This is a genomic window from Marisediminitalea oceani (genome assembly GCF_003731635.1).
GTDB lineage: Bacteria > Pseudomonadota > Gammaproteobacteria > Enterobacterales > Alteromonadaceae > Alteromonas > Alteromonas oceani.
In genome coordinates this window covers 1-57,671 of sequence record NZ_RCUA01000012.1, presented here as the reverse complement: position 1 = coordinate 57,671, position 57,671 = coordinate 1, and the positions used below count along the sequence as shown (strand labels likewise).

At 50.0% G+C, this 57,671-nt stretch carries 45 protein-coding genes (1 of these 45 running past the window's edge); 22 read left to right on the top strand and 23 right to left on the bottom strand.

Annotation, left to right across the window (positions count from 1 at the left end; genetic code table 11):
• From map to dps, 3 genes are all read right to left on the bottom strand, one after another.
• Positions 1 to 47: the 5' end (the start) of a type I methionyl aminopeptidase gene (gene map, locus D9T21_RS03675; RefSeq protein ID WP_123323781.1), read on the bottom strand. Its footprint begins 736 nt before the window's first position; 47 of the gene's 783 nt are visible here — the first part of the coding sequence; its start codon is at positions 45 to 47; the stop codon falls past the left edge of the window.
• Positions 40 to 246 (bottom strand): ParD-like family protein, encoded by a 207-nt coding sequence (locus D9T21_RS03670; RefSeq protein ID WP_123323780.1) that lies wholly within the window; start codon positions 244 to 246, stop codon positions 40 to 42. Before D9T21_RS03670 ends, map begins: the two co-directional genes overlap by 8 nt.
• Before the next feature lie 147 nt (positions 247 to 393).
• Complete coding sequence (dps, locus tag D9T21_RS03665; protein WP_123323779.1) at positions 394 to 906, bottom strand: DNA starvation/stationary phase protection protein Dps; 513 nt, start codon at positions 904 to 906, stop codon at positions 394 to 396.
• Positions 907 to 1,270: 364 nt separating this feature from the next.
• On the opposite strand from dps, the gene gorA reads away from it, so the two are divergent.
• The gene (gene gorA / locus D9T21_RS03660; protein ID WP_123323859.1) at positions 1,271 to 2,617 is read left to right on the top strand and encodes a glutathione-disulfide reductase; all 1,347 of its coding nucleotides are present in this window, start codon (positions 1,271 to 1,273) and stop codon (positions 2,615 to 2,617) included.
• A 167-nt stretch (positions 2,618 to 2,784) separates the two neighbouring features.
• On the opposite strand, the gene D9T21_RS03655 is transcribed toward gorA, so the two are convergent.
• On the bottom strand, positions 2,785 to 3,513 hold the full coding sequence (locus D9T21_RS03655; protein WP_123323778.1) for a hypothetical protein: 729 nt from the start codon (positions 3,511 to 3,513) through the stop codon (positions 2,785 to 2,787).
• Positions 3,514 to 3,671: 158 nt separating this feature from the next.
• Between D9T21_RS03655 and D9T21_RS03650 the strand changes: the two genes are divergently transcribed.
• Together D9T21_RS03650 and D9T21_RS03645 are read left to right on the top strand one after the other, a co-directional pair.
• On the top strand, positions 3,672 to 5,201 hold the full coding sequence (locus tag D9T21_RS03650) for a DUF3369 domain-containing protein (protein WP_123323777.1): 1,530 nt from the start codon (positions 3,672 to 3,674) through the stop codon (positions 5,199 to 5,201).
• Positions 5,202 to 5,347: 146 nt separating this feature from the next.
• Complete coding sequence (locus D9T21_RS03645; RefSeq protein WP_123323776.1) at positions 5,348 to 8,698, top strand: amidohydrolase family protein; 3,351 nt, start codon at positions 5,348 to 5,350, stop codon at positions 8,696 to 8,698.
• 53 nt (positions 8,699 to 8,751) lie between these two features.
• Here the strand turns inward: D9T21_RS03645 and D9T21_RS03640 are convergent, their stop codons facing one another.
• Complete coding sequence (locus D9T21_RS03640) at positions 8,752 to 9,267, bottom strand: lactoylglutathione lyase family protein (RefSeq protein WP_123323775.1); 516 nt, start codon at positions 9,265 to 9,267, stop codon at positions 8,752 to 8,754.
• 98 nt (positions 9,268 to 9,365) lie between these two features.
• Here D9T21_RS03640 and D9T21_RS03635 point away from each other — a divergent pair, with 98 nt between their 5' ends.
• A complete protein-coding gene (locus D9T21_RS03635; RefSeq protein WP_123323774.1) occupies positions 9,366 to 10,289 on the top strand; it encodes a LysR family transcriptional regulator in 924 nt (307 codons plus the stop codon).
• On the opposite strand, the gene D9T21_RS03630 is transcribed toward D9T21_RS03635, so the two are convergent.
• The 9 genes from D9T21_RS03630 to D9T21_RS03590 all read right to left on the bottom strand — a co-directional run bounded on the left by D9T21_RS03630 (position 10,260) and on the right by D9T21_RS03590 (position 23,571).
• Positions 10,260 to 12,506: a CehA/McbA family metallohydrolase gene (locus tag D9T21_RS03630; protein ID WP_123323773.1), complete on the bottom strand. Its 2,247-nt coding sequence runs from the start codon at positions 12,504 to 12,506 to the stop codon at positions 10,260 to 10,262. The genes D9T21_RS03635 and D9T21_RS03630 overlap by 30 nt on opposite strands.
• 87 nt (positions 12,507 to 12,593) lie before the next feature.
• Positions 12,594 to 13,778 (bottom strand): BCCT family transporter, encoded by a 1,185-nt coding sequence (locus tag D9T21_RS03625; protein ID WP_123323772.1) that lies wholly within the window; start codon positions 13,776 to 13,778, stop codon positions 12,594 to 12,596.
• Positions 13,779 to 13,782: 4 nt separating this feature from the next.
• Positions 13,783 to 15,471: a choline dehydrogenase gene (gene betA, locus D9T21_RS03620; protein ID WP_206427226.1), complete on the bottom strand. Its 1,689-nt coding sequence runs from the start codon at positions 15,469 to 15,471 to the stop codon at positions 13,783 to 13,785.
• Complete coding sequence (betB, locus tag D9T21_RS03615; RefSeq protein WP_123323771.1) at positions 15,471 to 16,934, bottom strand: betaine-aldehyde dehydrogenase; 1,464 nt, start codon at positions 16,932 to 16,934, stop codon at positions 15,471 to 15,473. The genes betA and betB overlap by 1 nt, the downstream gene beginning before the upstream one ends.
• 22 nt (positions 16,935 to 16,956) lie before the next feature.
• The gene (gene betI, locus D9T21_RS03610) at positions 16,957 to 17,538 is read right to left on the bottom strand and encodes a transcriptional regulator BetI (RefSeq protein WP_123323770.1); all 582 of its coding nucleotides are present in this window, start codon (positions 17,536 to 17,538) and stop codon (positions 16,957 to 16,959) included.
• A gap of 297 nt (positions 17,539 to 17,835) precedes the next feature.
• Complete coding sequence (locus D9T21_RS03605; RefSeq protein WP_123323769.1) at positions 17,836 to 20,220, bottom strand: TonB-dependent receptor domain-containing protein; 2,385 nt, start codon at positions 20,218 to 20,220, stop codon at positions 17,836 to 17,838.
• Positions 20,221 to 20,709: 489 nt separating this feature from the next.
• The gene (gloA, locus tag D9T21_RS03600; RefSeq protein WP_123323768.1) at positions 20,710 to 21,243 is read right to left on the bottom strand and encodes a lactoylglutathione lyase; all 534 of its coding nucleotides are present in this window, start codon (positions 21,241 to 21,243) and stop codon (positions 20,710 to 20,712) included.
• 95 nt (positions 21,244 to 21,338) lie between these two features.
• Entirely contained in the window at positions 21,339 to 21,908 is a 570-nt protein-coding gene (locus D9T21_RS03595; protein ID WP_123323857.1) for a DUF4136 domain-containing protein, read from the bottom strand.
• 118 nt (positions 21,909 to 22,026) lie between these two features.
• A complete protein-coding gene (locus tag D9T21_RS03590) occupies positions 22,027 to 23,571 on the bottom strand; it encodes a hydroxymethylglutaryl-CoA reductase (protein WP_123323767.1) in 1,545 nt (514 codons plus the stop codon).
• Positions 23,572 to 23,868: 297 nt separating this feature from the next.
• Between D9T21_RS03590 and D9T21_RS03585 the strand changes: the two genes are divergently transcribed.
• From D9T21_RS03585 to D9T21_RS03575, 3 genes are read left to right on the top strand one after another with little or no spacing between them, the layout of a single operon-like run.
• Positions 23,869 to 25,128 (top strand): HlyD family secretion protein, encoded by a 1,260-nt coding sequence (locus D9T21_RS03585; RefSeq protein WP_164464570.1) that lies wholly within the window; start codon positions 23,869 to 23,871, stop codon positions 25,126 to 25,128.
• Positions 25,125 to 27,296 carry a peptidase domain-containing ABC transporter gene (locus D9T21_RS03580; RefSeq protein ID WP_123323765.1) on the top strand — a complete coding sequence of 724 codons (2,172 nt, stop codon included), beginning with the start codon at positions 25,125 to 25,127 and terminating at the stop codon, positions 27,294 to 27,296. Before D9T21_RS03585 ends, D9T21_RS03580 begins: the two co-directional genes overlap by 4 nt.
• Positions 27,289 to 27,531 carry a helix-turn-helix domain-containing protein gene (locus tag D9T21_RS03575; RefSeq protein ID WP_123323764.1) on the top strand — a complete coding sequence of 81 codons (243 nt, stop codon included), beginning with the start codon at positions 27,289 to 27,291 and terminating at the stop codon, positions 27,529 to 27,531. The genes D9T21_RS03580 and D9T21_RS03575 overlap by 8 nt, the downstream gene beginning before the upstream one ends.
• 63 nt (positions 27,532 to 27,594) lie before the next feature.
• Here the strand turns inward: D9T21_RS03575 and hslU are convergent, their stop codons facing one another.
• The 4 genes from hslU to priA all read right to left on the bottom strand — a co-directional run bounded on the left by hslU (position 27,595) and on the right by priA (position 32,590).
• Positions 27,595 to 28,929: an HslU--HslV peptidase ATPase subunit gene (gene hslU / locus D9T21_RS03570; RefSeq protein ID WP_123323763.1), complete on the bottom strand. Its 1,335-nt coding sequence runs from the start codon at positions 28,927 to 28,929 to the stop codon at positions 27,595 to 27,597.
• Between the two features lie 73 nt (positions 28,930 to 29,002).
• Positions 29,003 to 29,527 carry an ATP-dependent protease subunit HslV gene (gene hslV / locus D9T21_RS03565; protein ID WP_123323762.1) on the bottom strand — a complete coding sequence of 175 codons (525 nt, stop codon included), beginning with the start codon at positions 29,525 to 29,527 and terminating at the stop codon, positions 29,003 to 29,005.
• 168 nt (positions 29,528 to 29,695) lie between these two features.
• Positions 29,696 to 30,277 carry an SPOR domain-containing protein gene (locus D9T21_RS03560; protein WP_123323761.1) on the bottom strand — a complete coding sequence of 194 codons (582 nt, stop codon included), beginning with the start codon at positions 30,275 to 30,277 and terminating at the stop codon, positions 29,696 to 29,698.
• Positions 30,278 to 30,397: 120 nt separating this feature from the next.
• Entirely contained in the window at positions 30,398 to 32,590 is a 2,193-nt protein-coding gene (gene priA, locus D9T21_RS03555) for a primosomal protein N' (protein WP_123323760.1), read from the bottom strand.
• Positions 32,591 to 32,814: 224 nt separating this feature from the next.
• Between priA and rpmE the strand changes: the two genes are divergently transcribed.
• Together rpmE and D9T21_RS03545 are read left to right on the top strand one after the other, a co-directional pair.
• Positions 32,815 to 33,027, top strand: coding sequence for a 50S ribosomal protein L31 (gene rpmE, locus D9T21_RS03550; RefSeq protein WP_073320774.1), 213 nt, complete (start codon positions 32,815 to 32,817; stop codon positions 33,025 to 33,027).
• A 309-nt stretch (positions 33,028 to 33,336) separates the two neighbouring features.
• Entirely contained in the window at positions 33,337 to 34,575 is a 1,239-nt protein-coding gene (locus tag D9T21_RS03545; protein ID WP_123323759.1) for a malic enzyme-like NAD(P)-binding protein, read from the top strand.
• 60 nt (positions 34,576 to 34,635) lie between these two features.
• On the opposite strand, the gene D9T21_RS03540 is transcribed toward D9T21_RS03545, so the two are convergent.
• Both D9T21_RS03540 and D9T21_RS03535 read right to left on the bottom strand, forming a co-directional pair.
• Positions 34,636 to 35,640 (bottom strand): AraC family transcriptional regulator, encoded by a 1,005-nt coding sequence (locus tag D9T21_RS03540; RefSeq protein WP_123323758.1) that lies wholly within the window; start codon positions 35,638 to 35,640, stop codon positions 34,636 to 34,638.
• A complete protein-coding gene (locus D9T21_RS03535; protein WP_123323757.1) occupies positions 35,640 to 36,539 on the bottom strand; it encodes a GGDEF domain-containing protein in 900 nt (299 codons plus the stop codon). Before D9T21_RS03535 ends, D9T21_RS03540 begins: the two co-directional genes overlap by 1 nt.
• A gap of 317 nt (positions 36,540 to 36,856) precedes the next feature.
• Between D9T21_RS03535 and D9T21_RS03530 the strand changes: the two genes are divergently transcribed.
• The 11 genes from D9T21_RS03530 to D9T21_RS03480 all read left to right on the top strand — a co-directional run bounded on the left by D9T21_RS03530 (position 36,857) and on the right by D9T21_RS03480 (position 49,635).
• Entirely contained in the window at positions 36,857 to 39,550 is a 2,694-nt protein-coding gene (locus D9T21_RS03530; protein ID WP_123323856.1) for a TonB-dependent receptor, read from the top strand.
• 52 nt (positions 39,551 to 39,602) lie between these two features.
• Positions 39,603 to 40,604 carry a purple acid phosphatase family protein gene (locus D9T21_RS03525; protein ID WP_123323756.1) on the top strand — a complete coding sequence of 334 codons (1,002 nt, stop codon included), beginning with the start codon at positions 39,603 to 39,605 and terminating at the stop codon, positions 40,602 to 40,604.
• Positions 40,601 to 42,490 carry a phytase gene (locus tag D9T21_RS03520; protein WP_123323755.1) on the top strand — a complete coding sequence of 630 codons (1,890 nt, stop codon included), beginning with the start codon at positions 40,601 to 40,603 and terminating at the stop codon, positions 42,488 to 42,490. The genes D9T21_RS03525 and D9T21_RS03520 overlap by 4 nt, the downstream gene beginning before the upstream one ends.
• A gap of 270 nt (positions 42,491 to 42,760) precedes the next feature.
• Complete coding sequence (locus D9T21_RS03515) at positions 42,761 to 43,126, top strand: response regulator (protein ID WP_123323754.1); 366 nt, start codon at positions 42,761 to 42,763, stop codon at positions 43,124 to 43,126.
• Positions 43,123 to 43,707 carry a chemotaxis protein CheC gene (locus D9T21_RS03510; RefSeq protein ID WP_123323753.1) on the top strand — a complete coding sequence of 195 codons (585 nt, stop codon included), beginning with the start codon at positions 43,123 to 43,125 and terminating at the stop codon, positions 43,705 to 43,707. Before D9T21_RS03515 ends, D9T21_RS03510 begins: the two co-directional genes overlap by 4 nt.
• A 6-nt stretch (positions 43,708 to 43,713) precedes the next feature.
• The gene (locus D9T21_RS03505; RefSeq protein ID WP_123323752.1) at positions 43,714 to 45,021 is read left to right on the top strand and encodes a sensor histidine kinase; all 1,308 of its coding nucleotides are present in this window, start codon (positions 43,714 to 43,716) and stop codon (positions 45,019 to 45,021) included.
• 32 nt (positions 45,022 to 45,053) lie between these two features.
• Positions 45,054 to 45,587 carry a sigma-70 family RNA polymerase sigma factor gene (locus tag D9T21_RS03500; protein WP_105932848.1) on the top strand — a complete coding sequence of 178 codons (534 nt, stop codon included), beginning with the start codon at positions 45,054 to 45,056 and terminating at the stop codon, positions 45,585 to 45,587.
• On the top strand, positions 45,584 to 46,291 hold the full coding sequence (locus D9T21_RS03495) for an anti-sigma factor (RefSeq protein ID WP_123323751.1): 708 nt from the start codon (positions 45,584 to 45,586) through the stop codon (positions 46,289 to 46,291). The genes D9T21_RS03500 and D9T21_RS03495 overlap by 4 nt, the downstream gene beginning before the upstream one ends.
• 168 nt (positions 46,292 to 46,459) lie before the next feature.
• Positions 46,460 to 48,037, top strand: coding sequence for a DUF4331 domain-containing protein (locus D9T21_RS03490; protein ID WP_123323750.1), 1,578 nt, complete (start codon positions 46,460 to 46,462; stop codon positions 48,035 to 48,037).
• An 11-nt stretch (positions 48,038 to 48,048) separates the two neighbouring features.
• Positions 48,049 to 48,543, top strand: coding sequence for an Ig-like domain-containing protein (locus D9T21_RS03485; RefSeq protein ID WP_123323749.1), 495 nt, complete (start codon positions 48,049 to 48,051; stop codon positions 48,541 to 48,543).
• A 39-nt stretch (positions 48,544 to 48,582) separates the two neighbouring features.
• A complete protein-coding gene (locus tag D9T21_RS03480) occupies positions 48,583 to 49,635 on the top strand; it encodes a tetratricopeptide repeat protein (RefSeq protein ID WP_123323748.1) in 1,053 nt (350 codons plus the stop codon).
• Here the strand turns inward: D9T21_RS03480 and D9T21_RS03475 are convergent.
• Positions 49,632 to 50,651 (bottom strand): MBL fold metallo-hydrolase, encoded by a 1,020-nt coding sequence (locus D9T21_RS03475; protein WP_123323747.1) that lies wholly within the window; start codon positions 50,649 to 50,651, stop codon positions 49,632 to 49,634. The genes D9T21_RS03480 and D9T21_RS03475 overlap by 4 nt on opposite strands.
• A gap of 96 nt (positions 50,652 to 50,747) precedes the next feature.
• Here D9T21_RS03475 and D9T21_RS03470 point away from each other — a divergent pair, with 96 nt between their 5' ends.
• Positions 50,748 to 53,099 carry a DNA polymerase II gene (locus tag D9T21_RS03470; protein ID WP_123323746.1) on the top strand — a complete coding sequence of 784 codons (2,352 nt, stop codon included), beginning with the start codon at positions 50,748 to 50,750 and terminating at the stop codon, positions 53,097 to 53,099.
• Here D9T21_RS03470 and D9T21_RS03465 read toward each other — a convergent pair.
• Positions 53,096 to 54,616, bottom strand: coding sequence for an acetyl-CoA hydrolase/transferase family protein (locus tag D9T21_RS03465; protein ID WP_123323745.1), 1,521 nt, complete (start codon positions 54,614 to 54,616; stop codon positions 53,096 to 53,098). The genes D9T21_RS03470 and D9T21_RS03465 overlap by 4 nt on opposite strands.
• 538 nt (positions 54,617 to 55,154) lie before the next feature.
• On the opposite strand from D9T21_RS03465, the gene D9T21_RS03460 reads away from it, so the two are divergent.
• Complete coding sequence (locus D9T21_RS03460) at positions 55,155 to 55,862, top strand: 2OG-Fe(II) oxygenase (protein WP_146129461.1); 708 nt, start codon at positions 55,155 to 55,157, stop codon at positions 55,860 to 55,862.
• Between the two features lie 73 nt (positions 55,863 to 55,935).
• On the opposite strand, the gene D9T21_RS03455 is transcribed toward D9T21_RS03460, so the two are convergent.
• The gene (locus D9T21_RS03455) at positions 55,936 to 57,030 is read right to left on the bottom strand and encodes a glycosyltransferase family 2 protein (protein ID WP_105932857.1); all 1,095 of its coding nucleotides are present in this window, start codon (positions 57,028 to 57,030) and stop codon (positions 55,936 to 55,938) included.
• Between the last annotated feature and the right edge of the window lie 641 nt (positions 57,031 to 57,671).

Genomic DNA, 57,671 nt, shown 5'->3' with positions numbered 1-57,671 from the left:
CGCATTAATGCCACTTCCTGTGGCGTTTTAATTATCACGTTACTCATTAACCAGTCGGACCTTATTCACTTTCTGCTGGCGCATCTCCTGCTCCAGAATTTGCTCGTAAGTAAGCGAAGGGTTTTGTTCTGCTAAGCGGCCTATTTTCATCCAGAACTCAGCCTGAGAATTAATTGAGCGCTCCATCACCACGCTGTTCTTGCGCACCTCTTCGTGCAATTGATCAGAGATTTTTACGATGCCCATCAAACTCACCTAAAATGCTACATAACACTACATATTGCTACACTATATACTTAACCAGGTAACCATGCAAAAAAAAGCCCGCGGCCGGGAGGCTGCGGGCAAAATGGGAAGTTACACACATGAAGAAAGAAATGTTACAAGCTACTGCTAGCTTTTAAGTTCACCGCTCGCTGATTCAATATGCGCGCGGACAAACCACTGGAACTGCTCGAGCTGGGCTAACTGTCCGGTTACCATATCTTCAGATACCGGGTCGAGTTCACTCAGAGTATCAATGGCCTTACGATGGTCTTCGTTGACACCGTTATACACTTTATCCAGCGCAGTCAGATGGTCTGTTACCAGGCCCTTACCTACTGAGTAATCGTCCCAGCGACGACGTTCTACAATCGATTTTGGCGTACCTACCGGTACACCGCCAAGGGTAGCAATACGCTCGGCAATGGTGTCGGTCATTTCACGAACTGCTTCAACCTGTGGGTCAAGCATTTCATGCACACCAATAAAGTTCGGACCTACCACATTCCAGTGGATGTGCTTCAGCGTAAGCTGTAAATCAATCAAGGCGACCATACGGTCATCAAGCACAGAGATAGCATCTTTTGCTGCATTGTTTTTAATGCCTGGGGCGGTAAATTCTGCAATTTTTACGTTGCTCATAATTCCTCCTGCTCGTTAAAAGTCGTAAAGGCTGACAAGATATCAACCTTTCAAATTCGTACGATTAAGAGATTGCATAGCCTGTGCCGGATTGTCACTATACGCGCGAAACCCCGCCATACCTGGCCTTCAAAGGATGAAGCCAAATTTTAAGGTCTTCGTAGCCATGCGCTGATAAAGGTAAATAATGCATGCGCCTGTAAATTCTTCAGAGCGCTAGCCCTGCTGAAAGTAAATAATCCGATTGCGGGTCTTTAAGGTAACCATGGCCGACAAACTCACTGCCTGTTATGCACAGAGTAAGTTTGTCCGGCTATACGAAATCATGCACAATAGCAGCACTACAATGACGAGAGAATTTGCGATGCAAGAGTTTGACTATATCTGTATTGGCGGCGGCAGTGGCGGCATTGCCTCGGCCAACCGGGCAGCAAAACATGGCAAGAAAGTCCTGCTTATTGAAGCAAAAGCGGTGGGCGGTACCTGTGTAAATGTGGGCTGTGTGCCTAAAAAAGCTATGTGGTATGGCGCTCAGGTAGCAGAAGCCATTCATAAGTACGGTCCCGATTACGGCTTTGATATAACGGTAAATAAATTTGACTGGTCTACGCTGGTTAAGAATCGTCAGGCGTACATATCTCGCATTCATGCCTCTTACGACCGGGTGCTGGGCAACAATCAGGTAACCCTGCTCAAAGGTTATGCAAAATTCGTTAACAACACTACCGTGGAAGTCGACGGTGAACAGTACACTGCCCCGCATATTCTTATCGCAACCGGCGGTAAGCCTTTCCGCCCGGATATCCCCGGCGCAGAGTACGGTATTGATTCAGACGGCTTCTTCGAGCTCGACGAGCAGCCAAGACGTGTTGCCGTAGTAGGCGGTGGTTATATAGGTGTGGAACTGGCGGGCGTACTCAACGCATTAGGCAGTGAGACCCACTCTATTTTACGTCAGGAACTGCCATTACGCGGTTTTGATGCCATGTTGCAGGAAACGCTTAAGACCCTGATGCTCGAAGAAGGCATTGATATCCATGAAAAAACGGAAATCAAACAAGTTACTAAACTGGACAACGGCGATCTGGAACTGGCGTTAACCGATGGCAACACACTTACCGTTGACTGCCTGATCTGGGCCACCGGCCGCAAGCCAAATACCGCAACGATTGGCCTGGATAACACCGACGTTGAAATGCGCCACAATGGGCAGATAGTGGTCGATAAATTCCAGAATACCAACGTTGAGGGCATTTACGCGGTGGGCGATATTACCGGCCAGCCTGAATTAACCCCGGTAGCGGTTAAAGCCGGACGGATGTTAAGCGAGCGCCTGTTTAACGGCCAGACCAACGCTCACCTCGACTATGATCTGGTGCCTACAGTGGTCTTCAGCCACCCGCCAATTGGTACCATTGGGATGACTGAAAGCGAGGCTGAAGCCAAGTTTGGCAAAGATAACCTGACTATTTACCGTTCTAACTTTGCGGCTATGTATACGGCTGTCACCCATCATCGCCAGCTTACCAGTATGAAGCTTATCTGTGCCGGCGAAGACCAGAAGGTAGTGGGTTTACATGGCATTGGTTACGCCATGGATGAAATCCTACAGGGCTTCGGGGTCGCTATTAAAATGGGCGCAACCAAAGCAGATTTTGATGCCTGTATCGCCATTCACCCCACCAGCGCCGAAGAATACGTAACGATGTAATGCAAAGCACGGAGAGTAAAACGTCACGTTTACTCACTCATAAAATGAATAAAGCTGACCTTCAGTTCTGTTGGTCAGCTTTTTATTGGTAATTGTTGATTACGCGCTATCTGAATCAACACGTTACGCCACCTTTGGTGAGAAGTTCACATATCGGGCAAACAACACTAACACTGCAGGTAAGTTAGGTAAGTATCCTGCTGCCGATAAATATTAGTCACTTCAGTTCGTCCGTCCGGATAGTTTTTAGTGATCACTTCCTCAACGACCCAGTCTGTGCTATCAAATGTCGGCTGCTCGCATCTTTTAGGTATTTGTTGAGAAGTTGCAACCCGTTGAGCTTCCCTGAGACTCAGCTGAGACGATGTGCCGTAATCTTCAGCGTGAGTAAACGTTTTGCCCTCACTCGTTATTGACGCGTCTCTGTTGACTACGATTTCAACCACTCCCCCCTCTACGCGAACATCAAGCACTAGCTCAGATCCATCGACAAATTTATTGATAAGTCTGAACGACGAGCGGTTCTTCAGAGTAGAGAAATCACTATTTAAAGGGCTAATTATTTCCACTAAACCTGCAGATTTGTTCTCTGCTGACATCAATGCGCGAAAACCCGCTTCAGAGGCAACCGCATTATCAATGGCTGTATTTAGTGCCCCGGCACAATTGACGTCAATACTGGTATAGTCAAGTGCGGTTAGGCAAAGCTCAATGGCTTCAATTTTATGATTGGTAAAATCTTGCGGGCAGGCAGTAAAATCACTGCCAAGGTTTGTGGCACACACCACTCCTCTTTCCTCCCCCAGGGAATTGACTTGGGTATGCAGCGGATAAGCTGAAAAGGAAACCATGATAGCCGAGAGCAGGCCGGCTTTTGTGCAAGTTTGTAAATCCATTAATCCATTAATCCATTATCTTTAATGCCAGTCTCATTAACCTAACATTTTGAGTGAACTCCATCAAACATGCGGATTCATCAACCTCGTACTATAGTTAATTTGCAACCTCTTAAATCGTTAAGTGGTTGTCACAGTGGCAACGAGGTAACCGCATAATGCTCGGTGACGAATTACTTTTTACTAACGATGACGAAACCGATCTCGAAGAAGAGCTATTAGCGGCCTGGACGGTACTGGTAGTTGATGATGAGCCGGAAATCCACGCCGTTACCCGAATGGTGCTGGGTGATTTCGTATTCGAACAACGGCCACTGAATATCATTACCGCCAGCAGTGCCGCTGAAGCCCGCAACATTTTAGTTGCTGATACCCATAACGCAATTGCGGTTGCCATTATAGACGTAGTAATGGAAACCACCCAGGCCGGTCTTGAACTAGTGCGCTGGGTGCGTGAAACACGGAATAACCATGTGATTAGGCTTATCCTGCGTACAGGTCAACCCGGCGAGGCACCGGAAGAACGGGTGATCCGCGATTACGACATTAACGATTACAAAAACAAAACCGAACTTACCGCCATGCGCCTGAAAACCAGTATGTATGCTGCGCTGCGGGCTTACCGGGACATTCGCCTGATTGAGCGTCACCGACAAGGGCTGGAAAAAATTATCAGCGCCACCACCGAATTTATCGAGTGCGACACCCTTCCGCAATTTGCCTCTGCTATCTTAAATCAAATATCCGTTCTGCTGGCTATCGAGACGTCCGATATTATTTGCTGCGCCATAACCCGCGACGTTAAAAGTGGAAATCAGTATAAAATTCTGGCCACCAACTTACAGGGCAAGTCTTTATCAACCATCCCGGCGAAGGTGCAAACCCGCATCGAAGAGGCGTTAAACCAGCACAGTAACATTCAGGGCAACGATTACTTTGTGAGTTATTTTACTACCCGCCGGGGCATGGAAAATGTGCTTTACGTTGCTAAAAATGAGCCGCTGGAACCGGTCCAGCATCATTTGCTATCGTTTTTTGCCAACAATATCGCGGTATCCCACGAAAACCTCAAGCTACGTGAAGTGATTAGGGACTCGCAACGTGAACTCTCGTACATTATTGGTGAAGCGGTGGAGCTTAGGTCTAAGGAAACCGGTTCACACGTGCGCCGGGTAGCGCATATCAGTGCTTTACTGGCAAGGCATTACGGCTTGCCCGACAACGAAGCAGAAATGATAAAACTGGCATCGCCGCTACACGACGTAGGCAAAGTCGCCATCCCGGATTTAATTTTGAACAAACCCGGCCCTCACACTGATGAAGAGCGGCAGATTATGCAAACCCATGCCAAAGCCGGGTTCGATATGCTACGCAAAAGTGATAACCCGATTTTGCAGCTTGGCGCCACCATTGCCCATGAGCATCATGAATGCTGGGATGGCAGCGGTTACCCTAATGGGCTGAGTGAAAATGCCATTTCGGCGGCCGGACGCATTGTAGCAGTTGCCGATGTGTTTGACGCTCTGGGCAGTAAACGTTGCTACAAAGGCCCCTGGTCCGAAGCGCAAATTCGTGAATACTTCACTGAGCAACGTGGCAAACAATTTGATCCCAGACTGGTTGATTTGTTACTGACTAACTTTACCACCTTCGCCGCCATTCGCGGCCAATTCCCCGACCCACAATGATACAGTTTACCTTGCAAACTAATCCGATGAACTGCAACACCTCACACTAAACATACTTTATACTGACCATTAACAATCCAGGGAAGATTGATTTTGCTGCGGGCTCAGTCCCCGCCATGACAACAAAAAAGACGTAGAGAATAACAATGAAGCTAACGACAAACCTGCACACCCATAAGCAAAAATTAACCTTATTAAGTGCTTCGGTATTGACCTCACTTTGTCTGCTCAGCGCTCCGCTGGCAGCACAGGAAAGTGACACCGAGGACAAGTGGGAAGTGACTAACCCACCCTATCCTTTACACGATGTCACCATTAACACCACCGAAACTACCTGGTCGAGCCTGGACGTAGCGCCTGATGGCGAATACTTCCTGTTCGACATGCTCGGCGATATTTATAAAGCTGACCTCGACGGCGGCAACGCTCAGCCGTTAACCCAGGATTTCGCCTGGAATATTCACCCGGCCATATCGCCCGATGGTAGCAAGATTGCGTTTATCTCAGATCGCGGCGGCGTGTCGAACGTGTGGGTGATGGATGCCAACGGTGACAACCTGCGCCAGGTAACCAAAGAGAAAAATAACACTATCCACTCGCCTAAATGGAGCCCGGATGGCGAATATATTGTAGTGACCAAAGGCATTACCTCTACCCGCAGTATCCCGGCCGGCGAAATCTGGATTTATCACCATTCCGGCGGTAGCGGTCTGCCAATTAAAGAGCGGGTGTCCGGTAAGCGTGAGCAAAACAACATTACCGATCCGGTGTTCTCTCACGATGGCAACTATATTTACTATACCCAGAGTACCTCTGGCGGTTACCGCTTCGATTATAACCGCGATCCGCTGGAAGGCATTTTTGCCATTACCCGTTTTGATCGCACAACCGGTGAAGAAGACCGCGTTATCTCCGGTACTGGCGGCGCCGTGGTACCAACCCCTTCACCAGACGGTAAGTACATCGCTTTTTTACGTCGGGTGAAGTACGACACCGCGCTGTTTATTAAAGACCTTGCCACCGGTGAAGAGACCCTTCTCACTCGCGACATGGAGCGCGACATGCAGGAAGGCTTTGGCGTAGAAGGTTACTATGCCTATTTCGACTGGACACCAGACAGCAAAGCGATTGTGTACTGGGCCGGCGGAAAGTTTCATAAGCTCAATGTAAAAGACCAATCGGTAGACACCATCGATATCGCCGTTGAAGCCAAACTGCAATATGCCGATGCATTGCGTTTTGATGTAGATGTAGCGCCGGATACCTTTAACGTAAAAATGATCCGCTGGTCGCAGAAATCGCCCGACGGCAAATCGGTGCTGTTCCAGGCGCTGGGCAAACTGTACGTCAAGGATTTAAAAAGCGGCAAAGCCAGACGCCTTACCCGTCAGGATGAGCATGATGAATACTACCCACGCTATTCTGCCGACGGTAAGCGCATTATCTACACCACCTGGAACGACCAGAAGTTAGGCGATGTACGCATTGTCTCCGCCCGTGGTGGTAAGGGTAAAGTAATAACCCCTGAGCCCGGGCACTATGTAGAGCCGTCGTTTTCACCCGATGGCGAGTTAGTCACCTACCGTAAATTTACCGGCGGCTACCTGCTTGATCCCAAGTATTCGGTAGAGCCGGGCTTGTACGTGATGGACCTGGATAAAGGCGAGCCTAAAAAGGTCAGCAGCTCGGGAACTCAGCCCCACTTCGCTGGCGACAATGAGCGCTTGTTCTTTACCGAACGCAGTTACGATTCTCCTTATGGCGCTACCCAACTAGCCAGTGTAAACCTGCATGGCGACGACCACCGGGTGCACTTATACGGCGCCGATAAGGTAGCCGAATATCGCCTGTCTCCGGATCGTAAATGGGTTGCCTTTGTGCATCAGTTTAATACCTACGTTACGCCATACGTAGACAATGGTAAGAAAGTCACTATTGGCCCGAAAATGTCTTCTCTGCCGGTTACTCAACTATCTGATCGCGCTGGTGAGTACCTCACCTGGGCACCAGACAGCAGCAGTGTGGGCTGGTTCCATGGCCCCTATTATTTTGAACGTAAGCTGGAAGACGCATTTGCCTTTGCCGGTGGTAAATCGGCCGATGAACTGCCGGATCCGCTTTCTGAAGGCCTGGATTTGAGCTTTACTGCCACCAGCGACAAGCCCAGCGGTTACAAGGCGCTGGTAGGTGGTACGGTAGTCACCATGCGCGATGCCGACAATACCCGGGAAGTTATCGAGGATGGTGTGGTACTGATCCTGGATAACCGCATTGCCGCGGTAGGTAAGCGCGGCGAAGTGGATATCCCCGGCGACGCTATGCTGATTGATGCCTCAGGTAAAACCGTTCTGCCCGGCTTAGTGGATACCCACGCCCATGGCGGACAGGGCCGTAGCGAGATCATTCCGCAGCAAAACTGGATGCAGTATTCCAATCTGTCGTTCGGCGTGACCACCATTCACGATCCGTCTAACGATACTACTGAGATCTTTGCAGCTTCCGAGCTTCAACGTGCAGGTGAACGCGTAGCACCGCGCATCTACTCTACCGGTACTATTTTGTACGGTGCAGAAGGTATCGGCTATAAGGCACAAATTAACAACTACGACGATGCTTACTTCCATGTTCAGCGTCTGAAAGACAGCGGTGCTATCTCGGTGAAAAGCTATAACCAGCCGCGCCGGGATCAACGTCAGCAAGTGTTGTGGGCCGCCAATAATCAACAAATGATGGTGGTACCGGAAGGCGGTGGTAAGTTCCAGCAAAACCTGACCATGCTGGTTGACGGCCATACCGGCCTTGAGCATTCACTGCCCATTGCCCGTGGCTATGACGACCTCACCCAGTTATGGAAAGCCACCGACTTTGGTTACACACCAACCTTTGTGGTGTCTTACGGTGGCCTGATGGGAGAAGAATACTGGTACGATCGCACCGAAGTGTGGAAGAACGAACGTCTGCTACGTTATGTCCCTTCTACCAGACTGGATGCCCGTGCTATTCGCCGCCCTACCGCGCCGGATGATCAGTACAACCATGTAAATGTGGCTGAATACGCGAAAGAGCTGCGCGATAACGGCGTAAGTGTGCACATTGGTGCCCACGGTCAGCGTGAAGGATTGGCCGCTCACTGGGAAATGTGGCTGATGAATCAGGGCGGCTTTACGCCGTGGGAAGCCCTACGCGGTGCCACTATTGATGGGGCAACGCATCTGGGCATGGGCAAGGATCTCGGCAGCATTGAGCCGGGTAAACTGGCCGACCTGATGATCACCGACGGCAACGTGCTTAACGACATCCGCCGTAGTGAGTATGTCACCTACACCGTGATTAACGGCCGCGTGTATGACGTTGCCACTATGAACGAAATGGGTAGTAAGCAAAAACGCCAGCCGTTCTTCTTTGAAGGTAACAACAAAGCCTTTATGCCGCAGCAAACGGCGGCAGAAGTGGAGGCCAAGGCTCACCAGTATCACTGGAAGCATACCAACCACTAAACGCAAAAGCCGGAACCCATGTTCCGGCTTTTTTCTTTATAACGCCTGACAATCTATTGATAAGCACCACTGGCATAGTGAAGCTCGTAGCTATGGCTGTAAATCTCCAGGATATTGCCAAACGGATCTTCCATGTAAATCATCCGATAAGGCTTTTCTCCCGGATAATAATAACGTGGTGCTTTCATCCGCTTTTTACCACCGGCCGCGACTATTCTTTCCGCCAGTCCTTCCACATCAGGGTCCTGTACGCAGAAGTGGAAAATACCGGTTTTCCAGTACTCAAAGTTATTCTCCGGATCTTGCTGATCCTTAAATTCAAAGATCTCCACGCCAACCCGGTCACCCGTGGATAAATGCGCAATGCGAAACGTTTCCCACCCCGCACCAAACACATCGGTGCACATCTCACCTATGGCTGAGTTATCTTCAACAATTTCGGTTGGCTTCATAATGAGATACCAGCCGAGTACCTCGGTGTAGAATTTAACGGCAGCGTCCAGGTCTGGTACTGAAATACCGATATGCGAAAAAGTACGAGGGTAAGGTTTTTGACTATTGTCTGTCATGGTTAACTCCTGAGTAATTACATGGGGTCAGAGTAACTGGACATAACCAAAACATAAAATTATCATAATTTCTTAAATTGATAATTTTAATTTATAGCATGCTAAATCCCAAATACCTTAAAACCTTTACCACCCTGGCGGAAACCGGCAGCTTTACCAAAACTGCCGAGCAGTTGTTTATGACGCAACCCGGGGTTAGTCAACATGTTAAGAAGCTGGAGCAAAGCTGCGAGTGTGAACTACTCGTGCGGTTAGGAAAGGGCATTGAACTGACCGAACAGGGCCGACAGGTTTACCACTATGCCCGGGAAGACGAAACCAGGCAGCAGCAGTTTCTCGAACAATTAAAATTTGACGAGCCCCACCAGGGACGCTGCACCCTGGCTTGCTCTGGCGCAGTGGCCCTGCGAATATATCCCGGGCTGACGGCACTTCAGGCCAAGCACCCGGAACTGGCAATTCATCTGGAAGTAGCCCCTCGGCATCGCATTGTGGAAAGTTTGAAACAGGGTGTGATTGATATCGGCATTGTAACCAATACCCCAGCAGACGACTCTCTTAGTGCAGACTACCTGGCAGAAGAGGTATTACACTTATTCCTGCCAGCCACCATCACCGATTTTACCACTATTAACACCACACTTAATCAGCTGGGCTTAGTTGACCATCCGGATGCCGCGCATTACCTGCAGCTCTATTGCAATCATAGTGGCGAAGATAGCCTGGCCAGTCTTGAGGTAGCAAAACTAAAACGCAGCGGTTACGTAAATCAGCTATCGCAAATTTTGCTTCCGGTAAGTGCCGGGGTGGGATTTACCGTACTACCGGCCAGCGTTGAAAAGCACGCCGGACACGGCAGTAATATTGCTGTTTACCCGGCTGCCAGCACGGTATCAGAACCACTCTATCTGGTTCGTTCCCGACACCGCAATCTGCCGGCGAGGTTTGCCGGGGTATCAGAGGTGATTAAGGCGGCGTTTAACAGTGCGAAATCAATTAACGGTAAGCCACAATGGATTTGACCAGGCTTTTTTTCCTGCCTGATCATCCACTTCAATACTGACCCAGTCTTGTGCTTCGGCTGGTATAGGCAGAATCACCCGCTGGTGCTGTGATAACGGTTGATTATCGAAAGAAACAGTGTGTAACACCTTACCGCCCTGGCCGATCAAACGTACTTCATTAAGCCCGTTGACGGCCACCACATCAACCGGCCAGGTTTGCCCCGCATGAGTGGTATCACCAAAGTTTACGCGATGGGGGTAAATCAACGGTCCGGTGCTTGCGTAGCTATGCCCGGCCTTCAATGCCTGCGCATAGGACTGTGGTGTAAGTGACTCGCTGACATGCGCCAGCATACGAATAGCGCCCGAACGTTGGCTCCAGGCATCATGTGTATCGGTACCTGCAGTCATATAAACGGGCTTGCGGCCGTCCCAAAGGCGATGTAACTGCGCGAGAGTGGGTGCATTATTTGTTGCTATATTGATTTCCAGTAAACGAAAAGCATCGGTAGCGCCCCCCGTCACTTCATTTTTGGCCAGATTGGTATAATAGCCAAAATCATTGTACGGATGATTCATCGGAATAACCACGGCTCCCATGTCTTCCATGGCCTTCACCAATGTGTGTATGTCATCCGTCCCAGAGTCAACGTTAAAGGTTGCGTCAAGATCAATTGGAAACGGATTCATATGTCCCCACGAAGGAGACACCTCTATCGAGGGGATAAACGGCACCTTGCGCTGTGCGGATAACGCCGCGAATTCGGCAAAGTTAACGATAGAGTCGTGCTCACTGATAAAGGTCAAATCCAATCCGGCCGCGAGTTGAGAGCGTACCACCGTTTCAGGCGGTGTGGTGGCCTCCAGTACATTGCCGTGATGGTGTAAATCCGCACCATACCATTGGTGTTCTGCGGTATCCGTTAGCGATGCTATTTTAACCTTATATTCACTGACCTTACCGCTTGTCAGCGTTACCTCAAGGTGTTGCATCGGCCGCTCAAAACCTGCTCCGGCGTCGATATTAATGGTGTATTGACCGGGCGCCAGCGCCACCTTAGCCTGACCAACAGGCGTGAGCTCTGTAAAAAATGTCTGTCGTCCGAGGTAAGCTACCAGCGGTTCTTGTCCTTCGGCGATGCTGATTCGGGCATCAAGCGGTGCTGCAGTATCAGCATCTTCAACCTTTAACACCAGTTCACCAGGCAAGGCCAAATCAGTAAAGTGATATGACTGGTCGCTGTCGGCTGTGACGGTTATCTTTTGCACCGGACTATCTGCATGACCGGATGCCGTACCAAACACCTCATACTCCCCAACCGGCAAATCAATTTGATAGTTGCCATTAGTTGCTAAAGTCCAGGCATACAGATGGTTTTGCCGGCGGACAATGACCATGGCATTATCGGGTACGTTACCGTTCTGTGCGGTGACTCGTCCATGAAGAGCCCCTGTTGCCTCACCGCGGCGAGCCGCTTCCGCCTTAACAACTGGCGCGAGGTCTCCGTCAGGCACCACTTGTAATGCAGCTTCAAAGGTCTGCTGAGCTCCGGGCTTTAACGTGTGAGCCTTGTACATATCCCGCCCGCCATAGGTGTTGCGATCAAAGTAGGGTGCGTGCAAAGCAAATGCCCAGTCGCGATCGTAACCAACGATACGGTCACTTAAAGTCTTACTGTGCCGGAATTTCTCTTCATTAAGGCCAGGCACCTCAAACATCTGTCCGGCATCGGCCCACAACGTAAAGCCCGAGGTAAGGGATAAGGTGTTCTCACCGTTATTGCGCATAACAGTTTTCAGTGTTATCTGATCGTCACCAGCGGCCAGGCTATACCAGGTAGTAATGTCTACTGCGGCAAAATTGCGACGAATCTTAATGGTCGCCCGCTGGGGGGTATTTTCAATAATCTCAACCACCTTGCCGTCGTTTGGCCAGGCAGACCAGCTATTGGGAATAAAATCAGCGAAAGCAATTTTATCCCCTTCAATTCTTCCGTTAGTCACCACTGACAAGTCCACCAGCGCGCCACGCGGCACGCCCCATGGCGCAGCAGATTCGATAGCCAGCGCGAAGGCCAGTTTCTCGTTTTGAACTGTGAGGTCTTTAACATGGTTTGCCTCGCCATCAGGAATGAGGGTTTTCCCTTGGGTAATCGTTACCTCAGCGTTGGCAATACCTGACATCATTAGCGCCAGTCCGGCGCTGATAATGCCACGTTTTACAATCTCAATCATACCGACAATGTGTCCTTCATTAATGAAAAGCGTGCGCCTGCAATGCTGTCTTTCAGCGTACCCCAGGCGTAAAAATAATGACTTGTTTTATAGTTTCACGAGACTTTGTGCTGCAGGTAAGCGGCCTCGATGCGGGGAGCGACTAAGATAAATTACACAGCACAGACCAATGCCGATGACCAGCGCCCCTATCCATTGAATACGAATAAACTGAAGACCAAACAAGGTGGTCAGGCTCAGCATTAACACGCCATGCAATAACAGGTACTTTGCCTTACCATACCGCTCGACAGTAAGATTCAGGTTATCTGAGTACAGGCGTATCAACGAATCCAATGAGTTGAGTACAAATACAATTCCAACAGCCACCATGATCTGATTAATGAGTCCACTGGTATCCACGCCGTTAATGTAAATCAGGTACAACACCGCGAACCACAAACCAAGAGAAATGGAAGGCCATAACAGCATATGAATGAATAACGTTATAGCTTGCATATTGCCGACAAAACGAGCCGTAAACTGACCGATCATAATACTCCAGGCAAACCACCAGAACAGATAGAACGCATGGTAATCATTAATCGGTAATACAAATTTATATAAATGCGTGAAGTAGTCGGTTAGCAGCGGCAAGGTTGACAAATAATCGCTGGCAGCAATATTCGGTTGTTGTACCGCATAAATGCCCAATCCGATAGCCAGAGCAAAGAAAACCGCGCCGGAGGTAACACTGAGAATTTTGACGTACTTTAATTCCGTACTGGAATACACCGCGGCCATTATTGTCAGGCCAAGAATCGCAAAATACCCGTATGAGACGTCGTCGCCTGCCGACAGGGAAGGCAGATACCAACTTAGGTTGGCAAACAACAAATGCGCCGTAAAAGCACAAGTGCCAATGATAACGGCATTGTTCAGCCATTTCACCCAACGAATCCGGAAAAATTGAAGCCTTGGTTCCAGCGCACAAAAATAAAAACAGGTAACAAAGTAAATGGCCCAGACCATAAAGCCCCAGAACCCAAATTCGATAGCGAGCGGGTTGGCAAAGGCGTATTCACTGTTTTTCGCCAGGTTGTCATAAACCGGAAATTCGGTCAGCGGAAACATAACCAGCCCCACATCCAAACCGGAGGTGAACAAAATCGCGACAAATATCCATGAAGCCACCGGCGTCTTGCCGTGCAGGGGCAGTCGCCCCCAACGCAGTAAAATAAGCACCACAACGAGCAAGATACACAGCATTCCGCTTCCCACTAAGAACGACATTTCACTATCCTCGAAGTGGCGCGTGACAGCGCTGTTGCGATTGCCAGTGCTCAGCCAGGCCCACTGCTACGGACTCGCCAGACAAAGCAGTCTGTTGTTTAATGAGGTCTGCTGCCCGTTCAGCAACCATAATGGTGGGTGCATTGAGGTTGCCGTTAGGGATTGTAGGAAAGATGGAAGAGTCGACCACACGCAGTTGCCGCAAGCCAATTACGCGAGTATCGCTGTCTACCACGGCAGTTGGATCATCAATTGCACCCATTTTACAGGTGCCACAAGGATGATAAGCGCTTTCCACAGCGCTGCGCACAAAACTGTCTATTTGTTCATCCGTCACCACTGCTGCACCCGGCTGAATTTCGTTCCCGCGGTAAGGGTCCATCGCTGGCTGCGCAATGATTTCACGAGACAAACGCACACATGCCCGAAACGCTTCAATATCATCCGGGTGTTGCAGGTAATTAAACTGAATCTTCGGTGGGCAATCCAGATCGTCGGACTGGATTTTCACGCTCCCCCGACTTTTCGGTTTGTTATGCCCGATATGCAGTTGAAAACCATGTCCGGCAAAGGCAGAGCGCCCATCGTAGCGCATGGCTGCCGGCAAAAAGTGATACTGTAAATCGGGCCACTCGATACCGGCTTTTGAGCGGATAAAGCCACAGGACTCAAAGTGATTGGTGGCCCCCAACCCGGTTTTAAATAATATCCACCGTACCCCAATAGCCAGCTTGCTAAGCGGTCCAAGTTTACTATTAAGTGATAACGGCTCCTTGCACTCATACTGAAAGTAGAATTCCAGGTGATCCTGCAAATTGCTACCGACTCCCGGCAAGGCATGCTTTAGTTCAACTCCGGCTTCTTCCAACACCACTGGATCGCCTATGCCTGAAAGTTGCAAAATGTGCGGCGAACCAATGGAGCCGGCGCTCAGAATGACTTCACGGCGGGCCTGAAACTCCCGGAACTGACCATTTTGCCTTACGCGGACCCCGGTGGCCTTATTCCCATCCAAGAGTACCTTTTCAACCTGAACACCGGTTTGAACATGCAGATTTGCGCGTTGCATAGCCGGTCGCAGATAAGCATTCGCGGTAGACCAACGCACACCGTTTTTTACGGTCATATGCATGGCCCCAAAGCCTTCCTGTTGTTTACCGTTGTAATCGTCGGTATGCATGTAACCCGCTTGTTGTCCGGCTTCGACAAAAGCACCATAAAGCGGGTTTTGCATATTGTTGCCATTGTTAACCGCCAGAGGACCACCCTGACTACGATAGTCATCTTCACCAAACGCCCAGTCTTCCGCCTTTTTAAAGTACGGCAGACATTGCTGGTAATTCCAGCCTTCGGCCCCCTGGGCTTCCCACTCATCGAAGTCCCTCGCGTGACCGCGTACATACACCATTCCATTAATTGACGAAGAGCCTCCTAATACCTTGCCTCGGGGACAATGCATCCGACGGTTGTTCAAATAAGGCTCTGGCTCTGTATGGAACTGCCATGCATACTTCTTGGTATTCATGGGTATCGATAAAGCGGTGGGCATTTGAATAAAGATACTGCGATCAGACCCGCCGGTTTCGAGCAACAATACCTGACATTGCGGGTCTTCGGTGAGCCGGTTGGCCAGCACACAGCCGGCTGAACCCGCGCCAACAATAATATAATCAAAGCTTGATAACGGCACCATTAAAAAGGCCCCTCAAGGGGTTGCATCCCCACGTAAACAGACTTGGTCTGAGTGTAGGATTTCAGCGTTTGAACACCGTTTTCGCGCCCAATTCCAGATAGTTTATAGCCGCCAACCGGCATCTCAGCAGGAGAGTTTCCATAAGCATTAAGCCAGCAAATTCCCGCCTGAATCTGCGCTATAACGCGATGTGCGCGGCGAATATTCTGTGTAAAAACACCGGCGGCCAGGCCATAATCCGTATCATTTGCACGCCGTATGACATCGTCTTCATCACAAAATGTTAGAACCGACATAACCGGACCAAATATTTCCTCACGACATATAGTCATTTCATCCGTACAGTCGGTAAACACCGTTGGTGCTACGAAAAAGCCCTCCTCACATCCTTTGGGATGCACACGATGCCCGCCGCTTACTAACGTAGCGCCCTGTTTTTTTCCGGAGTCAATATAAGCAAGCACAGCTTCCAGATGCGAAGCGGAAATTAATGCCCCGACATTGGTTTTAGGGTCCATGGGATCAGCAATGACAATATTGTTATTGATACGGTCGAGTAATCGGCTTAAAAACGTTTCAGCCACCTCCTCGTGAACAAATACGCGAGTGCCATTGGTACAAACTTCGCCCTGGGTGTAAAAATTGCCCAGCATGGCTCCCGTTACCGCTTCATCAATATCAGCATCGTCGAAAATAATCAGCGGTGATTTACCGCCTAACTCCATGGTGACCTGTTTAAGTGAGGTAGCGGCTGAGGCCATCACCCGTTTTCCGGTTTCTACTTCGCCGGTTAACGATACTTTGGCAATTGCCGGGTGCTGAACCAGGTATTTACCAACTTCCGCGTCGCCCTGTACCACGTTGAACACGCCCGCAGGAACACCAGCTTCAGTAAAAATTTCGGCTAACATTGCCGCCCCTCGTGGGGTTTCCTCAGATGGCTTGAAGATCATGCTGTTACCCGCCGCCAGCGCAGCGCCCGCTTTCCAGCAGGCAATTTGTAACGGATAATTCCATGCACCAATGCCCAGACAAACGCCTAATGGTTCCTGGCGGGTGTAGAAGAAATCCTCTCCTACGCTTTGTTGCTCGCCCATCAGTGATGGACAAAGATTGGCAAAATACTCAATCACATCAGCACCGGTTTGCACGTCAACCGCCACTGCTTCCTGCCAGGGTTTACCGGTATCCAGCACTTCTATTTCGGCCAGCGCATCATTTCGTTCGCGCAACAACCTGGCAGCTTGTTGTAAAATCCGCGCCCGCTCTACCGGAGGCATTTTTGCCCAGGTACTGAATCCCTCTCTGGCACTGTCTATGGCACTTTCCATCAGCGCTGTATCAGCTTGCTGAACCGAGTAAATACGGCTTCCCGTTGCCGGGTTCAGGACATCAAAGGTTGACCCGTGCGCCATTGTAGTAAATTGGCCATGCACATAGTTTTTGAGTATTTCAATTGACAAGACTAGCTCCCGTTAACTGTCTTTATTCATCAACGCCGTTATGCTCAAGTACCGCGCTGATATACTTTTTAATTCGCCGCTTGGCAGCTTCGAAACTGTCTGGCTGTGCGCCGCTGAGCGCACACCGTAGCCAGAAGCCATCAATTAAGGCAGCGGTTATCTCGGCTTCTTCGCAAGCCTGTTCGTTACTCAGTAATTGTTTGTAGCTGTACCTTAAATTACTGACCAGACGTTTTTTATTCACTTCCTGAAGTCGGTAAAGGTTGGCATCGTGCATAGACTGCCCCCAAAAACTTAACCAGGTCTTAGTGCTTGAGTCGGCCTGCTGCACCGCCGAAAAGTTAAGCTCAACAATCGCCATGAGCCTGTCTTTGGGGTTCGGTAATGGCGTTGTCATAGTCAATCTGGAAACCAGATAACGGACTGATGCTTCTATCAGCGCCTGCTTACCGCCAAAGTAGTGGCTAATGATCCCGGATGACATACCGGCTTTACGGCTAATCAAATTTATCGTTGCACTTTTAAGTCCGACCTCGGCAACCACTTCAATCGTGGCATCAATGAGTTGCTGACGGCGAACCGGCTCCATTCCAACTTTTGGCATCACACTCTCTGTTATTTAACGGGGCTTCACACTTGCAGAGGTATTGGCAAACTTAATAACATCTGCAAAATATCTGTATGACTATAGTTTGGCTATGAGTCATTTTTATGTCTGCTCCGGTCGTCAAAACATAGCGCCCTGACCTGGCATCGCCATCATCACAAAACAGACTGGTTTACCACTATAACACTCACAGCGCGTTTCTATTTAATGCCAGTGTATGATGCCATGCAAACAGCAAAGAATGCGTAAAATAAGTCGCCTCACCCAACCTTGAGGCGACTTAATTTACTGACGTTAAAATGCCAGTTTAACGTTTAACGCTGCAATGCGTGGCGCGCCAATCCAGCCCGCATTGGGGGCAATAGACCCCAGGTAGTCTTCGTCAAACAGATTATTTACCGTCAAACGCATTTCCAGACTATCGACACCGGGCCCCAGGTCATATACCGTTTTGCCGATATAGAAATCACTAATAATATAAGAATCTGTGCGTTGCGAATTAGCCTGGTTTAAGTAACGTGGTCCGACATACTTGGTGCTGATTCCGGCAAAATAATCATCGTGACTATAATCAAAACTCACAACCGCCATTTCTTTTGCAGACCCCAGAACCCGGTTACCGGCGATACTGTTTTCACTGCCCGCGTTCTGCACATCACCGTTGTAGGTCGAATCATTATAGGTATAAGAGCCATACACACTTAAACTGTCAGTGATTGCGTAATCCACTGAAGCTTCGATACCTTGTGAATCAATACCGCCAACATTGATATAAGCCCCTTCGGCGGACTCAAGGAAATCAATCCCATCGACTTCAGCAACGCTGAAAAAGGTGATTCGATTCTCGAAGCGAATATCGTAATAAGTTAAGCTGGCATTAAACCCAGGGCTTGAATAACGCAGACCCACATCAATGTTATCCGCCGTTTCCGGCTCAACATTGCTCACATCATTGTTATTGTCTTCAAGAATAACGTCTTTAATTGCCGCGTAGTTTTCGGTGTAACCAGCAAAGGCTTCCAGTCCGCGAACTGCAGGGATTGGTGCAACCACACCTACCGAGAGCAATACATCAGAATCAGAAGATACCGAGATATCATTGACGGCATCAATCTGGTCGTCTTTCTCCAGGTCGACCTTAAATTGTTTTACGCCCAGACGAAACTTTGCAAACCCGGCATCCAACTCATCTTCGGCATAATACATAAGGGTTTCGACCAGAAACTTACGGTCATACTGAACCCAGTAAGGCGTATTTTCGAAGCGCGGGCCTGTCGCAGCATCGATAGTTTTGTGCCAGTCACGTGCCATGTCCCGGGTGTAGTCTTCATACCAAATACCCGCGCGGACCACATTGGGCATATCCCCCAGCATGGTATTCCAGACAAAATCGGCATTAAATCCGTACCGCTCCTTTTGATAGTGAGTGTGTCGACGCGAACTTACCGGGATAGCCCCTTGCTCATAACAGTCGCCATCGACCTCAGCACCGCCGCCACCATAAGGATAAGCAATACTGCTTTGACAGCCCTCTACAGGTGACAGGGACTGGCCATCTCGATTCACAAAATAAATTAAATCAGAATAGCCACCACCGTATACCGTAGTGGAACCATCCAGTTCAGAATGGGCGTTGCCTTCCCCATCGTCAGTGACATCTGCCATATAGTAAGGGATCCAAATGCCTCTCCCTTCATTTTTATGGTAGTAAGTATTAGCACTGATGATGATGTCATCGAACTCTCGCTCAGCTTTCAGGTAAGCAAGCGTATTCTCACGCGCTGTGCCCCAGCCCTGACGCCATGCCTGATCCTGGTAGGGGTTACCCGTCCAATCCGCCAATAGGCCATCCCACTCAGGGTTTTGCTCATATTGCGCCAGGCCATAAACTCGCTGATAGGTATATTCCCGGGCATCATCGTGGCTGATGTAACCCACAACATCTGTCTCATTAATGCGACTGATAACCTTGGCTGCAATATGATCGCGGGTATTAGTCGCCGAGCCATCCATATAGTCATCGTTTTGTTGTGAGGATAGACTGATCCATGCAAAGGTATCTTTGGCCACTTCGCCAGTGTCATAGCGAGCGTAAAGTTTTTGCGCGTTGTATTCACCTAAGGTACTGCTAATGGTCAACCGTTCATCCAAAGCCGGATCGATACTGGTAAAATTGATGGTCCCCCCCAAAGCTTCATGGGAACGGGACGCGATATCTGCAGTCCCCTGTGATACTTCGCTGGTGGCCAGGTTTTCAGAATCAACAAACCGGTTGGCCTTAGTGCCGCCAGCATAGTTGGAGTTACCATTCGGGATCCCATCCATGGTCATACCGATTTGCTGAGACTCCAAATCTAACTGAAAACCACGCATAGAAATGCTGGTAGACCATTCATCCGATCCAAACGGGTCGCCTTCGTTAATTAACACCCCTGGCAGATTGTCTACCGATGCCAAAGCGCTGGTCATGCCGCTTTGCTGAAGCTTCATTGATTCAGTAGAAGAGTTGTTTGCATACGAAACGCTGCGCCCTGTCACTTCAATGGACTCGTACTTATCCTTGGTTACTTTCTTTTGCTCATTATCGTCCTGCGCCATAGCAGTGCCCGACAAAGCAGAAAAGGATGAGACTATAGAAATAGCCAGTAATCGTTTTTTTAACGGTAAGTTTGCAGTCATGTGTTTCCCAATTTGTTGTTTTTGAAAAAAGTGGCCCGTCCTTACAGCACGGCGACGATCTTATAGTTAATTGAACGTTCAATCAATAAAAATAAATTAGTACTGAAACAAAAATTTAAGGATGGATAGATTCACAAAGATCAATAACAAACACGCGAGTGTTGATTTAACTACTCTGCATACGCATCACAAAACATTGTAAGCTATTGTTTATTAAAAATTTTAAATTCTCCTTACGGCAACAAAATGATAGCGCCAAATCTGTGGGAAAAGGCTGCAATGCGATACGACCAGCAGGGGAAGATACATAGTTAGGGGGCGAATAATTTGAAGTGGATTCTTTGGAAGATAACTGAATAACACAGTGGCCACACCGCTTGGTACTGGCAGTCAGGCGGAACTAAACGGGCGCCACACTACACGACGCGAAGACTACAAAGGGATACCGATTCAGGATGAAGTAAATGGGGGCACTTCGGCCCCCAATAATTAACTTTTGGGGGTTACCATCCCATTGGCATCAAAGATTTCTATCCAGTAGCCGTCGGGATCCTTTATAAACGCCAGGTAGTTCATGCTGCCATCTTCCAGACGTTTCTGAAATTCGACGCCCAGCTCCTCAAAGCGCTTACACGCCCCTTGCAGATCCGGCACATGAAAACCAATATGACCAAAGCCGCGGGGATCGCTGTTACCGTTGTGATAACTGGTGGTTTCGGCGCTGTCGTCCCAATTGTGGGTGAGCTCCAGCATGGCCGGACGGCCAAAAGTTTGTGCTGTACGCTTACCTTCATCTTCGCTGATGTCAGAAAAGTCCTCGCCAGTAGTGAGAAAATATAAACTAAACTTCATTTCCGGGAAGTCGAGCTTGCGTAGCAGGGTCATGCCCATCACACGGGTATAAAAATCCAGCGAACGCACCGGATCGGCTATCCGTAACATAGTCTGGTTGAATACAAAGCCGTCGGTGGCCGGGTCTTTTTGTTCACACAAGCCTTCGGCTTGTTCAAAGTGGCGAGACATACGTTGCCCTCATCTGATTTTGAATTGATGTATAACACTGGGGACTAAACACACTTTCACAATCCCACTGACCGCGCGATTAAGACACTTCGTAGCTAGTTTGCGCGGTTAGCAGGAAAAGGCTCCAGCAGCGTTTCTACCAGTTCGGTTAACGCCTGTTGCACGGTAATGCTGTCACTGGCCTCTAACTCTGCGCTGCCCGCAGCGCTGTAGATAAACTCACCGTCCTGTACCACCTCAATTTGCAGATTCTGGTATTCGGTAACCTGCTCACCTACCGGCACACTAAAAATGCTTCCCAGTGAAATACCGCCAGAGCGGCCAAATACACCGGTGCCAAGCCCGATACTGACCGACGAGCCCCCCTCTTCCACCCGGCTGGAAGGGAAAAAGCCCACTTTAATATCGGCATCGCCTTTGCCTGCTGCGGTGAGCCCCTTGCCTTGCAACACGGTAGTGATGGTCGATGCCATATGCTGCTCAAGGGTGGGGTTAACTGAGTTGAGCGGTGGCTGAACATAAAAAGTTTTCAGCGCGGCGAAGTTCGTTTCTTCGCGCATTTTGATTTGTGGTTTATTGCTGGCACAGCCGGCTAGCCAGGCGCAAAATAAAAACACCAGCACTATGTGGTAAGGGAAAGACCTGCGAGCCTTATTGTTATTCATCGTGATAACCATTGAGTTTAGTTACCTTTTTAACGCCGAAGACGGGGTGTTCGGATCGTTTTAGCGGGGAAATAAGGCCAACCAGGAGGGCAAGCCCTCCTGATCAGCACCAGACAAATTACCGGTTACGGCCATACTGCTCGTGGGAAGATACCCAGTCGGAACTGGAGATCGCCGAGGCCAGTGAAATTTCACCTGCCAGTGCAACCGCGCCGACGATTTCGGCAAACTTATACACTTTATCCCGGCCATAACAGCCCAGTAACTCCAGACACTCGCGCTGGGTACCAATGCCAGTCCCACCACCATAGGTAGCCACAATCAGCGAAGGAATAGTCAGGGAGATATATAAATCGCCTTCCTCGGTCAGCTCAGAATACATGATACCAGCGGAGGACTCTGACACGTTGGCCACGTCCTGCCCGGTAGCAATAAACATGGCAGTAATGCCATTAGGCGAATGCAAGCCGGTATTATTCACGCCGGATAAAAACGAACCAACGCCCGCTACCCGGCCGTGATAATCAATCTGTTTAGGATCCACCCGCATAACCGACAGCAAATGCTCGCGCTTGATGGTCGCCTCGGCAATCACCCGTTTACCCCGGGTACGCATAATATTAATTTGCGAAGCTTTTTTATCGGTGGCGAAGTTGGACTCCAGATAAAAGTTTTCAATGCCTTCGTAGTGATCGAGGATCCAGCCGCAGGCAGCAAACGTAGCACGCCCCACCATGTTTTGCCCGGCGGCATCACCGGTACGGTAATTGAAGCGCAAAAACGCAAACTTGGTAGACAGGAAACTATCAATATAAGTGAGTTTGGCAATGGATGAAGTGGCTTCTGCTTCCTCGCGGATTTTATCGATATTCTCGTTTACCCAGGCAACGAAATCCCGCGCGCCGCGAGCATCAGAAAACACAAACACCGGGGCGCGCTGCATAGCATCATCCACCACAGTAGATTTAATCCCGCCACTCATATTAAGCAATTTCATACCGCGATTATAAGATGCGACCAGCGTGCCTTCGGTAGTGGCCATTGGGATCAGAAAATCGCCCTTGGCATACTCGCCGTCGATGGTTACAGGCCCGGCTACTCCAATGGGCACCTGCGCCACGCCAATGAAATGTTCTATGTTGCCGCGTAGGGTGTTGGGATCAATAGAGTACTGGCCAACATGGTGAATATTGGCACCGGAAAAGTTTTCAAAGAACTTCTGGCGTTTTTCAATAATTCCCGGTGAGTAATCATCGTGGGGGTCGCGGGGAATATGCCCTTCGGCGAGATTGGGCGCCGACACGTTATCTTCCACACTGAATTTAAGTTTGCCGAAAGGTGATGCCCTGAACACCAGCTCGATAGTATGTTTTTCCGGGCTCACCGGCAGGGTTTTATTTAAGTAAACCGTAATGGCCTGCTTAAGCTCAAAAGGCACTTCGCCGCTTTCATTCAGCTCTGTCATCGACATGATTTGCTCGGGGCCAACCTGCAGCGTGACATTTTCAGGTGCAATAACCTCCCCGTTAATGGAAATACTGTCTACCTGTTTGAGCACGGCATCTTTGAGCCGGTTTTTAAGCATAAACTGCAAACCATCTTCAGTTTGCGTCAGGCTCCCATGGGTGTACAACTGACGGAGCAAAATACTGGGTATAAACATAACTACGGCTTCCTTGGCAAAACATACATCAAGTGTAGAGCTTTCTTTGCTAACCACAATATATTAACAATCCGGTTTAGGAAAGCCGACGTCAGCCTGCCTTTGACCTGCAACAACTGTCAGACCAGTGTTTCTATGTCTAACACAAAAGCCTAACACAAATGAGACACGCACCTGCATTTTGAGACACCAGTCGGCGATCGTCCCCTCAAAAAGCGCACCGGGCCTGACCTTCACCGTCAATCATAGCTTTCAGGCATAAGGTTGAAACATCAACCCACAGCAGGAATGGACGCCATGCACAGCCAAACATTATTTCGCCAACAGGCCGTCGTTTCACAGCAACAAAAAATCGATGGAGCAATATTACTCAAACCCAGACTTCCCACACTTATGATTACCGTGCTGCTGTGTAGCTGGTTAATTGGTGTCATGAGCTGGCTACTGGCAGGCCGCTACACTTATACCCAAACTGTTACAGGCTGGCTGGAACCCGCTAGCGGGATTACGCCGGTTTACGGGCCCGCATCCGGTGCTATTATCAGCGAAGTGCTGGTTAGCGAAAACGCTCTGGTGCATAAAGGCACACCGCTCATCAGGCTGAGCCGTGACACTATTTTACATAACGGCCAGAGTATTAATGACGCCCTTATTAAAGAGCTCGACACCCAGATTGAACGTCTGCAAAGCCAGTACAGGCTTACCCAGAAAGGTTTCACAACCCAACAGCAACGCCTGAATAAAGCGGCCCAACGACTTACAGAGGATCGCTCACGCCTCGCCGCCATGCGACTGTTACTGGATGACAAAATGGCCTTACTGGACAAGCAAATTCAGTCGTTCACCGAATTAGCCCAGCAAGGGTTTTCCAGCCGCCAGCAATTACAAACCTTAGAAACCCAGCGAATCGACGAAACCTATCAGCGTCAGAATCTTGAGCGAGAATGGATTGCCACTTTACAGGCCATTGAAGACAACCAGTTTGCCAGCAATGAAGCGGAGCACTCACATCAGTTACAACTATTGAATATAGAAAACCAAATCAGTGAGCTGCAAAAAAGCCTCGATCAGCAATATAGTCAGCAGGAAATAGTTATTACCGCGTCGACAGACGGCCGGGTAACCAACCTCAATGCCAAACCTGGCCAGCGCGCCCAAAGCAATGTGCCTCTGCTTTCGCTGATGCCAGTTAACGCGGAGGTTTCTGCGCAACTGTTAATTCCGGTTGCCGCGGCGGGGCAGATATCCCCGGGGCAATCCATCAGTTTACGCTACGATGCCTTTCCGCATACCCAGTTTGGCACCTATCAGGCCACTATTGATTCGGTATCCGCTCACCTGTTACTACCACAGGAAGTAGCGCAGAAACCTTTAACTATAAACACCCCGGTGTATCTGGCAAAAGCGACTCTGCAAGCCACCAGCATTGAACATTTCAACAAACGTATTGCCCTGCGAGCCGGCATGACCTTTGCCGCTGAAATAGCCATTCGCGAACGCAATCTGATGCAATGGTTATTCGAGCCACTCTATGAACTGCATGGAGGTGTGTTATGAGCACCGCAACGCTGTTCAAGCTGCCCTTGCAGCTCGGCTGGCGCCGCTCCACGCCGCAGATATTGCAAGCCGAGAACGCCGAATGCGGACTGGCCTGTATCGCCATGGTAGCCGGCTATCACGGGCTCAATATAGACCTGGCCAGGCTACGCAGCTTACGCGCCTTCAGCCAGCAGGGCGCTAACCTCAAACAGTTGATTGATTTTGCTCACTCACTGAATCTCAACAGCCGGGCCTTAAAGCTGGAGCCAGAAGATATGGCCGACCTGCAGCTGCCCTGTATTCTGCACTGGAACATGCAACACTTTGTTGTGTTAACCAGAGTGACAAGCAAAGGCATTGAAATCCAGGATCCGGCATGTGGCAAACGCCACCTAAGCTGGCAACAGGTCAATGATGCTTTTACTGGTATTGCCCTGGAGCTTCAGCCGGGCAGTGACTTTACGCCACAAAACCTGCGCCAGCCATTAAAGCTTAGCCAGTTATGGCAGCGTATCGTGGGTATCAAGCGCTCCCTGCTGGTATTGTTTATTTTGTCTTTGCTGCTGCAGTGTTTTGCGTTGGCGTCGCCCTATTATATGCAACTGGTTATCGACTCAGTAATAGTCAATAACGATGCTTCGCTGCTCAATGTGCTGTTTCTGGGCTTCTTTCTGTTAATTGTAGTGGAAGCGATCACCAATCTTACTCGTCAGACAGCCGGCATCGCTATGTCCGGGCACCTCGCACAGCAACTCTCGGTGAATGTCTTTACCCATTTGATCCGCCTGCCATTCAGTTACTTTTCCCAGCGTCATATCGGCGACATGGTGGCTCGTTTTGGCAGCTTGCAGGAGGTCAGACGCTTTATCAGTCAGGGTATCGTCGCGCTCATTTTAGACTCGCTGATAATGCTGTGCACTCTGGTTTTAATGGCATTGTACAACCTCAAGCTCCTGTTGGTTGTAGTAGGCATTGCGGTGTTATTTCTTGCCCTGCGATTAATTTTGCTTGGCCCGGTGCAGCGTTTACAACAAGAAAGAATTGCCTGTGCTGCAAAGGAAAATAGCCACTTTATTGAAACACTGCGAGGCATTCAGTCAATCAGAATGCTCAGGCTCGAATCCTTCCGGTTACATGGCTGGCAGCATTTACTGACCGATACGTTAAACCGTGATATTCGCTTACGCCGCTGGGAAATGGGGTTCAGTATCGTACACCTGCTGTTGTTTGGTATTGAAAACCTGCTGGTGGTTTATCTGGCTGCCACACTGGTGATGGAGCAGGCCTTTACGGTTGGAATGCTCTACGCATTTACCAGCTACAAGAACCGTTTTAATTCAGCCATCAACGGGTTGCTGGAGCAGTTACTTCAGTGGCGCTTATTGCGCGTACACCTCGACAGACTGGCGGACATTGTGCAAACGCCGGTCGACTTTGCCTCACTGGCTCCTTCATCTGGCTGTGCGCCAGCCCATATTCCTGTGGCCCACAAACTGACGATTGAGGATTTAAGCTTTGCCTATCAGGGCCAGCCACCTCTGTTCGAAGGATTAAATCTTGAAGTGTTACCAGGCCGGATGGTGGTAATTACCGGTGTGAGCGGCAGCGGCAAGTCCAGCCTGGCTAAATGCCTGACCGGCCTACTTCCTGCCACTTCGGGGCAGATCCTGATTGACGATAAGCCGCTCAACAGTCGCGATCCAGCCCAGCGGATCAGTGCTGTAATGCAAGATGATGTGTGTTTGTCTGGCACCGTTATCGACAATGTAAGTGGCTTTCAGCAACACATCGACATGCCTCGGTTAATAGAGTGTTGCCAACTGGCCAATCTGCACGACACCATAACCAGGCTGCCAATGCAGTATTACACACTGCTCCAGGAAGGTGGTACCAATTTTAGTGGCGGCCAGCGCCAGCGCCTGTTTCTCGCCCGGGCGTTGTATCAGCGTCCGGCTCTGCTGTTACTCGATGAGGCCAGCAGCCATCTTGATGCCAACAGTGAAAAGCTCATCAATCAGCACCTTTCCCGATTACCCATGACCCGGGTGGTTATTGCCCATCGGCGCGAAACCATTCAAATGGCCCATCAGCGGTATCACCTGGCAGGCGGCCAGCTGACGGAAGTAGCCATCAATTATACGCCTGATTTACCAACCCCCACTCAACAAGGAGATCATTATGTTTGATCAAGAGTTATTAAGCCCTGAACATTTGGAACAGCTGTCTAAACGTGAACTTCAGGTGGCGCATAAAATTATCGAAGGCTTACCGAACAAAACCATTGCCTCGCAATTGTTTATCAGCGAGCGAACGGTAAAATTTCATTGCGCTAATATCTACCGCAAGCTGGAAATCCGTAACCGGGCAGCGTTGATGGCCCGCTATTTCAGAACCTTGTACACGCAAATCCCTACGGTGTAAGCGGGTATGTGGCAAGTAAAGCCTGGCCGGTACAGATGTACCGGCCAGTTTGTAAGTTTGGACTTAGAGGATAAAGCGGCTTAAGTCTTCGTTATCCACTAAGGTTTCAAGGTGCTGATTCACGTAATCGGCATCAATGATGTAGGTTTCGCCCTGTTTTTCAGAAGCATCGTAAGAAATATCTTCCATCAAACGTTCCAGCACAGTGTGCAGTCGGCGGGCGCCGATATTTTCGGTTTTCTCATTCACCTGCCAGGCCGCTTCGGCGATACGCTGAATACCACTTTCGGCAAACTCAACGGTTACGCCTTCGGTTTTCATCAGCTCAATATATTGCTCGGTAAGCGATGCATTAGGCTCTGTAAGAATACGTTTAAAGTCTTCTACTTTAAGCGCTGACAGTTCAACACGAATAGGCAGACGGCCCTGTAATTCAGGGATCAGATCCGACGGTTTGCTCATCTGGAAGGCACCGGATGCCACAAACAGAATATGGTCGGTTTTGATCATACCGTGCTTGGTAGACACCGTAGAACCTTCTACCAGTGGCAGTAAGTCACGTTGCACACCTTCGCGGGAAACATCGGCCGAGTTGGCACCTTCGCGTTTACAGATCTTATCGATTTCATCCACAAATACGATGCCGTGTTGCTCCACTGCTTCGAGGGCTTTTTCTTTAAGATCTTCTTTGTTAACCAAACGCGCGGCTTCTTCTTCGATCAGCACTTTCATGGCATCTTTGATGCGCATTTTCTTTTTCTTCTTCTGCGAGCCAGAAGAAGACAGGTTCTCAAACATTCCCTGCAACTGATTGGTCATTTCTTCCATGCCCGGCGGGGCCATAATTTCTACACCAATTTGCTGCTGGGCAACGTCGATTTCAATTTCTTTGTCATCCAAGGTGCCTTCGCGCAGCTTTTTGCGGAAAGACTGACGGGTACCGCGGTCTTCCGAGCGCTCTTTTTCACCCCAGGCATTTTCGGCAGGCGGGATCAGGATATCCAGAATACGCTCTTCGGCGGCTTCCTCGGCGCGATAGCGCACCTTTTCCATTTCCTGCTCTTTGGTCATTTTTACCGCAATATCAGCCAGGTCGCGAATGATGGTTTCGACTTCCTTACCTACATAACCTACTTCGGTAAATTTTGTCGCCTCAACCTTAATAAACGGTGCATTCGCCAGCTTGGCCAGACGACGGGCAATTTCGGTTTTCCCCACCCCCGTTGGACCAATCATTAAAATGTTTTTCGGGGTGACTTCCTGGCGCAGTTCTGGTGCTAACTGCATACGGCGCCAGCGGTTACGCAGTGCAATGGCAACCGCGCGCTTAGCGCTTTGCTGACCAATAATATGGCGGTCCAGTTCGTGGACAATTTCTCTTGGTGTCATTTCAGACATAATTAACCCTTATGTAAAACTGACGGTAGTCAGTATGGCAGCCGCGCTCAGGCCACTGCCAACACAATTCACTTTAGTAATCGAGTACTTCAACCGTTTGATTATGGTTGGTGAACACACAAATGTCGCCGGCAATCGATAAGCTTTGGGTGGCAATTTCGTGTGCCGTTAACTGCGTATTATTCAATAACGCTGTAGCCGCTGCCTGGGCATAGTTACCACCCGAACCGATGGCAATTAGATCCTGCTCTGGCTGCACCACATCGCCGTTACCGGTAATAATGAACGAAGCGGTTTCATCGGCGACGGCCAGCAAGGCTTCCAGACGCCGAAGCATGCGGTCGGTACGCCAGTCTTTAGCCAGCTCTACTGCCGCTTTGGTCAGGTGCCCTTGATGCAGTTCCAGTTTGGCTTCAAAGCGTTCAAACAAGGTAAATGCATCGGCGGTACCACCGGCAAAACCGGCTAATACTTTATTTTGATACAGGCGGCGTACTTTACGGGCATTGCCTTTCATTACGGTATTGCCCAATGACACCTGGCCATCACCGGCCATGACAACCTGATTATCTCGTCTGACTGATACTATTGTAGTCACGTTTACTCCACTGTAGTGGTTTGGCACAGCATTCCGCCGGGCGGTCTGTGCGTTGACAATGAGTAGTAGGTGGGGGAGCCTGACGATTTTTCAAGACTTAAAAGATGAATATACGCAGGCGTTTGCAGCGAACATTAAAAAAGCCGGCAACTGCCGGCTTCCGATTATTTACAAATTCCAGAACCAAATCTGACAGGTGGTGATATTCACTTTACGCAGTGCGTGTTTGGCACGCTCAGCGTCGCGCTTGGCGTCAAAGGGGCCAAGGATCACACGGAACCACTCGCCGTTGGCGCCATCGCTGTGCCGGATCTGCGCTTCCAGCCCCTGAAACGCAATTTTAGCGCGCATTTCATCGGCCTGGGCCCGGGTTCTGAACGAGGCACACTGCATCAGGTAACGCTTGTCGGATTTTTCCTGCTCGGCCACTTCAACTTCTACCTCGTAACCCGGCAGGGACTTAATGTATTCCCACTCTTCCTCGGGCAGTTCGGGTAGTTCATCTTCGATAGGCGCAGGCTCTGCCGTAAGCGGCTGAGCGGTATCCGGATCGGCATTATCTTTTATTGACCACAAGAACCAGGCAAAGCCCAGTAACAAAGCTACCACTACGGCCACCGTTACCCAGGGTACAGTTACCTGTGGCTCCTGCTGGTTGCGACCTCGTCTGGCAGTATTTTTGTTTTTTGTTTTCTTGGTATTTTTCTTTTGTGGCGCACGTCCACGAGAAACGTAATCGCGTTGAGACATAATGCTGTTTCGATTTCCCTGTGTGGATGATTATTATTATCTGCAGGCAGTGTACCTGCTCTTTGGCAAAAATGCTGCTTTAAAGTGTGGTTAACGCTGAAAGTTTACCAGTAACCACACTTAACTCAGATCGACCGGGTCAATATCCAGGCTCCAGCGTACCTTGCTTGCCAGAGGCAACGCTTCTACCTCCTGCAAGTGATGTTTTAGCCAGCTATGTAGCGCAGCACGCTGCTGACTCTGCAATACCAGCATGTAGCGAAAACGCCCCTGACGCTTCTCAATCAAACACGGCAACGGCCCGATAAACTGCCCTTTGGCGGCATTCACACTGGGGCGATAACAATCGCGTATTTGTTGTAACAGGTTGGCAGCGAGCCCTGCTTCGCCGGCTTCGGCGCGGAAAATGGCCTGACTGCTATACGGCGGCAGAGCGCCCAGCTTGCGTTCCTGCAATGCCTGACGAGCAAAGTGCGCAAAGCCGTTATTAATGAGATCCTGCAAAAGTGGGTGGCCGGGGTTATCGGTTTGCAGCCACATTTCGCCCGGTTTACTGGCGCGACCGGCGCGACCAGCCAGTTGCGTAATCAACTGCGCGAGTTTTTCCGCCGCCCGAAAGTCGGCTGAGAATAACGCCCCGTCACAGTCGAGTACCACTACTAAGGTTACATGCGGAAAATGATGCCCCTTCGACAGAATTTGCGTGCCCACCAGCAACTGATATTTGCGCGCATTGATTTCATCGAGACGGGTGATGAGCTTGTCTTTGCCTTTTACTGCATCACTGTCGATTCTGACCTGCTTTATATCCGGGAATAGCTGCCCCAGCCCCTGTTCGAGCTGTTCGGTACCAATGCCAGAGGTTTGCAGATCGTGGCTGTGGCACTCACTGCACTGCTCGGGCATTCTCCGGCTCGCACCACAATGATGGCACTGCAGCCGGCCCTGGGACTTATGGTAGGTAAACGGCCGCTCGCAACTTTTGCAATCCACCGTTTGGCCGCAATGATGACACAGCACTGCCGGAGCAAAGCCGCGACGGTTTAAAAACACCAACACCTGATTACCCTGCTGCAGATGGCTGCGCATAATGCTTATCAGGCCCTGCGCAATGCCGGCGTGCAGCGGTTGATCGCGAGAGTCGAGCACCTTTAACTGGGTGTGACTGGCACCGCCAGCGCGCTGACTCAGGGTTAAGTGGGTGTAACGCTTATTCAGCGCATTATTCAGGCTTTCCAGCGACGGCGTGGCACTGCCCAGAATCAAAGGTACGTTTTCGGTATGGGCACGTTTTACCGCCAGGTCGCGAGCGTGGTAACGCAAGCCATCCTGCTGCTTAAATGACTCATCATGCTCTTCATCCACAATGATCATGCCTGGTCGTTTGAGCGGCGTAAAAATAGCCGAGCGGGTGCCAATAATAATCCCCAGTTCTCCGCGGCGAGCCTGTTGCCAGACTTTTACCCGGGCCAGATCAGTCATTTGCGAGTGCAACACGCCAACACTAATGCCAAAGCGACGTTCAAAGCGCCCTACCGTTTGTGGTGTCAGACCTATTTCAGGCACCAGAATCAGCACCTGCCTGCCCTGTTTAAGCACCGGCTCAATCACCTGCAAGTACACTTCGGTTTTACCACTGCCGGTAACGCCGTCGAGTAAAAATGGCACAAAGTGGCTGGCTTGCTGGTTGATAGCAGCGATCGCCACGCCCTGCTCGGTAGAGGCAGTAGGCGGTGTTTGCTGCAGACTGAATGACGCCCAGTCCTGCTTTTCAGTCAGGCGGATGCTGGTTTGTGTGGTCAGTGCTTTCTCTTCCAGTGCCTTTAACACCACATTTGAGAATTTAGTTTTGATTTCTTCACTGGCCAGCGGCCCCTGCGCCAGTAACGCGATGCATTCGAGCTGCTTTTTGCCACGTAAAGTAGGCGTTTGCGCTTCGGCTTGTCCGGCTTCGGTTAAAGTTAATGCCGGAACGCTGTCACTCAACGCTCCGCCTTTGCGCAACCGCGTGGGCATAACCGTCGCCCAGACCTCACCAATCGGATGGTGATAATATGTGGCCAGCCACTGGGTTAACGCCTGCAGGGTTGCATCAAACAGCGGTTGCTCATCGAGGACTTCGGTTACCGCTTTTAGTTTAACCTCAGACTCGGTATCGTCGACCGGGTCGTCATAACTTGCCGTCACTACCCCAATTAACTGGCGGCGACCAAAGGGCACGCTCACCCGCACACCCGGCCGCAGCTTTTGCTCGCTGGTGTAACTAAAGGTTTGTCGCAGTGGTACCGGAACGGCTACATCAATGATTGGCATAGTGAATTTTGAACAACAGACATTATCAGGCTGATTTTAATTAGCGGTTATCCTAACATGCGGATAGCAAAGTATTGCACGAAAATACTTGATTGATTATTCGGCATCCATTAATATGCGCCGCTCTAAAAAGCAGGCGGTATGTCGCCTGTAGTGAAAATTAGTCACGTATGGTGGCCAACTTCGGGTTGGTTAGCGATGCGGCCTTATTTTGAGGTAATCCCATGAAACAAGATATCCACCCTAAATACGAAGAAATTACTGCTAACTGTTCTTGCGGTAATGAAATCAAAGTTCGTTCAACACTGGGCAAAGACATCAACCTGGACGTATGTTCAGCTTGTCACCCTTTCTACACTGGTAAGCAACGTAACGTTGACACCGGTGGTCGTGTTGACCGCTTCAAGAAGCGTTTTGGCGCACTGGGCAAAAAATAAGCCCAATCTTGAAGAAAAAGCGCCTTTACGGCGCTTTTTTTATGCCTGTTTTTTATCATTATGTTAATTGATTAGGGTAATGGTAAAGCCAATTTCCATAAGTAAAACAAATTACGATTATTTCTTCGGCAACGTGGCGTTCAAAGCCTGTTCGCGTTATGTTAGATAACATTCACAAGTTTGTAAGGTGCTATCACTTTTTCGGTTGATAGATACCATGCCATATGACATGCGCTGTGATACAGTTCGCCTACAATAACAATAACCTAGCGACTGGCTTACAAGATAAAAATTACAGGACTTACAAAAATGTCAGATTTTCGCCAACGTGCCCTCGACTACCACGCAAAACCTACGCCGGGCAAGATCCGCGTAGAGCTCTCCAAACCGGCAGAAAGTGTTGATGATCTCGCCCTGGCTTATAGCCCCGGCGTAGCGGAACCCTGCCGCGAAATAGCTGAAGATCCAAACGCTGCTTACACCTATACCGGCAAAGGCAATATGGTTGCTGTTATCAGTAACGGCACCGCAATCCTAGGCCTAGGTAACCTCGGTCCACTGGCCTCCAAGCCCGTAATGGAAGGTAAAGCGCTATTATTCAAACGCTTCGCCGGCCTTGATTCGATTGATATCGAGGTAAAACACCGTACCACTGAAGAATTCATTAATACGGTAGCCAATATCGCCGACACCTTTGGTGGCATTAATCTGGAAGATATTAAAGCGCCGGAATGCTTTGAGATTGAGCAGGAGCTGATCAAGCGCTGTAAGATCCCGGTTTTCCATGATGACCAACACGGCACCGCGATTGTAACAGCCGCCGGTATGCTTAACGCACTGGAAATTCAGGGCAAAGAAATCGGCGATGCTAAGATTGTTTGTATGGGTGCCGGCGCCGCTGCCGTTGCCTGTATGGAATTACTCATTAAATGTGGTGCCCAGCGTGAGCGCATTTATATGCTCGACCGTAAAGGGGTTATTCATACCCGCCGTGACGATCTCACGCCGCACAAGATGCTGTTTGCCAACAACACCGACAAACGCACCCTTGAAGACGTAATGGACGGCGCGGATATTTTTGTTGGGGTATCCGGCCCGGATTTACTGCCGCCTGAGGCACTGGAACTGATGGCGCCTAACCCGGTGGTATTTGCCTGCTCTAACCCGGATCCGGAAATTAAGCCTGAAGTGGCTTTAGCTACCCGTACTGATTTAATTATGGCTACCGGTCGCTCTGACTACCCTAACCAGGTAAATAACGTATTATGCTTCCCGTTTATTTTCCGTGGTGCACTGGATGTTCGGGCAACTGCCATTAACGATGAAATGAAAGTCGCTGCGGTAGAAGCGCTGCGTTCGGTATCCAAAGAGCCGGTACCTGAATCGGTATTAAAAGCCAGTAACGTGGACAGCCTGACTTTTGGTAAGGATTACATCATTCCAAAACCCATGGATCCGCGCCTGTGTAGCCGAATCGCCAGAGCCGTGGCTCAGGCCGCTATCGACTCAGGCGTAGCACGTCTTGAAGTGATGCCGGATTATCAGTAATCCCATTCCAATCGCATTATCAGGCCATCCTTCGGGGTGGCCTTCTTGTTTCAATTACTATTACGCTTCTCGAAGCTGACTGGGGGTCAGGCCGGTCCAGCGCTTAACAGCCCGGCGGAAGTTAGTGATATCCGTAAAAGCCATTTTTAACGCGCTCTGCTCGTTATTGAGCTTTTGCACCTGCAGGTAATAGATGGCCTGTTGGCGACGAATATCGTCGTGCAACAAACTAAAGGTGGTGTCGTGATCCGCCAGTTTGCGTTTTAGTGACGCCGGGCTTAAGCCGAGTTCTCCGGCAATAGCCGGCAAGGTAGCATTGCTGCTGCGGCGCAGATGATAGCGCACGGCATCAAGCAAGGTTACGCGATACTCCCGCAGCTCCAGAAAACGACGCAAGGCAAACTGCTTAAACATGCGGTTGGGCTGTAAACACGGCGTTGCCAGCTCTGCTCTAGCCACTTTGATGGTAAAGAAGGGCTGGTCGAAAGTCAGTCTGAATCCCAGTCCTTCTTCGTATTCCTGGATCTGCCGCGGGCTGGCGAAGGGAAAAGAAAAATGCAGCGCCAGCCGTTTACCGGTGCAGTGCCGGGCCAGCGCCACCAGCGCCGCGCAATAGGCTTCGGCCATAAAACGAAACTGCTTACCACTGCCCATGGCGTCCTGTAAAACCAGTAGTATATCGTCGCCCTCGTCATAGCGAAAAGCAGAAACAAAAGGGTAAAGGCGGGTCTGAAAAGACGGCAGTGTCCGCAGGCATTCGCCAAAATTCCGCGCATGGGTAAAGTATGGCAGCGCGTCGTTAACAAATGCCGACACTAGATGATGCCCAAACTGAAAGGCCAGGTCAAAGCCTTTGTAATGCTGGGTAGCGTTGCCGCACAAGCGTTGTAGCTGATTACAGCTTAGAGGCTTTGCAGTAAGTAAGTCTTCACTAAATATTCCCGTACCACGCAACAGCTTTTGCTCCGGGGCACCACGGGCCAGCGCAACCTGCACCAGGCTTTGGGCAAGCTGGCGGGCTGGCAGAGCTTTATCGGTGCGGGTAAGCAAAGCGTTGTGCGTCATCAGGCTGCCTGCCGGGAAGTCTCATCTAACTGACGATTAAGGCCAGCCATCATTTCAGCCAGCGTTACCTGCTGTTGTAACTGGGCACTGACACTGCGCACTGAGTGAAAAATCGCAGTAGTCTGGCCGCCACTTCTGAATGCCACGTTGCGAATGCTGCACTCTAACTGACGGGCAAACTCGCTGGCCTCCTCCGCGGCAATTTCTGGCATCAGGATAACAAACCGGTCGCCGGCATAGCGGCAAGCCAGGTCGACGGCTCTGAGGTTCATCACGATTAACTGCGAAATTTCTTTTAAGAACCGATCCCCTTCGGCATGGCCATAGCGCAGATTAAACTGCGAAAAATCATTTATATCCAGTACCACAACTGCGGCCTTAACGCCCTGTTCCTGCAACTCCATGGCTCTGGCTCGCCAGTAGTCGGCCCGGTAAAGCTGGGTGATGACATCGATTTGATCGTGGGCGCGATACCACATTTCGCGGCGTTGCAGCTGTTTATTAAGCGCCAGCTGTTCCTGATGCCACCAGTACAACGCAATGCTCATCACAATCATGCCCATTGCCGCCGGAATAGACTCCACCACACTGAGCCAATGAGCCGCGTCGCTGTAAAAGGTAAATTCATCAAACACATCGAGCATGGCCGAGAAGTTAAAAAAGGACAGGCCCGCCACCAGCAGCGCCGTGACCTTGCCCGGTGGGCGGCTGATCATCACTGCAGTTATCCAGCACAAAGTGAGCAGGCAAATACTGCCCTCGCCAACGACATCCAGCCATTCAACTTCTGCGATATCTTTTAACTGGCCATTGGTAACGCATAACGTTACTGCCAACCCCAACACCAGTACCACAAATGCCAGTAAGCCCCGGTGACGTGTTAATAAACTAAAATCCATCATCTTTTCCGCATGCAAAAACGTGTTTACCTGCGCCTATTGTTAATTGAGACGCCGGTAATCATAGGGGTCATTCTGGCTCAGGAATATGACACTGATGTGATGAAGCAGCCCTTTTCTTCCGTTTTATTTTGATTTTTTCGCTAATAAACAAAGGGTTGAACGGGGGTCATTTTGGCTCACCTAGTTTGAAAAAAGCGCTTTTTCGGCTGTTTCCGGCTATTTTTCAGGCAACTACGCCTGACGCCGTCATCGATTTGTCATTTTTGCTTTCTACGGTAGCCGCCAACACATACACACAACTTAAGAGAACACTCATGAAAAATCGTATTTCCAGCCTGGCGTTGGCTGTCAGTACCGTTTGTTGCTCATTTGCTTCGATAGCAGCGGATAATGCCGGCTTAATTGGCCAGTTGACCAACAGCAGTCAGGACCGCGTTTTTGCCGGGGCAAAAATTGAAATTACCGAGCTGGGTCAGGAAACCTTTTCCCGCCGTGATGGCACTTTTCGTTTTAATAACCTGCCGGCCGGTAACTACACCCTGGTAGTCACTTATTTAGGCGCAGAGCCGGTTTCTCGCCAGATTACTCTTACCGAAGGTGAAAACATTACGCCGATAATTACTCTGGAAGGTGCCACTGAATCACTGGAAGAGGTTATGGTTCGCGGTCAGCGTGGCGGCCAGGCCAGCGCTATCAATCAGCAACGCATGGCTGACAACATTAAATCTATTGTTTCAGCCGATGCCATTGGTCAGTTCCCTGATCAGAACGCCGCCGAATCACTGCAACGCCTGCCTGGTTTGTCTATCGAACGCGATCAGGGTGAAGGCCGCTTCGTGGGGATCCGTGGTATCGATCCTAACCTGAATAACGTGACCATCAACGGCCTTAACGTACCTTCTCCGGAGGGCGGAGTTCGCTCAGTTGCTCTGGACGTGATCCCATCTGAGCTCATCCAGACCCTGGAAGTGTCTAAGTCTGTAACGTCGGATATGGACGGCGACGCGATTGGTGGTTCGGTAGAAGTGAAATCAGTAAGTGCCTTTGACCGTAAAGGCCAGACTGCCAGTTTATCGGGTCAGTTGAGCCAGAACGAATTGCGCGATGAGATGAGCCCGAAACTTTCCGGTACCTACACCAATCTGTGGAACGATACTTTTGGTGTGGCGGCAGCCCTATCTTATTTCAAACGGGATTTTGGTTCAGACAACATTGAGTCCAACGCGGATGACGAAATTGAACAACGTCATTACACCATTACCCGTGAACGCTTAGGGGCAGCGGTGAACCTCGACTACCGCCCAGACTTCAACAACTCTTATTTTCTGCGCACTCTGTACAGTGAATTCTCTGACGAAGAGTATCGTCAGCGCAATACCTTTGTGTTTGACGGCGAAGACTCTGAGGTGGAGCGTGAGTCGAAAGATCGTTACGAAGCCCAGTCTATTCTTACCCTCGCTGCCGGCGGTGAGCACGTGCGCGGTGAGTGGACTTTCGATTATCAGCTTGGTTACGCTAAATCTGATGAAGATGAGCCGGATGCCCTTTACTACACCTTTATCACCGAAGACGACAGTATCGAGGGTGATATGGAGCGGGTAATCCCCAGCATTACCTACGCCGACTCGGTGAATGACTTCAATAACTACGAGGTCGACGAAATTAGCTTTGAGGATAACTACGCGAAGGATACTGAAAACAGCATTAAAGCGAACCTGAGCAAAACTTTTGCCGAAGACCCCTATCTCAGCGAAATCAAAGCCGGTGTGAAATACCGTACCCGTACTAAAACCGTCGACAGCAACATCTACATTTACGACGGTGACTTTGATGACATGGATCCCACGCAGTTTGCTGCCAGCGACGTAGACTGGGGGCTGGGTGACTTTGGACCAGGCCTTAACCGTGGCGAGATGCGCACCTATTTCAACCAAAACCGTGGTTCGCTGGAGCTGGCCGATCTGGACTCAGAGCTTGAGTCAAATGGCGCGTCTTACGAAACCAATGAAGATATCTTTGCTGCCTACTTTATGGGCACCTTTGATATTAACGATGTGCACATTGTGGCCGGTGTTCGTTATGAGAAAACCGACTTCGATACTTCCGGCATGCGCGTTGAGCTGATTGAAGATGAACAAAATGACGTTGAAGACGTAGTCAACACGCCATGGCAGTCAGAGCGCAGTTACGACCACTTCCTGCCAAGTATTAACGTTAAGTACAACATCTCAGAAAAACTGATTGTTCGTGGTGCTTATACCCAGACAATTTCACGCCCAGGCTTTGAAGAATCGGCCGCTTTCCAGATTATTGAAAGCAAAACCGAAGAAGACGATGGCGTGTTTGTGACCGAGCGTGAAGCCGAAGTAGGTAACCCGCAATTACTGCCCTACGAGTCAGAAAACTTCGACCTGTCGGTAGAATATTATCCGGGTCAGATTGGCGTGCTGTCTGCCGGTTTATTCTACAAGCAAATCGATAACTTCGTGATCTACGCCGATGTAGCAGGTATGCAGGGCTGGGAAGGTTACGACGAAGTCATTCAGCCGCGCAATGGTGAAACCGCCGATCTCACTGGTTTGGAACTGTCGTGGGTTAAAGCCTTTGATAACGGCTTGTTACTCTCTGCTAACGGCACCTTCTCATCCTCTGATGCCACCACGCTGCTGGACGGTGAAGAGTATAAAACCAGCCTGCCTAACCAGTCTGATACCGTTGGCAACCTGACCGTAGGTTACGAAGACAACGACTGGAGTCTGCGTCTGGCTATGACCTACAAGAGTAAGAACCTGGAAGAAATCGACGGTGACATGTTGCGCATGGAAGATGCCCACCAGCAGTTCGATTTTATGGGTAAATACTATATCAACCAGGATCTGACGGTGTATTTCAACGCCATCAATATTAACGACGAGCCTTACTATCACTACTTCGACCGTCGTAGTCAGAATGCCCAGTACGAAGAGTACGGCCGTACCTTCGAAATTGGTTTTAACTGGCAGCTCTAAGCTCTATCGGTAATAAGGCGGGCTAATGCCCGCCTGAATCTTAAGGTTTTCAATGAAACTCATACAATTACTTACACTCACCACGATGCTTTGCGCGCCACTGACCCAGGCTCAGTCTGCTCAGCAGGAAGTCTTGGGTGAGCACTATTACCAGACCAATCAGATCCAGTCTTCATTAACCGAAAGCGGTGATAACTATACGTTTCTGGTGGTCGGCGACTGGGGCCGCAATGGCCATTTCGCCCAGCGAAGCGTTGCCAAATGGATGGATATAGCTGCGTATCAGTTTGATGCCGAAATGATCATTTCCACCGGCGATAATTTTTACGATAACGGCATTGCTTCGGTTAATGACCCCTACTGGCAGACTTCCTACGAGAATATTTATCATGGCCCGCACCTGTTTATCGACTGGTACGTGGTGTTAGGCAATCACGACTACCGCGGAAACTGGCAGGCACAAATCGATTACTCGGCTGTCAGCCGCCGCTGGAATATGCCGGCACAGTACTTTGATAAGCTCATTAGCCTGGAAGAAGGTGGTTCGGTTCACCTGGTGTTTTTAGATACCAGCCCGCTTAATCCCGATTACCAGCACGAAGCCAAATATCAGGAAACCCAGCGTCAGGATAGCAAGGCCCAACTGGCGTGGTTTGAGCAAACCCTGAAGCGGCATAAAAACGCCGACTGGACCATTGTGATTGGTCATCACCCACTTTATTCCAGTGGTAAACGGTACGGTAAAACCAGCGCTGTGCGCGGCGTTATAGAGCCACTTCTGGAACAGTACGAGGTGGATGCCTATATCGCCGGACATGAGCATGATCTGCAACATAATAAACCTGCCGGCAGCAGTGTAGAACACTTTGTTTCCGGTGGCGGCTCTGAGATCCGCCCGGTGGGTCAGCGCGAGTTTACCGCGTTTGCCAAATCATCCGCCGGCTTTGCTTTAGTGCGGGTTAATCAACAACAGTTCACCCTTGAATTCATTGATGATAAGGGCGAAGTCATCTACCAGTATGCACTGGATAAAAACAGGGAGTCAGCCCAATGAAAACCCTTAAATTTACTCTGGGGCTGATTGCCAGCCTCACCCTGGGCGCCTGTACCGCCAGTGATCCAGGTAGTACTCAGCCAGCTGAACCTGAGTCAGCTTTAACTCTGCGTGCCCTCCCCGTGGCCGGTGAGAGCCTTAAACCAGTGGTCACCAACACACTCAAAGGGTACCTGGTCACCAGTGAAGCTGAGGGGCTTATCTGGGTGTCGCCACAAGGTCAGCAGATTAGCCAGTTTACCGACCACATAGCTCAGGCAGACTGGCGTTTCTTGCCCGGCTCAGACAACCTCATTGCCATTGCCGCCATTGATCAGAATACTTCAGAACTGCATTTACTGACGCTCGATATTGCAACCGGAGAGTTTTACTTAAAGGCATCGGTACCCTCAGATATTGCCGACCGTGAAACCCTGTGTCTGAGCCGTCAGGACGATACGCTACACCTGTTCAGCTCCGATGCCCGGGGACTGATGTCGCACTACCTGCTGAACACCGGGCAGAACTGGCAGCTCACGCCAATCCGGAAAATGATGGTAGGGCCGGATCTGTCATCCTGCGCAGTAACAGATGAAAGCAACACGCTGTTAATAGCCGAAGAAGGCACCGGAATCTGGCACTACAGTGGCGACGCTGAAGGCGAAAATGCCCGTACTCTGGATTACTTCTCCAGCGGCCCGGAACTGGAATCGGTAGCCGCCCTGACAGATGGCCGCTATTTTGCAGTGGCTACCGACCAACCGCTAATTTATGAACGTGGTCAGCGTAACCGCCAATGGCCTCTGGCTGCAGAACGTGAGCTTAAATCAGTCAGTGCCGCCGTGGCCGGCGATACCCTTTATCTTGGCGCTTTTGATGAAGCCAGCGGCGAATTACTCGCTGCTACGCTTAATAATACTGCCCCCGCCACCAGCACTAACAATAAGGTATATACCTTAAGCGCCGACGTGCAAACCACACCCGTCAACCGCTATGGCGATGCCGCTGATGATCCGGCTATCTGGGTAAACCGTCTCAATCCTTCTGCGAGCCTGGTGTTGGGCACCGATAAAAAATACGGACTCAATGTCTATTCACTAACAGGTGAGCAGTTACAATCATTGCCTACCGGCCGGGTCAATAATGTGGATGTGCGTTATCAGATTGATACGCCGGCCGGCAAGCAGGATATCGCCGTTGCCAGCAACCGTTCATCACAAACGTTATCGGTATATTACATCTCCGCTACCGGTGAGGTAACTCACGCCGCTGAACTCCCAACAACCTTGTCGGATGTTTACGGCTTATGCAATGGGGTTATCGATGGTCGGTTGCATACGTTTATTAACGATACCGACGGTCGCTATCAGCAATATGCCTTCACTTTTAGCGGGGACGGCCCTGCAGCAGAGCTCGTTAGTGAGTTTACCCTGCCCAGCCAGCCGGAGGGATGTGTAGTTGATGATGCCAGACAAGTACTCTACATGGGAGAGGAAGCCGCAGGCATATGGCAAAAGGCGCTATCACAGCCGCTCAGCGCACCACGTCTGATTGCCACTGTGGGAGCGGATGTTGAAGCCGATATTGAAGGCATGGGTATTTATACACTGGAAGATGAGCGCTATCTGGTAGCCTCCAGTCAGGGCAACAGCCGGTTTACGGTGTATGCGCTTGATGATGGTAACCGTTTGCTGGGAACCTTCCGGGTCGGTATCAACGGTGCCAGACAAATTGATGGCGTATCCGAAACCGACGGTCTGGAAGTCACCTCAACTGCTCTCGGACCGCAGTTCCCGGACGGACTTATGGTGGTTCAGGATGGCCGCAACGTAATGCCAACCGCCCCTCAAAACTTTAAACTGATTAGCGGCAGCAAGCTCGCTGAGTTTATTCGCCAGAAACGTTAACCTCCCTCGATCCGGCTCCCTCTGGTGGGCCGGATCGCACGCTTAAAGCGCCGTTCACTTCGCCGGGCCGTCACTTATCACCCTGAATACTCAGGTATAAGATCACATAAACATAATGCCCGAGCACCCCATAAAATAACCAATAGTCACATTTGTCACCATTTTCATATCCTGAGATGATAACTAGCTGGTCAGATAAATAACCGCATCCAACTTGCAGGATTGTAAAAATGGCAAATACTTATATGAAACCGGAAGTCGGAGTCCTTTATGAGTTTAACAGTGTTGGTGGCAGATGATTCAAAGCTATCCCGACGCAGCGTTATCAGAGCGTTGCCGCCGGAGCTTGAAACAACAGTCATAGAAGCTACCAATGGAAAAGAGGCCATCGAAACCTTGTCCGGTAATGCCGTACAACTGGTTTTGCTTGACTTAACCATGCCTGAAATTGATGGTGTGGGCGTGCTTGAATACCTTTCTGAGCAACCTTCATCACCTGATGTAATTGTTATCAGTGCCGATTTCCAGCCGGAGAAACAGCGCATAGTGATGTCGCTGGGCGCCAAACGGTTTTTACGCAAACCACTGGATAAGGAAGAACTGGCAATGACCTTATTTGAGTTGGGTTATCTATGAACGATACCATTGCCCTGTCTGAAGACCAGCGGGATGCCTTACAGGAATTAATGAACATTTCCATGGGTCAGGCTGCTAACAGCCTGGCCCATCTAATCGAAACTAAAATTGGCATTTCGATACCTAAAATCACCGCAGTTACCCCGGACGGGCTGTATGAGTTAGTCAGTCACCATCAGCAAGCCTATTACACCCGCCAGTCTTTTATGGGCGACATTCACGGCGAAGTGATGTCGATTCTTACCCAACACGGACTAACAGAAGTGGCAGAGCTACTCGAGTATGAGCAGCCACTGTCCGAAAACGACATCAATGAAACCATTCTGGAGCTGTCTAACATCCTTGCCGGTGCTTGTCTGGCCGGGTTGTCTGAACAACTCGAGCTGGCTACCAACCTGCAGATGCCAACGTTATTTGCGCCACAAAAAAGTGACTTTTCACAATATGACTGGCAACACAGCCTGGTAATGGAAGTAAAATTCGACATTCAAATTTCATCGTTCACCATGCGTGTGGTGTTTTGCCTGGACGATGCTTCATTGACGCGGCTCAAATCGACGATCGACGAGCTACTGGGCTAGTCCTTTATGAATAACCCGTTGCTGGATAAACTGCCAGTCGGAATTTGTCTGGTAAATGAAGCCTATGAAATTGTTTACCTGAATGCTTTTTTTCTCGACCGGATGCCGGTTGAGCTGCGAGGTGATGCATTAGGCAAACCCCTGGCCGATGTTTTTCCTGAGCAAATCAAGTTTCTGAAGCGACGCATAAAATCGGTTTTTGTTCTTAAACATCCCAGTTTCAGCTATTGGGAACAACGCCCGCACATCTTTCCTTTTAAAAGCAGCCGCCCCATCACTGGCGAAGAAACCCAGATGGTACAGAATATGGAAATTGTACCTCACAAGGATACCGAAACCGGCGAACAGTATGCCTGCATTCTAATCCAGGATGTCACCGCTCAGGCCAGTTATTTTAAAGCTCAGGCCCAGCTCGCCGAGGAATTAAAAGCAGAACACGAAGCCCAGCGCAAACTGATCCGCAAACTCGACAGAGCCCAGTCACAGCTCATTCAGGCAGAAAAAATGGCCTCAACAGGTCAGCTTGCCGCTGGCATTGCACACGAAATTAATAACCCCATGGGCTTTGTTACGGCCAACTTAAATACGCTGGAGCAGTACGCACAGAATTTGCTGGAAACCTGTCAGGCCACCAAAAAACTGGTTGCCAGTCATGCACCTGAGCATATTGAGGCACTGGAGGATCTCTTTGACGCCACCCATGTCGAGCTTATCGAAGAAGATATGGGCCCACTGATTCAGGAGTCTAAGGATGGTCTTAAGCGGGTCAGCGAAATTGTCTCTACGTTACGCTCTTTTGCCGAAGAGCCGCAGCACACCTGGGGTTACCTGAACTTACACGACACGGCAAATCAACTGGTACAACTTATCAGCACCCAGTTTAAACGACCGCGCTTCAAAGTCACCTGTGAGCCTGACCAGCTAAAATGGTATTGTGAATCCGCCAGCTTAAAACAGGCCCTCACTAATCTGATGATGAACGCCGCTCAGTCGATTGACGAAAATGGCCTGGTGATGCTCGATATCAAACAAACCAGCAGCGGCGGTGTTGCGATAAAAATAGTTGATACCGGCTGCGGTATCAGTGAAGCCAATCTGAAACGTGTTTTTGAACCGTTTTTTACTACCCGGCCAGAAGGCAAAGGTCAGGGGCTCGGCCTCTCTGTGGCCTATTCCGCTATTGAAAAACATAAAGGCAAACTGGCGATTAACAGCCGCGAGGGTAAAGGCACCGTGATTGAGGTACGCTTACCCGTATTAAAAGAGCAAGAAGAGGAAAAATCTGCATCCAATCCAAGCACTGAATCGTTATAAGCCAGACAGGCTCATCAAAAATTGAGGAAACAATGGAACAGGAAACCTTATTACCCTTGTTGTGCGGCACAGCGCAGGGAAAAAAACAGGACTTTGCCAGGCTCTATCAAATTACCAGCGGGCAGGTATATGCGGTAGTGTTGAAGATGCTACAAAACACGGCACTTGCAGAAGAAGCCACCCAGGATGCCTACATTAAAGTGTGGCATAACGCCGGCAGCTATCAGCGGGGGAAAGGCACGGTCTTAACCTGGATCATCAGTATTGCCCGCTACCGGGCACTGGATCTGATGCGCCACCACAAGGTACGAAAAGAAACCCCGCTGGATGACGATGATCACCATCCTGATGAAAACAGCAATATTGCTGCCAGTGAATTAGCCCACCCGAAGTTAAATGAATGCATGGATGAACTGGATAATCAGCAGCGCCAGGCCATTCATCTGGCCTACTTTAACGGCCTGTCTCACCAGGAAGTGGTCGATCACTTATCCTCGCCATTAGGTACGATTAAAAGCTGGATCCGACGGGGCCTGCAAAGTTTGCAGAGGTGTCTGTCAGTATGAATTATAAGAACGAAACTTTACGCAATGCACTGGCCGCTGAATACGTTTTAGGTACTTTACGCGGCGGAGCACGCCGGCGCTATCAACAACTGATGATGGAAAGCCAGCTGATTACCGAGACCACCTGGATGTGGGAGCAGTATCTCAACGGATTGGGTCAGAACGTCCAGCCGGTTGAGCCACCAGCATCAGTATGGCAGGCCATTGAACGCCAGCTGGGACTTGCTGATGACTCAGCAGACAGCAATGTGGTGACAATGCCGGCCGCCAAATCCTCAAGACCTGTGGTATGGCAGGCTATCGCCGGACTGGCAACGGCAGCAGCAATTATTCTGGCGGTAGTACTGATGCCAGCTACACCACCAGTCAAGGCACCGGTAACGGATATAGCCGTTGTCACCGATGCTGAAGCAAAACCGCTGTGGCTGATTGAGATCAGCACCTCTACCCTGGCAGTCAGAACTACTGCCAATCTCACAGCCAGAACCGATAAAGACTTCGAGCTCTGGATGGTCCCCGCCGATGGCGGTGCGCCAATTTCGCTGGGTCTTTTACCGGAAGGCGGCCAACTGGCTATCAGCCGCCCGGACTGGTTTGATTTAGCCGATATTGCCGCCCTGGCGGTAAGTCTTGAACCGAATGGTGGTTCACCATCCGGTGCGCCAACCGAGGTCCTCTATATCGCGCCAATCAGCGCAGTTTAACCTGCCTTTGTAATAGCCCCCGCCCGGGGGCTATTTTTATTTTTCTCTTGCCCCAAAGCCGCCTCAATAAAATAAAAAACAACTTTTATTTATTTTTTTAAATTATTTTGCATCCACTGCCCTGAGTTAGTCGTTTGGCTTAATACACCAACAAAAAGGGGTAACACCATGCAAAAACTACTACTCTCTGTCATGATCGGCAGCGCACTTGCAGCAACGGCTGTGCAGGCATCCAGTCACCGTGAAGCACCGGGTATCGCCCGCGCGCCGGCTCTGGACAGTACCGATTTTTATGCCTTTAACAGCTACGAAAGTGGCCGTGAAGGCTATGTAACACTTATTGCTAATTACATTCCATTACAGGACGCCTACGGCGGTCCGAATTACTTTGCCATGGATCCGGCAGCCGAGTACGCCATTCACATTGATAACGATGGCGACGCCATGGAAGACATCAGCTTTGCCTTAAAATTTACGCCCATGCTGGCGGCAGATAATCAGGGCGTGGCGCTGACGGTAGGCCCTGAAGGTAATCAGCGCAGTGTCAAAGTCCCGCTCAAAAATGTTGGCCCGGTGAGCGCCGAAGATATGAGCGCGGTTAACTTTTCTGAGCAGTACTCGCTGATGATGGTCGAAGGCGACATGCGCAGCGGCGCCCGCACCGAAATAATGCCAATGGATGCCATGTATTTTGCCAAGCCACTCGATTACATTGGCAACAAAACATTTTCCAGCACCGCTGAATACCAGCGCTATGCCGACCAGTATGTTTATAATGTGATGCTGCCCGGCTGCGAAATGCCAGCCAGAGTGTTTGTAGGCCAGCGCAAGGATCCGTTTGTAGTCAACCTGGGCAAAACCTTCGATTTGGTTAACTATGTGCCAGTGGAGGGCGACAGTATGCCCGGCGCAGGCGATGGTAATGGCTTCCCTGGCGGCATTACTCAGTCAGACAGCAATGACGATCTGGCCGATAAAAACGTTACCAGTATTGCCCTTGAAGTACCGGCCAGCTGCGTAACCGGCGACGGTAACGGCACTATCGGTGCGTGGACCACTGCCAGCCTGCCACAGGCCAGAATACTCAACCCTAACGCCACCTTCAGTAAACCCGAGGTGCAGGGCGGCGCGATGACTCAGGTGTCACGTTTGGGTAACCCACTGGTCAACGAGCTGGTTATTGGTATTGGTGATAAAGATAAGTTCTCTACGTCACACCCTGCCGACGATGGCCAGTTTGCCGACTATGTCACCCACCCTGCTCTGCCAGAGCTGCTGAACATCCTGTTTCGTGATGCAGTGAATTCCACACTGGGCACCGACATAGACACTCTGGCACCGACTAACTTTCCGCGTACCGATCTGGTCACGGCGTTTTTAACAGGTTTCCCGGGCGTTAATCAACTTGCCACGGTCACACCGTCTGAAATGCTACGCCTGAATACGGCCATACCGGCAACGCCGGCTGCTGAGCAATCCTGGGCCGGGGTAGCAGGCGACGACCTGGCGGGTTTTCCTAACGGCCGTCGTCCTGGCGATGACGTTGTCGATATCGCTTTGCGCGTAGTCATGGGGCGGCTGTGTTACCCCATCCCGGTGAATGGTGAGGAAACCGATCTGGGCTTATGCGACAGCAGTGATGCCAGTGTGGGCAATGTGCCCTTTACCGATGGTGCTCCGCTGGATGCCAGCATGATGGACAGCAGCTTTCCGTACCTGACAACCCCACTGCCTGGTTCAGAATAAAGGAGGCTGTAATGAATAAGCTCATACCAATATGCGCCCTGAGTATCGCGCTGACTGGCTGCTTTGACAGCGATGATAAAGACAGTTACGACGATATTAACCGGGCGCCGGTAGCCAACGATTTGGATATCACTACCCAGACCGAAACACCGGTTACCGACATGCTGACGGCCACCGATGCCGATGGTGATGGCCTGACTTACGCGCTTTCCGGCGAGCCTGCTTTTGGCAGCGTTACCGTATCAGGTAGCGGGGAGTTTACTTACACCCCTAATGCGGAAGTCACTGGCACCGATAGCTTTTCGTTTACGGTTTCCGACGGCACCGCTTTTGCGGTGACCGGTAACGTAACCATTACCATTGAAGCACTTGAGGTACCGGTATCTACAGCGGTGCGATCGGCATTCAACCAAAACGCCGATGACACGCCACTGGCGGTAAATGGCCGACTCTATATTCAGGATACAACCAATCCTGCTGAGTTTGACGATTTACTCAACAATTAAACCGCAAGCCAGGGACGGCGACCTTTAAGGAGCAGTGATATGAAACGTATTTTCCCCATCAGCCTGACACTCACCGGATTACTCACCGCCTCGCTAGTCACGTTTATAGCGCTGGCGCTGATTGGTGTAAAACAAGCAGTAGCCCACACTTATCATAGCCACAAGCCGGTAAAACCGGTGACCATGACCGCCGATCAAATGAGTGAGCTGGTAAACCAAAGCACTCGCCCCGACTTTAATGAGCAAGACTTAGCGCCGATAATGGCAACGCTTGTAAAACTGGCAGAAGGTGATCGCATTACTCATCAGGAGCGCCTGGTTTATGCCCGCCTGCTGCAACATCAACACAAGTTTGCTGATGCGCTGGTAGAGCTTGAGACACTGCTGTCAGAGCGTCCCGACCAGCCATCGGCTCTATTATTACAGGCAAATGTTCAGCTTAATCAGGGGCAGCCTGCACTGGCAAGGCAAACCTGCTTGCAGCTCATGGGCAAAACTTCAGAACTGGTTATGGCGACCTGTTTGTTGGAAGCCAACATGCAGCTGTCGCCGTCGACTCAGTATTATTCGCAGTTACACAACATCAGCGAGAAGTTTCCGGCGGCATCAACAGAGATAGCTTTATGGGTTAACGAGGTCCTGGCCGACATGGCACTGTTTGCTAATCAGCCTGCTACCGCGATTAAGCATATAGAGCAGCATCCCGACAGCAAATGGCCAATCAGTAGCTGGGTTGCCTGGTCGAAAGCCAAGCTGGCCCTGCAGCAAGGCAATGACATACTGGCAAGGCTGGCACCTGAAATAGCCGACAATCCGGCCCCAAACGACAGCGCGCTACTTTATCTGGCGCTTGCTGAACAGCAAACCGGCGAGGGGCTAAAATGGACAACGGCCATGGCCCAGCGGGTATTTATTCGCGAGCAACGTGGTGATACCACCCATGCCGCTGAAGTGGCGCTTTATTACCTGCACCTCGCGGCCGAGCCACAGCAGGCACTGCACTGGGCCAATATTAACTGGCAACAGGCTAAATCATTTAATGATGAACAGCTGCTCAGCAAAATTCGCCAGCTCGCAGCAGCAGAGGGCTAACCGTTTTCACAGGTCTGGTAACGATAAACGCCATGCTCATCGCACTGGCGGGTTACCAGCCCTGTTTTTAACAGATGATTGAGGTGAGCCAGGCCTTCTGCCAGGGCAAAAAATAACATCTGCCCGCTTAACTTTCGTTTATAGAGTACCGGCAGGCATGCCACTAGTGACCGCGGCGTTTTACAATGGGCCAGCAATCTGTCGAGCAATGCCTGGTGATGCTCTGCTAATTCATCGCAGCGAGTATGTAAGCCAGTATAAGGTTGGTTGTGAGCAGGGAGAACCAGCGTATCTGGCGGTAACTGTTTGAGCTGATCCAGACTACGCAGGTATTCGGTTAAGGGCTGTGCTTCGGGCTCGCGACTATAGACACCAATATTAGGCGAAATATAGGGCAGGATCTGGTCACCGCCAATTAACAGATTGGCCTCGGCATCAAACAGGCAAACGTGCTCCGGCGAGTGCCCGCCATAACTCAGGATCTGCCATTGCCGGTTACCGATACGCAATGATTTACCCGCCTGTAGGCGCCGGTACGCCAAAGGGATAGGCGCCACAGAGTCAACGTATTTACTATGATCGCTGACATAGCTTTGGGCCTCGGTCTGGCTTAAGCCTGCCTTAACGAAATAATCCACTTCCACGGAGGTATCAGCGCCCGGGTTGGGCGAGAAATAAGCAATCGCCCCGTAATATTCCAGCGCGCTCATATACAGCGGCACTTTATACGTCTGACACAGCCAGCCCACTAACCCGCAATGGTCAGGATGCATATGGGTAGCTATTACGCCTGCTACCGGCTTATCCAGGGCGACCAGCACCTGCTGCCAGATAGCCTTACTGCGCTCACTTTGTACCCCGGTATCCACCACATACAGGCCTTCATCGGCTTCCAGTATGTACAGATTGATATGATCGAGGGCAAAAGGCAGCGGCATACGAAGCCAGTAGACGCCGGCGGCGACCTCGCAAAAGCTGCCCGAGGCTGGTATCGAATGGGTACTTGGCGTTATCATTAGGACTACAACATTAATCAAATCTGCGTTTACTATACCATTGCCATTTCATGACTTCTGCCACTGTGCGTTAGATTTACCGGGCTATACTATAAAATGACGACCACGTTAACCGGTCAGGGCATGGTGCTAACCGCCAGAGTGCTACCAAAGGGCGCTCAACAAGCCCTCGAAATCTGGCTTGCCACTGAACAGGGGCCGGTCAAGCTCATTACACCGGTGCAACCGGCCACCTGTTTTGTGACGCAAGATGCGGCCGCAAAGGTTGCTGCGATTAGTCAGGCCCAACAGTTAAAAGCCAGCCTTAAAAATCTGCCGCTTAATACCTTCGCGCATGAGCCGGTAAGCGTAATAAAATGCCAGCAGGACCGTCAGTTACATATTCTCAGACGCCACTGTGAAGAACAAGGCGTGACGCTCTTTGAGGCGGATATCAAAACCCCGGATCGCTTTTTTATGGAGCGCTTCATCACCAGCGGTGTGCACTATCAGGGCGTTGCTCAACAGCACGACAATACGGTGGTCCAGGCACGCTTAAAACCGTCGGAGTATCGCTGCGATCTGAACGCCTTTTCCTTTGATATAGAATGCGATGAGCATGGCCATTTATATTCCATCGGCATTGCCTCCCCTACGTTAAATGTTGTGCTGATGATCGGCGAGCCTGAAGATGCTGAGGTGCCTTTTGAAATTATCTGGTGCGCAAACGAAACCGCGTTGTTAACCGATTTTATCAGGCTCATCCAGCACCACGACCCGGACTTACTGATTGGCTGGAACATTAAGCAATTCGACCTGCCGGTATTACATGATGCAGCGACCCGCTGCGGCCTTAAACTTGCGCTCGGACGGCAACACAGCAATGTGGATATTAAAGTGTTTGATGATAACCGGGCTTTGGTGGATGTCCCCGGGCGGGCCATAATTGATGGCATTGAGGGACTGAAAACTATGACCTTTCAGTTTGATTCTTTTGCCCTGGATAACGTTGCCAGCGAATTACTCGGTAAACGTAAACTCATTGACGATCCCGACAAGCTCGGCGCCATAAAAAAGCTCTTCACTCACGACAAATTAGCACTGGCAAAATATAACTTTGAAGACTGCGTGCTGGTTAATGACATCGCTGAACAGGTGCGGCTGATTGATTTTTTGATTTTGCGCAGTGAATTAACCGGCCTGCGCCTGGGCCGCCCCGGTGGCTCGGTAGCCTCATTTATCAATTTATACCTGCCCAAGTTACACCGGGCAGGCTACATATCGCCCAATCGTCCGGCGGATGGCGGCCTGGCCAGCCCTGGCGGTTATGTGATGAGCTCCAAGCCCGGACTCTATCAGAATGTGCTGGTACTGGACTTTAAGAGCCTGTACCCCTCGATTATTCGGACCTTCAAAATCGATCCTTTAGGGTTAGTGGAAGGGCTTAAATCACCCGAAACCGCCATTCCCGGCTTTAAAGGTGCCAGCTTTCACCGTAGCCAGCACTTTTTACCGGATATAATCACCAACCTCTGGCAGCAACGCGACGAAGCCAAGCGCCAGCAGGATAAACCCCGTTCCCAGGCCATTAAAATTCTTATGAATTCCTTTTACGGGGTGCTTGGCAGTGGTGGCTGCCCTTTTTACGATCCCCGACTGGCCAGCTCCATTACCATGCGTGGCCACGAAATTATGCAACTTACAGCTGAGTGGATCAAAGCGTCGGGCTATGACGTGATCTACGGCGATACCGACTCTACCTTTGTACATATTGCTGATGACATAACCGCTGAGCAGGCATGGGAGATTGGCAAGCGATTAGAGCAAGACATTAACCAGCGTTGGCAACAACGTATTCGCGAGGAGTTTGATTTAACCTGCGAACTGGAAATTGAGTTTGAAACCCATTATGAGCGCTTTTTTATGCCCACGATTCGCGGCTCCGAAGCGGGCAGTAAAAAGCGCTACGCTGGTTTGATTCGCCGTGAGGGTAACACCGAACTGGTGTTTAAGGGGCTGGAAAACGTGCGCTCAGACTGGACCCAGCTGGCCAAGGATTTTCAGCTCGAGCTCTACACCCGGATCTTCAACGACCAGCCGGTTGATGATTATGTGATGACGATCATCAGTGGTATTAAGCAGGGCGAATTTGACGATGGCCTGGTGTATACCAAACAGTTACGCAAACCCTTAAAGGAATACACCAAAACGGCACCGCCTCATGTTAAAGCCGCGCGCCATGCCGATGAAGAAAATGCCCGAACAGGCAAGCCATTGCGCTACCAGAAGCGCACGAAAATTCGTTATGTAATGACCACCACGGGCCCGCAGGTGGTTGAATATTGCAGTCAGCCGCTGGATTACGATCACTATATAGAAAAGCAAATCCGGCCAATCGCCGACAGTATCCTGCCAGCCATTGGCGGTGATTTTGAGTCGCTGGCCAGCCAGCAACTGGGGCTTTTTTAATCCTGACGCATGGTGCCGGTTTGTTCAAACCGCTCGTGCCAGCTCAGTGCTTCATTGAGTAGATGAGGAGTGTGCATGCCTCTGCCACTAGCGCAGGCCCGCTCATAATAATCGAGCAGCTGATCCTTGAAGTCGGGATGGGCGCAATTGTTGATAATCACCCGGGCGCGCTGACGAGGCGACAGTCCGCGTAGGTCGGCCAGTCCCTGCTCCGTAACCACTACTTTTACGTCATGCTCGGTATGATCCACATGGGAGACCATGGGCACTATGGCTGAGATGGCGCCATTTTTAGCGGTGGATGGGGTCATGAAGATAGACAGGTAACCGTTGCGGGCAAAGTCACCCGAGCCACCAATCCCGTTCATCATGCGCGTGCCCATCACATGGGTAGAGTTAACGTTACCGTAAATATCCGCTTCAATCAGGCCGTTCATGGCGATAATCCCTAAGCGGCGGGCAATCTCCGGATGATTACTGATGTCCTGCTGGCGCAGAATGATTTTTTCACGATAAAAGTCGATGTTCTCATTCAACTCAACCAGCGCATCCGGACTTAGCGAAAATGCGGTTGCTGAAGCCACGGATAAAGTGCCACTTTTAAGCATTTGTAGCATGCCGTCCTGAATCACTTCGGTGTAAGCCGATAGATTTTTATAGCCGCCGTTATCCAGACCGCTTAGTACTGCGTTAGGGATATTACCTACGCCAGACTGCAGTGGTAGCAGGTTAGCCGGTAAGCGGCCTTTGTTAATCTCGTGCTCAAAAAATTCCAGAATATTGGCGGCAATTTGCTCTGACACCGCATCTGGTGGTGAAAACGGGCTGTTGCGATCGGGCGCGGAGGTTTCAACCACGGCAACAATTTTCTCCCGGGGAATATCCAGATACTGGCTGCCAATGCGATCGGCCGGCTCATTCAGTAAAATGGGTTTGCGCTGTGGCGGTAGAGCCGTGCCGTAATAAATATCATGCATGCCTTCAAGCTTTAGGCTCTGCTGACTGTTAACCTCAAGAATGATCTTGTCGGCCTGCTCTACCCAGGTTTTATTATTGCCCACGGAGGACGACGGAATAATACGACCGTCTTCGTGGATCCCCGCCACTTCAATGACCGCCACATCCAGATCGCCTAAAAAGCCTGACCAGGCATATTGCGAAACTTCAGAAAGATGCAGATCGATATAGTGCATCTGACCGCTGTTAATCTGCTGACGGCAGATGGGATCAGACTGATAAGGTAAGCGTAAATTAATGCCATCGGCGTCGGCCAGCACGCCATCGAGTTCCGGCGCAGTTGATGCACCTGTCCACAGATTAATTTTAAACGGTTTTTTAAGATCGCGCTGGATTTGCGCTTTATTTACCAAAGCGCCGGGCAAGGCCTTAGGATAACCAGCGCCGGTAAAACCACTCATACCAACAGTATCACCGTCGCGGATAAAGTCGGCGGCCTGCTCGGCGGTCATGATTTTTTGTTGTAATTCAGGGCACAGAATTCTGGAATGAGAAAACATGAAAGCTCCATACTTAGCAGAAAAGGAAAAGAACGCACCTGAGTGTGAAAAAGGTGCGTTTAAGTGCGGCAGGAAAGCCACAAAAACTGACACTTTATAGACTTATCCAAAAGTATATATAAGACCTAAGTGGTAGATGTGGCGGGAGTTGTAGCAATTTGGTTAAAGGCAAAAACAGCGCGCGAGTTTATTGTGAATAATTGGTAAAACCATAAAATAACAATTTGATTTATATTCTTATTAATTTTTGATCTATATTATGCACTGTTTTTAGATAGGTATTGGGTGGCTGTTTAAGCCACCCAACCGTGGGGTTTATAAGCCGCAGGATAAACAGACTTTCCCGTCATTTTTTCCAACCAGAGAGCATGCGGGGGTAAGCCCTGGCGAGCCGCTTTTAAGCTTGGCAGCTCAGGCAGAGTTTTATATAGTTTTAGTAGAACTATTAGCCAAAAACGAGAAGCTAAGTTTCTCAGTTCGCAGGCTTAATGACAAAATCCAGGCTCATACCGATAAATTAAAAAAAACAGGAAGCAACTTGCAGATTACTTTTCACCCCGAAATCAACTTTGAAGCAATTAGTGCTGAATACCAGCATGATAAACGCGTAAGAGTGCAAAGTTTGATCCCTATGGATCAGGCTGAACAGGTTTACAACAGTCTGAGCAAAGAAGCGCCCTATAAGCTGGCATTGCTCCGCGATGGCAGGCCAACCACGCTAGCAGACAATGAGTGGAAGCAACTGCCTGATAATCAAAAGCAGAGTCTTCATACTGAAACCATGCAAAATGCTGCTAAAGGGATCGGATTTATTTATGGCAGGTATCAGCTATCTAATCAAAAAGAACCTATTGCTAATCTGGCCGCACTACATCAATGGTTAAACAGTGAAGAGGTGCTGAGCTGGGTTCGGGAAATGAGTGGCCATCAGGATATTGTTGCGGCGAGTGCCCAGGCCACCCGTTACACTGCAGGCCAGTTTTTAACCCGCCATATGGATACACACAGCACCGAACAACGTCGCCTGGCCTATGTGCTCAGCTTTTCGCCAAACTGGCATCCGGACTGGGGTGGTCTGTTACAGTTCTACGAGAAAAATGGTACGCCAAGAGATGCCTGGGCGCCGGGCTTTAATACCCTGAGTATTTTCGATGTAGAGCACATCCACAGTGTTACTTACATCACGCCTTTTTCATTAACACCCAGGCTCTCTGTTACAGGTTGGTTCAGGGCTACACCTCTCTGATTTCGCCCGTGCCTGATATCACTACCCGGTAAATCTGATCAATGACCGGGTTACTTATTCAGCGGCGTTAGTTTCAATCGTTATTGAGCTGCTGATAATCAGCAAGAGCCTGACACGCTTCTTCAAGCGTGACGTTTCTTAATATTTTATGTATTACACCGGCTTCTGCCAGAGGTGCACTACGGATATTGTTGAGTACCTTATAAAAACGTTGTTTAACGCCATCTCTGGCACGTTCGAGTATTTCCTCTGCTTCGTAGTTCGTCAGGCTGGTATTCACGGCTTTTTGGTACGCGGCCAGGGCCGATTTAGAAAACTCTATCGTTTCGAATGCTTTTTTATTCTCAAAACCAGCACGGTTACTTTTAAATATAGAAACAACACTTTTGCCCCTTCCAACAACGCCTCTATCGAGACTGGCGATATACTCGATCTGACTCCGGTATTTACGGTGTAACACAAATGCCCTTGGCGGCAGGGTGTCTGTGGCGGCGAGGGAATGATAGCGATTAGATGGTACAAACGGGCTGAACGATGATTCGAGTTTGATAAGTGAGTTATCCAGTATATTGTGCGGGTTTAGTAAACCTGGCGTAATAAAGGACTTATAGACAGACTTTAACTGCCTTGCAGGTTGTACCCGTATACTTTCGTCGAGTGCGGTTGAAAAAGGTGTATAGTCAGACACCTTGTTTGCCCACTGAAAGCTCAGCACATCAAAGTAAGGGGCAGACTGTATGAAATCTGCTATGGAAGTGCTCAGATCATAGGGCACCCAGAACTCATCGATATCCAAAAACATCACATGATCGAAGCCTTGCTTTTTGGCAGCGCTGAAAGCATGACGATATATTTCAATTTGAGGTTTCGCCTTAGATCTTTCAAATACAGCGTCGGCATTAATAAATTGAACAGACTCTGATGAAAAAGCGCGGGCAACTTCAGGGGTGTTATCACTACAACCGTTGTAGTGAATTTCAATTGCAGCAAAGCCAAAGTGTAAATGGTGACAGATCCATTCTGGTAAATAAGCCGCTTCATTTTTAGCTATGGCAACCAGCTTAACCTTTGGAGCTGAATTGTTTTGTTTATAAGCCCGACGATAACGCGGATAAGTCAGTGCTGCGAGCTTCGACTGAATGACATAGTAAATCGTACTTAGCTTCATATTACTTGTACAAATATCCCTTTTTCATTATGACCGCACTATACTTTTTATTAGTTGTCTGTGGTAGTGGTGCTGATATTCTAGGTTTTATTTAGCACCGTATGAGGCGCTCTTTTTTACTCTACGGTTGTACGATGGGGGTCCCGGTCTTCGCTGAGCGAAACCGGGATGACGGTTCTTTTTATATTTAATTAATAAAGCTCTCACATGGGGGTGAAGAACGGTGCTTCGTAGAAGTATGACGAATGCCGGTGGCATTCGACAAGTGATGAACGCGAGGCATGGATGCCGAGCTGGATGCCCCCTACAGGGAAGTATCACTAAAGGACACTGTTCGAAGAGCGTCTATGGATATGACTCTCGATGGTTGGGTCTTCATAGGAGTGGCACGTCAGTGCCTTTCTAAGCAAAAGGGCTATCCAGATAATGTTGTTAGCAATGATGATGTTTCACTGAACGCCGCATACAAAAAAAGGCTACCCAAATGGATAGCCTTTTTTCTTAGAATGGGAGCCCCGTAGCCGGCGCGGGACAGTGTTCTACTCTCACATGGGGGCGGAGAACGGTTTCAAGCAAGCAAACCGTTTTGCTTGCTCCGTTCGGAGCGGCTTCGCCTCTGGCGAAGACTGGGGGCCCCCTTC

Bases quoted from the DNA above. Each gene is read 5' to 3' on its own strand.
- D9T21_RS03670 (WP_123323780.1), bottom strand. From the start codon at position 246: ATGGGCATCGTAAAAATCTCTGATCAATTGCACGAAGAGGTGCGCAAG.
- dps (WP_123323779.1), bottom strand. From the start codon at position 906: ATGAGCAACGTAAAAATTGCAGAATTTACCGCCCCAGGCATTAAAAAC.
- gorA (WP_123323859.1), top strand. From the start codon at position 1,271: ATGCAAGAGTTTGACTATATCTGTATTGGCGGCGGCAGTGGCGGCATT.
- D9T21_RS03655 (WP_123323778.1), bottom strand. From the start codon at position 3,513: ATGGATTTACAAACTTGCACAAAAGCCGGCCTGCTCTCGGCTATCATG.
- D9T21_RS03650 (WP_123323777.1), top strand. From the start codon at position 3,672: ATGCTCGGTGACGAATTACTTTTTACTAACGATGACGAAACCGATCTC.
- D9T21_RS03645 (WP_123323776.1), top strand. From the start codon at position 5,348: ATGAAGCTAACGACAAACCTGCACACCCATAAGCAAAAATTAACCTTA.
- D9T21_RS03640 (WP_123323775.1), bottom strand. From the start codon at position 9,267: ATGACAGACAATAGTCAAAAACCTTACCCTCGTACTTTTTCGCATATC.
- D9T21_RS03635 (WP_123323774.1), top strand. From the start codon at position 9,366: ATGCTAAATCCCAAATACCTTAAAACCTTTACCACCCTGGCGGAAACC.
- D9T21_RS03630 (WP_123323773.1), bottom strand. From the start codon at position 12,506: ATGATTGAGATTGTAAAACGTGGCATTATCAGCGCCGGACTGGCGCTA.
- D9T21_RS03625 (WP_123323772.1), bottom strand. From the start codon at position 13,778: ATGTCGTTCTTAGTGGGAAGCGGAATGCTGTGTATCTTGCTCGTTGTG.
- betA (WP_206427226.1), bottom strand. From the start codon at position 15,471: ATGGTGCCGTTATCAAGCTTTGATTATATTATTGTTGGCGCGGGTTCA.
- betI (WP_123323770.1), bottom strand. From the start codon at position 17,538: ATGCCAAAAGTTGGAATGGAGCCGGTTCGCCGTCAGCAACTCATTGAT.
- D9T21_RS03605 (WP_123323769.1), bottom strand. From the start codon at position 20,220: ATGACTGCAAACTTACCGTTAAAAAAACGATTACTGGCTATTTCTATA.
- gloA (WP_123323768.1), bottom strand. From the start codon at position 21,243: ATGTCTCGCCACTTTGAACAAGCCGAAGGCTTGTGTGAACAAAAAGAC.
- D9T21_RS03595 (WP_123323857.1), bottom strand. From the start codon at position 21,908: ATGAATAACAATAAGGCTCGCAGGTCTTTCCCTTACCACATAGTGCTG.
- D9T21_RS03590 (WP_123323767.1), bottom strand. From the start codon at position 23,571: ATGTTTATACCCAGTATTTTGCTCCGTCAGTTGTACACCCATGGGAGC.
- D9T21_RS03585 (WP_164464570.1), top strand. From the start codon at position 23,869: ATGCACAGCCAAACATTATTTCGCCAACAGGCCGTCGTTTCACAGCAA.
- D9T21_RS03580 (WP_123323765.1), top strand. From the start codon at position 25,125: ATGAGCACCGCAACGCTGTTCAAGCTGCCCTTGCAGCTCGGCTGGCGC.
- D9T21_RS03575 (WP_123323764.1), top strand. From the start codon at position 27,289: ATGTTTGATCAAGAGTTATTAAGCCCTGAACATTTGGAACAGCTGTCT.
- hslU (WP_123323763.1), bottom strand. From the start codon at position 28,929: ATGTCTGAAATGACACCAAGAGAAATTGTCCACGAACTGGACCGCCAT.
- D9T21_RS03560 (WP_123323761.1), bottom strand. From the start codon at position 30,277: ATGTCTCAACGCGATTACGTTTCTCGTGGACGTGCGCCACAAAAGAAA.
- priA (WP_123323760.1), bottom strand. From the start codon at position 32,590: ATGCCAATCATTGATGTAGCCGTTCCGGTACCACTGCGACAAACCTTT.
- rpmE (WP_073320774.1), top strand. From the start codon at position 32,815: ATGAAACAAGATATCCACCCTAAATACGAAGAAATTACTGCTAACTGT.
- D9T21_RS03545 (WP_123323759.1), top strand. From the start codon at position 33,337: ATGTCAGATTTTCGCCAACGTGCCCTCGACTACCACGCAAAACCTACG.
- D9T21_RS03540 (WP_123323758.1), bottom strand. From the start codon at position 35,640: ATGACGCACAACGCTTTGCTTACCCGCACCGATAAAGCTCTGCCAGCC.
- D9T21_RS03535 (WP_123323757.1), bottom strand. From the start codon at position 36,539: ATGGATTTTAGTTTATTAACACGTCACCGGGGCTTACTGGCATTTGTG.
- D9T21_RS03530 (WP_123323856.1), top strand. From the start codon at position 36,857: ATGAAAAATCGTATTTCCAGCCTGGCGTTGGCTGTCAGTACCGTTTGT.
- D9T21_RS03525 (WP_123323756.1), top strand. From the start codon at position 39,603: ATGAAACTCATACAATTACTTACACTCACCACGATGCTTTGCGCGCCA.
- D9T21_RS03520 (WP_123323755.1), top strand. From the start codon at position 40,601: ATGAAAACCCTTAAATTTACTCTGGGGCTGATTGCCAGCCTCACCCTG.
- D9T21_RS03515 (WP_123323754.1), top strand. From the start codon at position 42,761: ATGAGTTTAACAGTGTTGGTGGCAGATGATTCAAAGCTATCCCGACGC.
- D9T21_RS03510 (WP_123323753.1), top strand. From the start codon at position 43,123: ATGAACGATACCATTGCCCTGTCTGAAGACCAGCGGGATGCCTTACAG.
- D9T21_RS03505 (WP_123323752.1), top strand. From the start codon at position 43,714: ATGAATAACCCGTTGCTGGATAAACTGCCAGTCGGAATTTGTCTGGTA.
- D9T21_RS03500 (WP_105932848.1), top strand. From the start codon at position 45,054: ATGGAACAGGAAACCTTATTACCCTTGTTGTGCGGCACAGCGCAGGGA.
- D9T21_RS03495 (WP_123323751.1), top strand. From the start codon at position 45,584: ATGAATTATAAGAACGAAACTTTACGCAATGCACTGGCCGCTGAATAC.
- D9T21_RS03490 (WP_123323750.1), top strand. From the start codon at position 46,460: ATGCAAAAACTACTACTCTCTGTCATGATCGGCAGCGCACTTGCAGCA.
- D9T21_RS03485 (WP_123323749.1), top strand. From the start codon at position 48,049: ATGAATAAGCTCATACCAATATGCGCCCTGAGTATCGCGCTGACTGGC.
- D9T21_RS03480 (WP_123323748.1), top strand. From the start codon at position 48,583: ATGAAACGTATTTTCCCCATCAGCCTGACACTCACCGGATTACTCACC.
- D9T21_RS03475 (WP_123323747.1), bottom strand. From the start codon at position 50,651: ATGATAACGCCAAGTACCCATTCGATACCAGCCTCGGGCAGCTTTTGC.
- D9T21_RS03470 (WP_123323746.1), top strand. From the start codon at position 50,748: ATGACGACCACGTTAACCGGTCAGGGCATGGTGCTAACCGCCAGAGTG.
- D9T21_RS03465 (WP_123323745.1), bottom strand. From the start codon at position 54,616: ATGTTTTCTCATTCCAGAATTCTGTGCCCTGAATTACAACAAAAAATC.
- D9T21_RS03455 (WP_105932857.1), bottom strand. From the start codon at position 57,030: ATGAAGCTAAGTACGATTTACTATGTCATTCAGTCGAAGCTCGCAGCA.